The organism is Luteolibacter sp., from assembly GCF_039920825.1.
Taxonomy (GTDB): Bacteria; Verrucomicrobiota; Verrucomicrobiia; order Verrucomicrobiales; family Akkermansiaceae; genus Luteolibacter.
This window is the reverse complement of sequence record NZ_JBDSCX010000074.1, coordinates 1-57671: the sequence shown is the minus strand read 5'-3', so window position 1 is coordinate 57671 and position 57671 is coordinate 1. Positions and strand designations below refer to the sequence as shown.

General features: G+C 60.1%; 29 protein-coding genes (1 of these 29 running past the window's edge). 16 read left to right on the top strand and 13 right to left on the bottom strand.

All coding sequences use genetic code 11. From position 1 onward, the window contains the following. From ABIQ96_RS21310 to ABIQ96_RS21290, 5 genes are all read left to right on the top strand, one after another. Nucleotides 1–1319, top strand: partial view of a choice-of-anchor tandem repeat GloVer-containing protein gene (locus ABIQ96_RS21310; RefSeq protein WP_348216663.1) — the end only. Its footprint begins 5302 nt before the window's first position; only the last 1319 of its 6621 coding nucleotides appear in the window; its start codon lies beyond the left edge, outside the window; it ends in the stop codon at nt 1317–1319. Between the two features lie 76 nt (nt 1320–1395). Beyond that, nucleotides 1396–6318, top strand: coding sequence for an immunoglobulin domain-containing protein (locus tag ABIQ96_RS21305; RefSeq protein ID WP_348216662.1), 4923 nt, complete (start codon nt 1396–1398; stop codon nt 6316–6318). Nucleotides 6319–6376: 58 nt separating this feature from the next. Next, a complete protein-coding gene (locus ABIQ96_RS21300) occupies nt 6377–12244 on the top strand; it encodes a choice-of-anchor D domain-containing protein (protein ID WP_348216661.1) in 5868 nt (1955 codons plus the stop codon). Between the two features lie 116 nt (nt 12245–12360). Beyond that, nucleotides 12361–18264 (top strand): choice-of-anchor D domain-containing protein, encoded by a 5904-nt coding sequence (locus tag ABIQ96_RS21295; protein ID WP_348216660.1) that lies wholly within the window; start codon nt 12361–12363, stop codon nt 18262–18264. A 118-nt stretch (nt 18265–18382) separates the two neighbouring features. Next, a complete protein-coding gene (locus ABIQ96_RS21290; protein WP_348216659.1) occupies nt 18383–24580 on the top strand; it encodes a choice-of-anchor D domain-containing protein in 6198 nt (2065 codons plus the stop codon). Between the two features lie 75 nt (nt 24581–24655). Here the strand turns inward: ABIQ96_RS21290 and ABIQ96_RS21285 are convergent, their stop codons facing one another. From ABIQ96_RS21285 to ABIQ96_RS21275, 3 genes are all read right to left on the bottom strand, one after another. Further along, nucleotides 24656–27214 (bottom strand): histidine kinase, encoded by a 2559-nt coding sequence (locus ABIQ96_RS21285; RefSeq protein WP_348216658.1) that lies wholly within the window; start codon nt 27212–27214, stop codon nt 24656–24658. After that, entirely contained in the window at nt 27214–30504 is a 3291-nt protein-coding gene (locus tag ABIQ96_RS21280) for a family 78 glycoside hydrolase catalytic domain (RefSeq protein WP_348216657.1), read from the bottom strand. Before ABIQ96_RS21280 ends, ABIQ96_RS21285 begins: the two co-directional genes overlap by 1 nt. A gap of 305 nt (nt 30505–30809) precedes the next feature. Continuing rightward, nucleotides 30810–31553: a hypothetical protein gene (locus tag ABIQ96_RS21275; protein ID WP_348216656.1), complete on the bottom strand. Its 744-nt coding sequence runs from the start codon at nt 31551–31553 to the stop codon at nt 30810–30812. Nucleotides 31554–31905: 352 nt separating this feature from the next. On the opposite strand from ABIQ96_RS21275, the gene ABIQ96_RS21270 reads away from it, so the two are divergent. Then, complete coding sequence (locus tag ABIQ96_RS21270) at nt 31906–32088, top strand: hypothetical protein (RefSeq protein WP_348216655.1); 183 nt, start codon at nt 31906–31908, stop codon at nt 32086–32088. Nucleotides 32089–32189: 101 nt separating this feature from the next. Here ABIQ96_RS21270 and ABIQ96_RS21265 read toward each other — a convergent pair whose 3' ends face one another. The 6 genes from ABIQ96_RS21265 to ABIQ96_RS21240 all read right to left on the bottom strand — a co-directional run bounded on the left by ABIQ96_RS21265 (nt 32190) and on the right by ABIQ96_RS21240 (nt 42644). Then, a complete protein-coding gene (locus tag ABIQ96_RS21265) occupies nt 32190–33149 on the bottom strand; it encodes a TIM barrel protein (RefSeq protein WP_348216654.1) in 960 nt (319 codons plus the stop codon). A 136-nt stretch (nt 33150–33285) separates the two neighbouring features. Beyond that, nucleotides 33286–34056, bottom strand: a complete 771-nt coding sequence (gene nagB, locus ABIQ96_RS21260) for a glucosamine-6-phosphate deaminase (RefSeq protein ID WP_348216653.1) — start codon at nt 34054–34056, stop codon at nt 33286–33288. After that, the gene (locus ABIQ96_RS21255; protein ID WP_348216652.1) at nt 34056–34913 is read right to left on the bottom strand and encodes a PIG-L family deacetylase; all 858 of its coding nucleotides are present in this window, start codon (nt 34911–34913) and stop codon (nt 34056–34058) included. Before ABIQ96_RS21255 ends, nagB begins: the two co-directional genes overlap by 1 nt. 4 nt (nt 34914–34917) lie before the next feature. Then, the gene (locus ABIQ96_RS21250; RefSeq protein WP_348216651.1) at nt 34918–36297 is read right to left on the bottom strand and encodes an ROK family protein; all 1380 of its coding nucleotides are present in this window, start codon (nt 36295–36297) and stop codon (nt 34918–34920) included. A gap of 21 nt (nt 36298–36318) precedes the next feature. Then, a complete protein-coding gene (locus ABIQ96_RS21245; protein WP_348216650.1) occupies nt 36319–38016 on the bottom strand; it encodes an MFS transporter in 1698 nt (565 codons plus the stop codon). A gap of 257 nt (nt 38017–38273) precedes the next feature. Then, nucleotides 38274–42644 carry a LamG-like jellyroll fold domain-containing protein gene (locus ABIQ96_RS21240; RefSeq protein ID WP_348216649.1) on the bottom strand — a complete coding sequence of 1457 codons (4371 nt, stop codon included), beginning with the start codon at nt 42642–42644 and terminating at the stop codon, nt 38274–38276. Between the two features lie 671 nt (nt 42645–43315). On the opposite strand from ABIQ96_RS21240, the gene ABIQ96_RS21235 reads away from it, so the two are divergent. Further along, a complete protein-coding gene (locus ABIQ96_RS21235; RefSeq protein ID WP_348216648.1) occupies nt 43316–44737 on the top strand; it encodes a M60 family metallopeptidase in 1422 nt (473 codons plus the stop codon). After that, complete coding sequence (locus tag ABIQ96_RS21230) at nt 44734–45906, top strand: sulfatase-like hydrolase/transferase (RefSeq protein WP_348216647.1); 1173 nt, start codon at nt 44734–44736, stop codon at nt 45904–45906. Before ABIQ96_RS21235 ends, ABIQ96_RS21230 begins: the two co-directional genes overlap by 4 nt. Here the strand turns inward: ABIQ96_RS21230 and ABIQ96_RS21225 are convergent. Beyond that, nucleotides 45792–46769 carry a hypothetical protein gene (locus ABIQ96_RS21225; protein ID WP_348216646.1) on the bottom strand — a complete coding sequence of 326 codons (978 nt, stop codon included), beginning with the start codon at nt 46767–46769 and terminating at the stop codon, nt 45792–45794. The two genes, ABIQ96_RS21230 and ABIQ96_RS21225, sit on opposite strands and share 115 nt — an antisense overlap. A 103-nt stretch (nt 46770–46872) precedes the next feature. Here ABIQ96_RS21225 and ABIQ96_RS21220 point away from each other — a divergent pair, with 103 nt between their 5' ends. Continuing rightward, complete coding sequence (locus ABIQ96_RS21220) at nt 46873–47247, top strand: BlaI/MecI/CopY family transcriptional regulator (protein WP_348216645.1); 375 nt, start codon at nt 46873–46875, stop codon at nt 47245–47247. Nucleotides 47248–47288: 41 nt separating this feature from the next. After that, complete coding sequence (locus ABIQ96_RS21215) at nt 47289–48182, top strand: M56 family metallopeptidase (RefSeq protein WP_348216644.1); 894 nt, start codon at nt 47289–47291, stop codon at nt 48180–48182. 6 nt (nt 48183–48188) lie between these two features. Here ABIQ96_RS21215 and ABIQ96_RS21210 read toward each other — a convergent pair whose 3' ends face one another. Beyond that, nucleotides 48189–48614: a DUF5069 domain-containing protein gene (locus tag ABIQ96_RS21210; RefSeq protein ID WP_348216643.1), complete on the bottom strand. Its 426-nt coding sequence runs from the start codon at nt 48612–48614 to the stop codon at nt 48189–48191. 167 nt (nt 48615–48781) lie between these two features. On the opposite strand from ABIQ96_RS21210, the gene ABIQ96_RS21205 reads away from it, so the two are divergent. The 5 genes from ABIQ96_RS21205 (at nt 48782) to ABIQ96_RS21185 (ending at nt 53779) form a co-directional block, all read left to right on the top strand. After that, on the top strand, nt 48782–49477 hold the full coding sequence (locus ABIQ96_RS21205; RefSeq protein WP_348216642.1) for a TetR family transcriptional regulator: 696 nt from the start codon (nt 48782–48784) through the stop codon (nt 49475–49477). 70 nt (nt 49478–49547) lie between these two features. Beyond that, nucleotides 49548–50627, top strand: a complete 1080-nt coding sequence (locus ABIQ96_RS21200) for a nucleoid-associated protein (RefSeq protein WP_348216641.1) — start codon at nt 49548–49550, stop codon at nt 50625–50627. A gap of 323 nt (nt 50628–50950) precedes the next feature. After that, on the top strand, nt 50951–52537 hold the full coding sequence (locus ABIQ96_RS21195) for an MFS transporter (protein WP_348216640.1): 1587 nt from the start codon (nt 50951–50953) through the stop codon (nt 52535–52537). A gap of 55 nt (nt 52538–52592) precedes the next feature. Then, the gene (locus ABIQ96_RS21190) at nt 52593–53231 is read left to right on the top strand and encodes an RDD family protein (RefSeq protein WP_348216639.1); all 639 of its coding nucleotides are present in this window, start codon (nt 52593–52595) and stop codon (nt 53229–53231) included. Nucleotides 53232–53302: 71 nt separating this feature from the next. Next, complete coding sequence (locus tag ABIQ96_RS21185; protein WP_348216638.1) at nt 53303–53779, top strand: phage regulatory CII family protein; 477 nt, start codon at nt 53303–53305, stop codon at nt 53777–53779. A gap of 230 nt (nt 53780–54009) precedes the next feature. Here ABIQ96_RS21185 and ABIQ96_RS21180 read toward each other — a convergent pair whose 3' ends face one another. Next, nucleotides 54010–55035: a beta-ketoacyl synthase N-terminal-like domain-containing protein gene (locus ABIQ96_RS21180; RefSeq protein ID WP_348216637.1), complete on the bottom strand. Its 1026-nt coding sequence runs from the start codon at nt 55033–55035 to the stop codon at nt 54010–54012. Beyond that, a complete protein-coding gene (locus ABIQ96_RS21175) occupies nt 55032–56282 on the bottom strand; it encodes a beta-ketoacyl-[acyl-carrier-protein] synthase family protein (protein WP_348216636.1) in 1251 nt (416 codons plus the stop codon). The genes ABIQ96_RS21180 and ABIQ96_RS21175 overlap by 4 nt, the downstream gene beginning before the upstream one ends. Nucleotides 56283–56354: 72 nt before the next feature. On the opposite strand from ABIQ96_RS21175, the gene ABIQ96_RS21170 reads away from it, so the two are divergent. Further along, nucleotides 56355–57548, top strand: a complete 1194-nt coding sequence (locus ABIQ96_RS21170) for an AMP-binding protein (protein ID WP_348216635.1) — start codon at nt 56355–56357, stop codon at nt 57546–57548. Nucleotides 57549–57671 lie beyond the last annotated feature (123 nt).

The following is a 57671-nucleotide window of genomic DNA, read 5'->3' as shown; positions in this document are numbered from 1 at the left end:
TCGACGTCATCACCCGCGCGGAAGCCGCCGCCGCCGCCGGTGACAATCAAACCGGCGGCGGCTACACTCTATCCAGTTTCTCCACCATCTCCGGAGGCAGCTCTCTGAGCGGTCAGGTGAAGGTCGTCATCAAGCCGGATGCCGCCCGCGACGCAGGTGCCTTCTGGCGTGTCAATACAAGGGACTACCACGGCTCCGGCGATATCGACACGCTTCCCTCCGCGGGCTCTCCCTACACCCTCTACCTCACCCCCGTGGCCGGCTTCGACACCCCTGATCCGGCTGGACAGTCACTGGATTTCAAGGGTGGAAAAATCCAAACCGTCACCTACACCTACATCGACGAAAACGACCCGCCGACCATCTCCAACATCGGCAACAAGACCATCGACGAAGACACCTCCACTGCCGCCATCCCCATCACCCTCGGCGATCCCGACGACCCAGCAAACTCACTGGAACTCACCGGCTCCTCCTCGGATACCACCCTCGTTCCGGACGCCAAAATCGTCTTTTCGGGCAGCGGTGCCAACCGCACCGTCACCGTCACCCCCGCCGCCAACCGCAACGGCAGCGCCATCATCACAATCACTGTTAGCGATGGCAAACTCAGTACCACCGAGACCTTCCAACTCACCGTGGATCCGGTTAACGATCCTCCGACCATCTCCTCCATCCCTGACCAGACCATCCCGGTGAACACCGCCACCGCAGCGATTCCATTGACCCTTGGCGATGTCGATAACCCCACCACATTCGAACTCCAAAGGGCCAGCTCAAATACCACACTCGTTCCCAACGCCAAAATCGTCTTTGGCGGCAGCGGCACCGCCCGCACCGTCACCATCACCCCCGCCTCAGGCCAACTCGGCACCGCCACCATCACCATCACCGTCAAAGATGGCAGCCTCCCCGCCAGCCGCACCTTCCTGCTAACCGTCACCGGCACCCCCCTTGAAAACTGGCGCTTCATCGCCTTCGGCACCGCATCCGGCACCGGCAGCGCCGCCGATAACGCCGACCCGGATGGCGATGGCAACACCAACATCGACGAATACGCCGCAGGCACCGATCCCGACAACCCTGCGGATGTGTTCAAAGTCCTCACCGTAGGCAAGACCGCCGGAACCTGCACGCTAGCAGCTTCCGGCAAGGCCGCCCGCACCTACATTCTCGAGCGCCGCGCGAACCTACTGTCCGGCACCTGGACCACCGTCACTTCCGCCGGTCCGTTCCCCATCGACACCACCATCACCCTCACCGACCCATCCCCTTTCGCCAACTCCGGATTCTATCGGATCCGGGTGTTCCTCCCGTGACAGCGTGAGTCCCGCGCTGCCCCATTCACCAAAATGATTCGATTGCTTCCCCTAACCATAAAATCCGATCGCCACCGTGAACTCACAACCCCGCGCCATCCCCCTCGGCCGGCTGCTCATCGCAACCGGTACGATCATCGCACTAGTTCTAACAATCACCCCCTCCCGGCCGCTTTCTGTCAAAGATCGTGCGGCCTGTAGAAGCGCCCCTCGCTCCGCTTCCACGATTCAGGCCACCGGCACCCGCTCCCCGGATATCCGCATTCCACAAGATCCGATTCCTTTGTCTGGCGACGCCAGCACGGACGCCGCATCACCCGGGCCCGGCCAATACAAATCCCTCGAGGCCGCTATTGCCGCAGCCAGATACGCCGTTGAAAAAATCGATCCCGCCGTCCCGCACTCGCGCGGCGCAGACTATTTCGCCGCCAATCCCGCCCAGCAGATGCGGGCCTGGTTTTCCCATGACGGAGTCGAGCTCGCGAGTGGCATGCAGCCCACGGCAGGCGCGGAGCCATGGAGTGTCTCCATCCGTTTGCGCGGCATCACCCGCGATGCGGCGGAGGCTCCCGTTTCCTTAGGCACCTCCTCAGCTCAGGGCGGCCGCGTGGAAATGCATTACCCGGATCTCGCCGCCTCCCAGTGGTTTGAAAATCGCAAGGACGGCATCGAGCAGGGCTTCACCCTCCAGCAGAGACCGGCCGGCGATGCCGCGGAAGTGAAACTCATGTTAGGCGTAGAGGGCAGCCTCCGTGCGGAAGCCATGGGCGCGCGGGAAGGTGCCCGCTTCATTGATGCCACAGGCGGAGAAATCGTCCACTACACCCGCCTGAAGGCATGGGATGCGGATGGAAAAACGCTCGCCGCCCGCATGGAAGTCCGGGGTGGGGACTCCATCTCCCTCGTCGTCAATGATCACGGTGCGAACTATCCAGTCACGGTGGATCCCTTGTTCGTGAATGCGGAGTCCAGGCTCATTCTCACTCAGCAGGGGGTGAATGGGGAGGCGTTCGGCAAGTGCGTCTCCATCTCCGGTGACCGGGTCCTGGTCGGCGAGCCGATGGGCGATACGTCCAGCGGCTACAATGCCGGCACCGCGTTCATATTCGTCCGGAATGGTGATAACTGGACTCAGGAAGCCCTGCTCAATGGAGGTAATTTCGGCTATGCATTTCAAGCCTTCGGGACTTCCGTATCCATATCAGGAGACACCGCACTGGTAGGCACTCCCTATGACGATGGAAATGGATCACAATCAGGTGCTGCCTATGTCTTTTTCCGCGATAACACCGGATGGCACTATCAGAACAGGCTCCTCGCGGGGGATCGCTCTACCAAAAACTATTTCGGGGCCGCGGTCGCCATCTCCGGCGACTACGCCGTCGTCGGGTCGCCTGCGGATAAATATGTCAGCGGCCCGGAATATTATATCGGTGCCGCCTATTTTTTCTCGAGGAATGGCACCACATGGACCCAACAGGGCGGGAAGAAAACCCCTCTGAACGGAATCAAGGGGGATTGCTTCGGCTGGTCCGTCGCCCTCTCGGGAGACACCGCGCTGATTGGTTCGCCCGGCGGGTATGACGGACGGGCGCTGGGTAGCGCACACGTCTATACCCGCAGCGGGAATGACTGGAGCCTGCAGAAAAAGATCGTCCAGCCGAACGGCGAGATCGGAGACTGCTTCGGTTGGTCGGTCGCCCTCTCCGGCGATACGGCGCTCGTTGGCGCGCCCTCCATTGACTTCAATATCGTGCCGCCACGCACCATCCCGAGCTTTGCTCCCGGCAGCGCCTATGCGTTCTTCCGGACCGGAACCGAATGGAATTCCCAAGGCCGCTTGAACGCTTCGGACGGAGTCACAGGTGATGTTTTCGGCTGTTCGGTGGCGGTTTCGGACACCCTCGCGGTCGTCGGTTCGCCCTATTCCACGAGTCAATCCAGCCGGGGCGGGGGACTGGCCTACATCTTTGAGAAAAACGGCAACGTATGGAACGAACAGAAAGCCGTTAGCGCGGGCATTGATGCGTCGGACCAGGACCAGTTCGGCGAGGCCGTGGCTCTCTCGGGAAACTATTTGGTCGTCGGTGCCTCGCGGGACCAGACGGTGGGAACGAACGTCGGCAGCGCCTACACATTTTTGTTAGGTCGGGTGCCCGAGATCACCCAGCAGCCGCAATCCCGCACCGTCGTTCCCGGAGTTCCCGTTATCTTCAGCGTCGTTGCCACAGGTCACGGGCCCCTGTCCTACCGCTGGCGGAAAAATGGCTCCCAGATCGCCGGAGCGAATCAGCCGAGCTATACCATCCCTTCGGCGCAGGTGGCGGATCAAGGCAGCTATGATGTCGTCGTGTCGAACACCGGCGGCATCACCACCAGCGCGGCCGCGGTGCTCTCGGTCAATGCCCTCTCGGAGTTCGCGCGGAGTTCTCCCGTTGCTCCGCTCGACGCGCAGGGCGTGGTCGTCGTCACACTTTCCCCGCCCGGTATCGCCGGCGGCTGGCGCTTCACAGGCGAGCTCGGCTGGCGGCCCTCCGGCGTCCCCGTCACCGGCCTCGTCACCAGCGACCGCATCGTGGAATTCATGCCCGTGAATGGCTACATCCACCCCTCGCCGGAGCCGGTCGGCATCACCAGCGGCGCTGCGGAACTCGTCACCGGCAGTTATCTTTCTACCGGTAATACAGGCAGCGGCGGCATCACCGTTACCCTCAAGCCCGACTCGCTCGCCAGTCAGGCGGACGAATCCCAGCGCGGCCAGTGGCGGCTCTACAAGCTCGGAGCCAATACCAGTCCGTGGCTCAATTCCGGTGCCGGGATCGTAGGACTCCTCCCCGCCAGCTACCTGATAGAATGCAAGTTCGTCCCCGGTCGCGCCACACCGCCGCTGGCAAACGTGACCGTCGAGGATGGCGATCCATCGCTTGCCACCGTCACTTATTTCCTGGCGGACTCCCAGACCGGCGTCGCTCCCGTGGTGCTGCCATTCGAAACCGTATCCGCCAACAGCAATCTGCCCTACGCCTATGTCGGCCAGATCCGCAGCGACGTGGGCTCCGGCTCCGGCTTCGTCGTGAAACCCCGCGTAGTTCTAACGGCAGGTCATGTCATCTTCGACGATGGCACCCTCTCCGTCGTCACCGGCCTGCAATGGCTCTTCCAGCGCGATACCATTTCACACGAACCCGTTCCCCTCGTTCCTCGTGGCATCCACCTCGTGGATGACTACGCCGCCGCCCGCTCCGCACCCGGTGTTGTGCCGGGCGTAGGCACCACCGAGTCCCAGAACCGCGATGCCGCCGCCCTTCATTTCGCCGCGGATGCGGGCCGCGGCGGCTACGGCGGCTTCCTCGCCAGCGATGCGACGGACAACGAATTCCTCCTTTCGTCAGCACAAAAAACTCTCGTCGGCTATCCCGTCGATGACATCAGCGCCGCCAACCGCGGCCGCATGCATGCCACGCCCGCCATGAACGTCCACTTCACCCGCGTGCCCACCCTCGATGAATTCGGCACTCCCTTCCGCACCTACACCACCTCCGACGTCCGCGGCAGCCGCGGCATGTCCGGCGGGCCGTTGTGTGTCCAGTTCGAGGGCGGCAACTACTACCCCGCCGCCATCCATCTGGGAGGATCTAACCAGACCGTCGTCCGTGCCATCGACAGCAAGGTCATCGACGTCATCACCCGTGCCCAAGCCGCCTCCGCCGCCGGAGACAATCAAACGGGTGGCGGTTACACTCTCTCCAGTTTTTCCACCATCTCCGGTGGCAGCTCTCTAAGTGGCCAGGTGAAGGTTATCATCAAGCCGGATGCCGCCCGCGACGCCGGGGCCCTCTGGCGTGTCAATGAGCGGGACTATCATAGCTCCGGCGTCACCGACACGCTTCCCGCCCCGGGCCCAACGGAATCCTACAAGCTCTACCTCACCCCCGTGACCGGTTTCCAAACTCCGGATTCCGCCGGCCAGACGCTGGTTTTCAAAGGCGGGAAAATCCAAACCGTTACCTACACCTACATCGACGAAAACGACCCGCCGACCATCTCCAACATCGGAAATAGAACCATCGATGAAGACACCGCCGCCGTCGCCATTCCCATCACCCTCGCCGATCCCGACGACCCAGAAAATGCACTAGATCTCACCGGCTCCTCCTCAGATGCCACCCTCGTTCCGGACGCCAACATCGTCTTCGGCGGCAGCGGTTCCGCTCGCACCGTTACGGTCACCCCCTCCGCCAACCGCAGCGGCAGCACCACCATCACGCTCACTGTTAGCGACGGTAAACTGACCGCCATCGAGACCTTCCTGCTCACCGTGAATCCCGTCAACGACCCTCCGACCCTTTCCGCCATCCCGGACCAAACCATCCCCGCAAACAACGCTACCGCAGCACTCAACTTCACCCTCGGAGATGTCGATATAGCCACCGTGTTCACCCTCCAGAAGACCAGTTCGAATACTACGCTCGTCCCTCATGCGAATATCGTCTTCGGCGGCAGCGGCACCGCCCGCACCGTCACCATCACCCCCGCCGCCGGCCAGCTTGGCACCGCCGCCATCATCCTCACTGTCAGCGATGGCACCCTCAACGCCAGCCGCACCTTCTTCCTAACAGTCACCGGCACCCCACGCGAAAACTGGCGCTTCGCCGCCTTCGGCACCGCATCCGCCACCGGCAGCGCCGCCGACACCGCGGACCCGGATGGCGATGGCTGCACCAACGGTGACGAATACGCCGCAGGCACCGATCCCAACAACCCCACCGATGTCTTCAAGGTCCTCTCCGTGACCAAATCCGCCGGAGCCTGCACGCTAACAGTCCCCGGCAAGGTCGCCCGCACCTACATTCTCGAGCGCCGCGCTACCCTTGCCTCCGGCCCCTGGACCACCGTCACCTCCGCCGGTCCGCTTGCCATCGACACCACCGTCACCCTCACCGATTCATCTCCTCTCGGCAACTCCGGGTTCTACCGGATCAGGGTTTCAGTGCCCTGATAGCTCCTAGAATTCTCTATCAACCAACTCTCCCTTCAGTGTCAGCCCACCTCCCGCCATGAACTGGAAATCGATTCCTTCCTCAATCCGCCGGGCTGTGCATTTGACCGGCATCGTCATCATCGTGATTCTGATCTGGAACCATTTTCGCGAGGAACCCACCAGGAGTTTCTCGAAACAGCAAGTCGATCACCGGCACATAGCTCAGCTTACCGCCACAACATGCCCCTCCGCCAATCCTTCCCTCCCAAGTAATCCGGATTCCATTCCGCCAACCAATCTAACTGGCGAGGCGGCAAATGAGGCACTCGGCAAGAATGGTCAGTATGAATCGCTCGGAGCGGCCTTCTCCGCTGCCCGCCACGCGGTCGATAAAATTGATCCCGCAGGGCCAAATTCGCGAGGAGCAGAGTATTTCGCTATCAATCCAGAACAACAATTGCGCACATGGTTTGGCAAGGGCGGCATCGAATTCGCCAGCGGTGTTGCCCCAGCCTGCGGATCCAAGAAAGTGATCTCGCCCGCCACTTTCAGAAATAAGATCCTCACCGCAGATATGCATGAGCAAAGCCTTGCCACTGAAGCTTCCGAGCGGGCTCCGTGGAACCTCGCGCTGCGTTTGCATAGCGCAGGTCGTTCGAACGGGTTGAAGGAGGTGAGGTTGGAAAAATCGTATGCGGCGGGAAACCGCGTTGAAATGACCGACTCAGTGTCCGGATTGATCCAGTGGTTTGAAAATCGTCGTGAAGGCGTGGAACAAGGCTTCACAATAATCAAAACTCCCGTCGGCAGCGGGTTTCTGGAAATGGTGATGGCGATTGAAGGCAATTTGAAACCCGAGCGACTGACTGCCGATGCCGTGTCATCGCAAGGTGTGCGCTTTGTCGATGCCGAAGGAAACGAAGTCATCCAATATAAAGACATCAAGGCTTGCGATGCCGACGGACAATCGCTGGTCGCAAAGATGGAGATCCGCGGCGCGGACCTCGCATTGGTGGTTGATGATGCCGGAGCTCGCTATCCGCTAACAATTGATCCGCTTTTTGTCAATGTGGAGAAGCGGTTGACTGACGATCCGGTGGCATTCGACAAGTTGGGATTCTCGGTCGCGCTCAGCGGCGATACCGCCTTGCTGGGCGCGCCCGAGGACGAAACGGGGGCCGGGCTTTTCGCGGGCAGCGCCTATGTTTTCGTAAGGAATGGAACGACATGGCTCCAACAGGCAAAACTGACGGCAAGCAATGCGGCCGCTTTCGACAACTTCGGCCACGCCGTCGCGATAAGTGGCAACACCGCGCTGGTCGGCGCCTATTTTCGGGACACCCCGGCGGGCGCGAATGCAGGAAACGCCTACGTGTTCGTTCGCAATGGAACCACCTGGAGCCAACAGGCTGAACTCAAGGCGGATGATGGAGCCGCTGGCGATGTGTTCGGCTTGTCCGTGGCGCTGAGCGACAACACCGCGGTGATCGGAGCGCCCGGTGCGGATACCGTGGCCGGGGTGCGGGCGGGCAGCGCGTATGTATTCTCAAGGACGGGGAACACGTGGACTCAACTTCCGAGGTTGACGGCGACCGACGGGGCGGCGGGCGACTCGTTCGGCCTCTCTGTTTCGGTGGACCTCGATACCGCGGTGGTGGGGGCACCCTTTGACGATCTGATTTCCGGTTCGGGGGCGGGAAGCGCTCACGTTTTCGTGAGAAACGGATCGGTCTGGAATGCCCAGGGACCGGAACTAACAGCAAGCGACGGTGCCGGCGATGACTTCTTCGGCTATGCGGTGGCAGTCCATGGCAATACGGCGCTGGTGGCAGCGCCTTTGGACGATACGGACAGCGGTTCGGATGCGGGTAGCGTGCATGTATTTTTCCGCAGCGGGACCAACTGGGCACCCCAAGGAACCACGCTTGTCGCCAGTGACGGGGCAGCGGGCGACAATTTCGGGTTTTGTGTTTCGCTCGATGGGGATACCGCGGTCATCGGTTCTCCCAATGACGATACAAGCGCGGGCGTCGATGCGGGCAGCGCCTATTTTTTCTTCCGCAGTTCCGGCAGTTGGAGCCAGCAGGGAGCGAGCGTCACTCCGAGCGTTTTCGCGCAGGAAGCGAGTTTTGGAGCGTCCGTTTCGATAAGTGGCGACACGGTGTTAGTGGGTGTGCCATCCGACGATACCTCCGCCGGCACCGATGCCGGAAGCGCTTCGGTCTTTCTGCGGACAAACACCTCCTGGAACCGCCAGGCGCAACTCACCGCAGGGGATAGCCCCGCTTACGACTACTTCGGACTGTCGGTATCTCTGAAGGGCGATACCGCGCTCGTGGGGGCTCCTTGGGACGACACCATGGCTGGTGCGGATGTCGGCAGCGCATACGTCTTCGTGCGCAGCGGCTCGTTGTGGAATCAGCAAGCGAGGCTGAGTGCCAGCGACGGAGCGTCCTCCGATCACTTCGGGATATCCCTCGCCCTTAGCGGCGGGACCGCGCTCATTGGCTCGCTAAACCACAGTATCTCCGGGGGCTTCGCCGCAGGGGCCGCTTACGTGTTTGTCAGGAGCGGCACCAATTGGGCACAACAAGGACCTCCCCTAACGGCAATTGATGGTGCGGCAAACGATGGGTTCGGAAGCTCGGTCGCGCTCGATGGAGACGATGCACTGGTCGGCGCGCCATACAACAACACTCCTGCGGGAGCGGACGCAGGCAGCGCATATGTCTTTACTCGTGTCGGTGCAACATGGACCCAACAGCCAAAGCTGTTGGCCAATGATGGTGCGGCGAACGATTCTTTCGGCTACGCGGTGGCTCTGAGCCAGGGAACGGCATTGGTGAGCGCTGTTTCCGCTGATACCGCGGCAGGAATCAATGCGGGAAGTGGCTATATCTTCGTGCGGACGAACTCTGCTTGGGGGCCTCCGGTAAAATTGACGGGATACCCAAGCCATGCCGGCGCGGACTTCGGGTATTCGGTGGCCTTGAGCGGCGATACGGCACTGGTGGGGGCGCGACTCGATGCATCGATCAACGGGATAGTCGGGGGGGCTGCCTACGTGTTCGTTAGAAGTGCAACGGCTTGGGAACTGCAGGCAAAGCTGATAGGCAGCAATGCGAGTGAATCCGATGAATTTGGATACAGCGTTGCCCTCGAGGGAGACTCGGCGCTGGTGGGGGCACCGGGCAACCAAACCGATTCGTTGGATGCGGGAAGCGTGTATTTGTTTGAACGTCGTGGGGCGATCTGGAGCGAGCAAAGCCGGCTCGCCGGAGGGGTGGACAGCTCTTCGGTCGACCGATTCGGATCTTCCATTTCATTGAGCGGGAATACGGCGCTGGCTGGAGCTTATCTGGAGGATACCGCGGCGACCGACGCGGGAAGTGTCTATGTGTTCCTCGTCGGGGAATTGCCTGAGATTACCCGACAGCCTGAGTCGCGGGCGGTCATTCCCAACGTTGCCGGTGGCGTGACCTTCAGTATCGAGGCCGCCGGCTACGGACCGTTGCGTTACCAATGGCGCAAGGACGGGTTCGCAATTTCCGGAGCAACAGGAAGCAACTTGCTCGTCAACCCGGCTACGCTGGCGGACGCGGGAAACTACGACTGCGTGGTTTCCAATATCGGAGGGATCGTGACAAGTGCGCCCGCCACCCTCAAGGTCAACAACCTGTCCCAATTCGCACCCAGTTTTCCAACCCGGGCTCCCACAGGCTCCGTGATTGTGAACCTGACGCCTGCCGGGGTCGGTGGCTGGCGTTTCGAAGGCGAACATGCCTGGCGGGCGGCGGGAGCCGTGGGAGGGCTGCCCGCGGGCATCCGCACCATCGAGTTCATGTCCGTCGGTGGCTACAATTCGCCAGCGACTGTGAGCAAGTCCATCACCGACGGAGGAGCCGCCACCTTTGTCAATGGGAGCTACAAAATCGGGCCAGGCGGAAGCGGCGGTCTCAAGGTGATCCTCGATGCCGACGGTCTCAATGCCAAATGGCGCATTTTCAAGCCCGGCACCAAAGGCGATCCGTGGCGGAACTCCAACGTCACTTTGACAGGTCTGCGACCCGGAATTTACCATGTCGAATGCAAGCCGGTGAATGACCACATCACGCCTCCTCCGCGGGCAATTTCCGTGGACAGTGGCGAAACCTCGTTCCTTTCCATCACCTACCCTGCCAGGGAATCGCCACCCGGCGAGGCACCCAAGGTGTTGCCATTTGAGACAGTGTCCTCAAGCACGGATCTGCCCTACGCCTTCGTCGGACAGATCCGCAGCGACCTCGGCTTCAGTTCGGGCTTCGTCGTGAAATCCCGCAACGACGTGAGCGCCGGTACCACCATCTCCCGCGTCGTCGCCACCGCAGGCCACGTGGTCTTCGATGACCGCACGAAGTCGTTCGTCGGCGGCTTGCAGTGGCTTCTCCAGCGGGATCGAGACGCGCATGAGCCAGAGCCGCTCATCCCGCGTGGTGCCCACATCCTGGACGACTACGCAGCGGCGCGGGTCGGAGCCACACCCGGCATCGGAAATGAAACGAGCCAGAACCGCGATGCCGCCGCCCTGTTTTTCAGCAAGGATGCCGGACGCGGCGGTTACGGGGGATTCCTCGCCAGCAACGAGGCGAACAACGAGTTCCTGCTCACCACCCCTTCGAATGCCACCACCCTTAAAATGTTCGTCGGCTATCCGGTGGACGGGGACGAGTTCATCCAAGGCCGCATGTACGCCAGCCCGCCCACCGCCGCCGCATTTTCCCGGGTCGCGCCAGCCGACGACACTTTCAGAACCTTCCGGACCACCGCCCTGTCCGGTGCCGGCGGCATGTCGGGCGGTCCCTTGTGTGTGCAGTTCGAGGGTGGGAATTACCTTCCGGCGGCGATTTATCTGGGCGGAACCGGCGAGTCCATCGTCCGCGCCATCGATGGGCAGGTCGTCGACCTTATTGAGCGTGCAGAGGCCAGCAGCGCCACCGGCGACAATCAGACCGGCGGCGGCTTCGCCCTCTACAGCTTCTCTAACATTGCTGGAGGCTCTTCTGCCAGCGGTGCCGTTCACGTCGTCATCTTCCCGCCGTCCGCCCGCGGCGGCGCGTACTGGCGGGTCAACGATAGAAATTATCACCAGTCGGACGCCGAGGACACCCTTCCTGCGGTGGGAGCGCCCTACACACTCTACGTCGCCCCGGTGGAGGGATTCGTACCACCCGACCCGGTCGGCCAACCTCTTGCCTTCAAGGGCGGAAAAATCCAGGAAGTCACCTACACCTATATCGAAGCGCCCGAGATCAAGGTCAGCCAGCCCTCCGCAGCGGATCTGCCGGACAGCGGATCCAGGACCTTCGGCTCGGTGGCGGTGGGAGCAGGTTCCCCCCTCATCTTCACGGTTAGGAACTCCGGACATGCCGATCTTACCGGATTGAAAATCACCAAAGACGGAGCCAACGCGGCGGACTTCAGCGTGACGGGGCCCGCGAAATCCGTGCTGCCTCCCGGGGCCAAAACCACCTTCAAGGTCACCTTCAAGCCCTCCGCCACGGGCAATCGCAAGGCCGCCATTCACATCGCCAGCAACGATGCCGACGAAAGCCCCTTCGATATCATCCTGACAGGGAGGGGGACCGCCGCCGTCAAAGCCGGCCTCGCCGGCGCGGTCCTCCCGCTCGTTGATCGGCAGTCATCCGGCGGTCCGGACTCGATCCCTCGCGAAACCATCACCACCATCCAGCTCGCCGACGGCCGGAAATATCTCGCACTCACCGTCACCCGAACCCCCTGCGATTTCTATCAGAAACCACGCGTCGAGGTATCAGGCAATCTTCTCGACTGGTACAGCGGTGCAAAACACACGACCGTGATGGCGGACGACGCCCGGCGCTATCAGGCGCGGGACAACATCCCTTTAGCACCCGGCACCAAGCGCTACATCCGCTTGAAAGAGTAGAAAATTCAAAATGACTCATCTTCCGCTTCAAACTTAAATCACCCCATGCCTTGCCACGGATATTTCCTCATGGCATCGCCATCGTGATTTCCCTCTCGTCCTCACCCCCCCATCCCATGAAATCCCGATTTTATCCCCGCAGGCTTCAGTTCGCGGCCCTCGTGACCGGAATCGTCATCATTGCGATTCTGACTTGGAACCATAATTCCCAAGAACCAACCGGCAGTTCCCCGGACCGTCAGGACTATCGGCCGGATGTCGCTCAGGCCGCCCCCCCCACCGGTTTTTCCCTGCAGGGCGATCCGGATCCCTATCCACAGGCTGATCTAACAGGTGATGCCGCGGACGCGGCGCTTCGCAAAGACGGCAAATACGAATCCCTCGGTGCCGTGCTTGTCGAAGCCCGTCACGCGGTGGAGAAAGTGGATTCGGCGTCTCCATCCTCGCGGGGAGCGGAATATTTCGCCGCTAATCCGGGGCAGAAACTGCGGGCGTGGTTTTCCAACAGCGGACTCGAACTGGCCAGCGGCATCGAAACGCCGGATGGTGAGGAGCCGTGGACATGCAGGATGCATCTGCAGGGAGTAGGTCGCGCGGGTGATGTTCGGCCTTTGCGGGCCGCGGCGTGCGCCGGCCAAGGCCGACGCGTGGATTTGAAATACACGGACTCGTCCGTCAGTGAGTGGTTTGAAAACAAGAACGAAGGTCTGGAACAGGGATTCACCCTGGCGGAACCGCCGCCCGGCAATCCGGGTGAGGTGACATTACTGCTGAACCTTGAAGGCAGCTTGAGCGCGGATAGTGGAGAGGATGGTGGATTTGTTAGATTGGTGGATGCGAATGGTGCCGCTGTGCTTCACTATAGGAATCTGGTGGCGTGGGATGCCGCCGGCCGGCCGCTCGACGCCCGCATGGAGGTGCGCGGCCCTGGAGCGCTTGCCTTGGTGGTGGCGGACGCCGGGGCTCTCTATCCGGTGACAGTGGATCCCATGTTTGCGAATGTGGAGGCGAGGCTGATCCAAACGATAAAGAACAACCGGATGGGAGCCTCACTGGCGCTTTCGGGGGATACGGTCCTGGTCGGTGTGCCTGGCGCGTCTGGTGCCTATGTTTTCGTCCGCAGTGGAACGACATGGACCCAGCAAGTCCGTTTGACGACTGTCGAAAACGACTATCTGGGGGGAAGCGTCGCACTTGCGGGAAACACCGCGCTGGTTGGACCTTATGTATTTACCCGTACCGGGACGGCATGGAGCCAGGCCACCAAACTTGTCGCGGAAAATGGCAGCACACCCAGCGGGCCGGTCGCGCTCGATGGAACGACCGCATTGGTCGGGCCCTCTGTTTTTGTCGGAAGCGGCGCTTCTTGGTCGCCGCAGGGAAAGCTCATCGCGAGCGATGGTGCTGCCCTGACAGGCGGCGTGGCTATCTCGGCCGATACCGCGATCTTGGGAGGTGTTCTACAGGGGGCAACCAGCGCTTACGTTTTCAAGCGGAGTGGAGTGACTTGGTCTCCACAGGCGAAGATTGCTCCGGCAGATCTCATGACTGGCGACTTGTTCGGCGTTTCCGTGGCGATAGCGGGGGACACCGCCGTAATTGGGGCGCCAGCCCAGTCACCCAACAACATCGATTATAAAGGAACAGCCTACATATACACCCGCAGTGGAACCACCTGGAGTCAGCAAAAAAAACTGGATACTTTTTCAAGCTACGGAGATTTGTTCGGCTCCTCCCTGGCCATTGCTGGCAATACTCTGGTAGTTGGAGCACCCCGGGATAGCAGCGGAGGGAGAATATCGGTGTTTACCCGTGTCGGGACAGTGTGGAGTTTGAGCACCTCTCTCAACACTCCAAATTTTTCGGGATCGGATCATTTTGGAAGCTCGGTGGCACTTTCGGGAAATACGATCGTGGTCGGAGCTCCCGATGAAGATACTGAAGCCGGCACGAACGCCGGGACTGTCAGGGCCTACACGCTGTCCGGCGCAACATGGGCCCTGCAGGCTCAACTAAGTGACGAGAACAACAAAGCCGCGGGTGACGAAAGCGGATACTCGGTGGCGATTTCCGGCGACACCGTAATGGTTGGTTCCGTCCACGACATCGGGCCTTCGGGAGGCGGGGTGGTCTACATGTTTGGGCGACGAGGTTCGGGATGGAGCCAGCAAGCCAGACTATTTCCCTCGGCGGCGGACTCCGGCGGGGCTTTCGGGCAGACCCTCGCTCTATCAGGAGATGCCGCGGTTGTCGGATCTCCTAGTGCGAATCTTAACGGGGGAAAACTATTCATATTCTCCAGATCGGGAGCGATCTGGAGCCAGCAGGCCGTGTTCACCCGCTCTGAGGCAGGATTTTCCACCTATGGTGGCTCGGTTGCCATCTCGGGTGACACGGTGATTGTGGGAGATCAATTCGGCGACAGCCAGTTGGTGGCCGATACGGGGCGCGTTTATGTGTACAACCGCAGTGGAACGACGTGGAGTTTGCAGGACCAGTTTTCGCCTGCCACTGCGGCAGACGGGGATTCCTTCGGAGACTCCGTATCCGTTTCCGGAAATACCGCGCTGATAGGAGCCACCGGCACCGGTTCTTCTACCGGCAGGGCTTATGTCTATATCCGCAACGGAACTACCTGGAGCGAACAGAAGCAGTTCTCTCCGGGCGCGGGAGGATATAATTTCGGTATTTCCGTTGTTGTAGAAGGTGACACCGCATTGATTGGATCCGACGTCGTGGGTTCGGCGGGAACAAACAGTGGCAGCGTGTATGTCTTCGCGCGTGACCAGACGACGTGGTCTCTTCAAGCCAAGCTCACGCCGGACGAGGCCACACCGGACGCGAATTTCGGCTGGGCGGTGGCTCTTAAGGGAAATACCGCGTTGATCGGTTCCATTGGGGGGCGTGATGCGGCGGGCAGGAATGTTGGCCTTGCTTATGTCTTCGTCCGCGATGGGCTCGTTTGGAACCAGACTCTCAAGCTTTCCTCCGGTGTGGATGCGTCCTCAGGCGATCAATTTGGAAGATCCGTGGCGATCTCTGACACGACAGCCGTGGTCGGTGCCCGTTACGACGAAACCATGGGAGCAGACGCGGGCAATGCCTATACCTTCCTGATTGGCGAGACTCCATCCGTCGTCCAGCAGCCGCTCGCACAAACGGTGGTGCCAGGGAAGATGGTCACCTTTTCAGTGGTTGCGAAGGGCTTTGGCCCGCTCCGCTATCAGTGGCGCAGGAACGGATTCCTGATAGACGGGGCAACCGGCGCGAGCTACACGATACCGTCCGCGCAACTGCTGGATCAGGGAGACTACGACTGCGTCGTCTCCAATATCGGCGGCGTCGTCACCAGTGCGGCGGCCGCCCTCAAGGTCAACCCCCTTTCGCTGTTTGTTCCGAAGCCCGCGGGCGATCCTCCCGTCTCGCAAGGCTATTTAATCGTTGATCTAACACCATCCGGAGTCGGTGCATGGCGCTTCACGGGAGAATATGCGTGGCGGCCCGCTGGCGTGCCTGTGGGCGGACTGACCGAGAGCGATCGTATCATCGAGTTCATGCCCGTCGGCGGCTACATCGTGCCGGCTCCCGTCACGAAGCACCTCACCGGCAGCGGCCTGCCTGTCACCGTGGACGCGGACTACGGGGCCAAATCGGCGGGCACCGGCACGCTCACGGTGATCCTCGATGCAGGCGGCTCCGCCGCCCGCTGGCGCCTGTTCAAGCCAGGAGCCAGTGGTGAACCATGGCTCTCTTCGGGCACGACGCTGACAGATCTTTCGCCAGGTATCTACTATGTGGAATGCGAGCCAGTGGAGGGGCGTCTCACTCCACCACCCGGCCCCGTTCCTGTGGCGGATGACACCACGCCGCCTCTTACCGTCACCATTCCCTACACCGTCAAGGAGACCGCGTTTGGTGCCGTTCCCGAACTTCTGGCCTACGCCACCATCTCCAGGAATGTGGATCCGCAGCTTCCTTTCGGAAATGTCGGACAGATCCGCAGTGACGATGGATTCAGTTCCGGATTTGTCGTGAAATCGAAAAAGGATGCCGAGGCGGGCGGCACACTCTCACGGGTGGTCGCCACCGCCGCTCATGTCGTTTTCGACGATGAGAAGGAAACTTTTGTCAGTGGTCTGCAATGGCTCCTGCAGAGGGACAGCGGCGAGCATGAGCCGGTGCCGCTCATTCCCCGCGGCGCACACATTATGGACGGCTATGCGGAAGCCAGGTCCGGAGCGGAACCCGGCGTCGGAACCGAGGAATCCCAAAACCGGGATGCCGCCGCCTTGTTCTTCAGCGAGGACGCGGGCCGCGGTGGCTACAGCGGATTTGTCGCCAGCGATGCCACTCCCAACGAATTCCTCATTTCTTCTCCGCCGAATCCCGACACCCAGAAAATGCTCGTCGGCTACCCGGTGGATGGAGACCAGTTCGTCGCCGGGCGCATGTATGCCAGCGCCCGCACCGCAGCCACCTTTTCGCCGGTCAGACCCTTGAACACCTCGTTCAAAACCTATCGGACCACCGGCTTGAGCGGTGCCGGCGGCATGTCCGGCGGCCCTTTGTGCGTGCGCTTCGAGGGGGGGAATTATTTCCCCGCCGCCATCTATCTCGGCGGATCCAACGAATCCATCGTCCGCGCCATCGACAGCGAGGTCATCGAACTCTTCGAACTCGCCGAGTCCAGCAGTGCCACCGGGGGAAATCACACGGGCGGCGGCTTCGCACTCTACAGTTTCTCTCCCATTTCCGGAGGCTCGTCCGCCAGTGGCGCCGTCCATGTCGTCATCGATCCACCCGAGGCCCGCGGCGACGCCTACTGGCGGGTCAACGAAAGGGCGTACCACCAGTCCAATACCGAGGACACCCTCCCGGCCGGGGCAGTGAGCTACACCCTATTCGTCACCCCCGTGGCAGGCTTCGAAACACCCGACCCCGTAGGCCAGCTGCTCGTCTTCAAGGGCGGGAAAAAACAGGAAATCAAATACACCTACGTCAAGGCGCCCGAGATCCAGGTCCGGCAAGCCGCCGCAGTGGAGCTGCCGGACGGAGGCTCCAAAGACTTCGGTACCGTCGCCGTCGGATCCAGCTCCAGCCTGACTTTCACGATCGCGAACGTCGGCTATGCCGATCTCACCGGCTTGAAAATCACCAAGGACGGAGCGCACGCCGCGGACTTCACCGTCATCACGAATCCAGTCGCCCCGGTGTCCGGACCTGTCGGAACCACCACGTTCAAGGTGAAATTCACCCCCGGTGCCACCGGCCCTCGCACCGCCGTCCTCCACATCGCCAGCAATGACGAGGATGAAGCTTCCTACGACATCACGCTAACAGGGAATTACCCGCCACCCGCTCCCGAGATCGGCGTCGAGGAACCCGCCAATACCCCGCTCACCGACGGTTCGTCCTCGACTGCCTTCGGATCCGTCGTTGTGAAAAAAACCTCCGCCAAAAACTTCACCATCCGTAACTCCGGCCCCGCCGATCTCACCGGACTTAAAATCACCAAAAACGGAGTCAACTCCGCGGACTTCACCGTCGCCGCACTGAAGGTAACCTCGCTGGCCAACGGAGCAACCACCAGCTTCAAGGTTACCTTCAAGCCCTCCGCCACGGGCAGCCGCAAGGCCGCCATCCACATCGCCAGCAACGACGCCGACGAAAATCCCTTCGACATCAATCTGACAGGGAAGGGGACCGCCGCCGCGGTCAAAAAAGGAAGCCTGGCTGCCGCCGTCCTTCCGCTCGTAGATCCGCAGTCCTCCGGCAGCCCCCGCGAAACCATCACCACCGTCACCCTTGCCGATGGCCGGAAATATCTTGCGCTCACCGTCATCCGCAGTCCTGGAGATATCTATCAGAAACCTCGCATTGAGGTATCGGGCAATCTGCTCGATTGGTTTAGCGGTGCAAAACACACCACCATCCTCGCGGACGACGCCCGACGCTACCAGGCCCGCGACAATACCCCTCTCGCACCCGGCATCAAGCGCTACATCCGCTTGAAAGAGTAGAAAAGTCAGAATGCCTCATCTCCTGCTTCAAACATAGATCATCACATGCCATGCTGCGGATCTTTCCTTACGGCATCGTCATGATGACTGCTCCCATTGCCCCCAAACATCCCATACCATGAAATCCCGAGTTCGTCCCCGCTGGTTCCTTTTCATGGCCCTCGTGGCCGGAATCGTCCTTTGTGTTTTGCTGGTCCGTCCTGCACCGCGCGGACACCCGGGTGACAGGCGGAATCCTATTGGCCGGAGGGATGCCCTCCCGCCGCCAGCGCCAGATTCCGGCGGAACGCCCTCATTGAAGAGCGTTGTGGAACCGGCTCATTCGGACTCCATATCTCTAACCGGAGAGGCCGCCAACGCCGCCTTGCAGAAAAACGGCCAATACGAATCCCTCGGCGTCGCCTTGTCCGCCGCACGCCATGCGATTGAGAAAATAGATCCCGCAGGTCCTCATTCACGCGGTGCCGGTTATTTTGCCGTCAATCCCAGGCAGCAATTGCGTGCCTGGTTTTCGGGCGATCGGGTCGAACTCGCAAGCGGAAGTCATCAGGTGGCAGATCGGGAGCCTTGGAGTTGTGGGATGCGGTTGTCGGGCGTCGGACGCGGGAAAACCGTGACGGCGGTGTCCCCAGGGCAGTTATCAGGCAGGGACAATCGTGTGGAAATCAATCACGCACCTTCGTCGATCATCCAGTGGTTTGAAAATCGAACGGAAGGATTGGAACACGGATTTACTCTCGGCAGAAGTCCCGCCGGCAAAGGCGGGGAATTCCGTTTGCAACTGGTGGTCGACGGCACTCTCCGGGTCCAAAAAATGACCGGAGAAGATGGGATCCGCCTTGTGGATCACGGTGGGACGGCCATCGTCTGTTACAGTGCCTTGAAGGCGTGGGATGCGTCCGGGAAAAACCTGGCGGCGAGAATGGAAGAGAATGGCGATGGCTCTCTCGCATTGTTCGTCAAGGATGAGGGCGCGATCTATCCGGTTACTGTCGATCCGCTGTTTGTAAGCTTGGAAGATCGCTTTGCGGAAGATGCCACGGCTGACGCCGGTGATCGTTTCGGAGATTCGCTGGCATTGTACGCAAATACCGCAGTGGTGGGCGCCACCCATGATGGCACTCAGGTGGCGGCGGATGCAGGCAGCGCCTACGTGTTCGAGGGCTCTCCCGGCGGCTGGTGGCAGCGGGCGAAGCTGTCGGATTCCAGCGGTTTCAGCGGAGCCCAATTCGGCGCGGCGGTGGCATTGTCGGGAAGAATCCTCAAGTCGAACACCACCTGGCAGAATGCACCCGTAACTGCCACGGGACCTGCATATTACAGAAGCATCCGTTTCAGCATCACCCCTGGTGCGTCCAATATGAACGGTATCGTGGGGGTGGCCGCGGGGGCGGCCAATAGCTACGCGGGCCTCGCATGTGTGATACGAATGAATACGAGCGGCTATTTTGACGCATGGAATGGCATAACCTATCAGTACTATAATCAAGTTCCCTACGTGGCGGGCCGTCATTACGAAGTGATTGTGTATCTTCACCGTGATTCGAGAACCTATACCGTATACATTAACGGCATAGCGATCGCAGATAGCCATGCGTTAGGGGCAGGGGTGGTGGATATTTCGGCGCTGGACACTCTGGTGGTAAAGAACGAATCTGGTTCCCATGTCGTGGCGGATTTCTCATGTGACACGGCAATGGTGGGGGCTCCAGGCGGTTTTTTAGGAACCGCTGGCAAAGCCTTCATTTATGAACGCGAAGAGGGATTTTGGAATGAAAAGGCGAGGCCTGCTCCATCTAACGGAAGCGGTGTCGATCGGTTTGGTGAGGCCGTCGCTCTTTCGGACGGGTTGGCGCTAGTTGGAGCTCCTTCAGTGCGTTCGGCGTATATCTTCGGCAGGAACGGAGATGTATGGAGCCAGAAAGCGATATTGGCGGGGCCGTTGACTTCCAAATACGCTTCCTTCGGTCGTTCGGTGGCTCTCTCCTCGGAAGGCGCGCTCGTCGGCGCTCCCTATGAAGATACCGCTGCGGGAGAGGCGGCGGGTGCCGCCTATCTATTCGCTCCTGACGGAGCTGTCTGGAGCGAGAAAAAGAAGTTCGTGGCCACTGGCGGGCGGGATAACGACTACTTTGGCTTATCTGTGGCTCTATGTGGCAGTTCTGTAGTGATCGGTGCTCCGGGCGGAGACACTTATCGTGTGTGGGACCCATATATCGATCAGGAGACTGGCGATGATACCGGCTTCGCCTACGTCTTCTCGCGGAACGGCGGTGTCTGGAGTCAGCAGGCCGTCTTGGGGGCGGCAGATCCATCATACCGGCGTGGCTTGGGGTACTCGGTGGCCGCTTTCGCGGACATGATTCTTGTGGGTTGCCGGGGATTGCAGGGCCGCGCAATTTCTTACTATAGGGATGGAGCTGCCTGGGCAAAAGTCGGAGAATTTTCCTCCGCTACTGCCGCGCCTTATAGTTTCGATCAGTTCGGAACCACGGTGGCTCTTTCAGGTGACTGCGCCCTCGTCGGTGATCCAGGAGCAAATACGGGGACGGGGGATTCGGCGGGAAGCGTCTATGTTTATGAGCGGAATGGCCCCTCCATGAATTTGTTAGGAAAACTGTTCACGTCGGATGGTCCGATGGACGAACATACGGGTCTGTCGGTCGCTCTTCAGGGAGATACCGCCATCTTCGGAGTGCCGCGCGATTCCACTCCGGCGGGAGCAAATGTGGGGAGCGCGTTTGTCTTCAAACGCGTGGGGGTCAAATGGATACAACAATCCAAGGTGACCGCATCTGACGGTGAGTCTTATGATTACTTCGGTGCGACTCTCGCGTTGAGCCATGACACGGCGGTCATTGGAGCTCCCTATGCCTCCGACGCCGGAGCCGCTTACGTTTTCCTGAGGAACGGCACCGAGTGGCGGGAACAGGCCAAACTTACCGTCCCGGCAACTTCCAGTGACGATGGTTTTGGAGATGCCGTGGCGATCGATGGTAACACGATTGTGGTGGGGGCGTCTCACGCTGATTCAGCGGATCTAACTGATTCGGGGGCGACCTACGTATTCATCAGGACAGGCACGGTCTGGAGCAAGCAGGCGGCCCTGACGGATGTTAATGGCGTGGAATATGCCTATTTTGGCGAATCCGTGGCAATCTCCGGAGACACGGTGGTTGCCGGTTCCCCGCGTGCCGATACTGCTGTCACCTCGCGACCGGGCGCGGCTTACGTATTTGTTCGGAACGGTCTGTCCTGGGGCCCGCAAACGAAAGTGGCCGCACCCGATGGCCAACCATACGACAATTTTGGGAAATCCGTGGCTCTTGATGGAGACACGCTTTTGATTGGCGCTCCGATGGAGGAATTTGTCTCACTGGGACGCACCGGTGCGGTGTATGCGTATGTGCGGAATGCGAGTTTCTGGACCCAACAGGCGAAACTCACTTCTTCGGCCAATACGGTGGATGAATTCTTCGGGGGCGCGCTCGCGCTCTCCGGCAATCTCGCGGTTGTATGCGCCTCGCTTGACAATGGCGGGGGGGGCGCGGCCTCCGGCAGCGCCTTCGTCTATCAGCGTGTTGGCGGTGTTTGGAATGAACAGAACAGGCTCTCCACCGGGCTGGATTCATCCGTCGGAGATAATTTTGGCCGCAGTGTCGCCCTGGACGGCAATCTGGCCCTGGTGACAGCCATTCACGAACAGGTGCTGGGAGCAGGAGTCGGGGCGATCTACTCGTTCTCATTTGGAGAACTGCCGGAGATTGCCCAACAGCCCCTTTCAAAAACCATCAGAAACGGGGTTGCCGTTTCATTCAGCATCTCCGCGACGGGGCAGGGGCCTTTGCGGTATCAATGGCGAAAGGATGGCTTTCAGATCGCAGGGGCTACCGCCACCAGCTACGAAATTCCCTTCGCGCAGATGCCCGATTCGGGAAACTACGATTGCGTGGTTTCCAACATCGGTGGTGTCGTGACAAGCGCTGCTGCCACCCTCAATGTGAACGCCTTCTCTCAATTCACTCCCGTCTTCCCGACATCCCCACCCACAGGATCGCTGTTTGTAAATCTAACGCCTTCGGGCGTCGGCGGCTGGCGTTTCGCCGGAGAGCAGGCCTGGCGCGCGGCGGGGAGCGTGGGTGGCCTGCCTGCGGGGGGCCGCACCATCGAGTTCATGCCGGTCGGCGGCTATCTTCAGCTTGCCACCGCGACGAAAACCATCACCGAGGGCGGCGCCGCCCTCGTCACCGCCGCCTATGCCACCGGCCCAGCCGGCATCGGCAGCCTCAAGGTGGTCCTCGATGCCGGAGGGCTGCCCGCAAAATGGCGCATTTTCAAGCCCGGAACCAACAACGACCCTTGGCGGAACTCCGGCTTCACCCTCACCGGCCTGCCAGTTGGCATCTCATATGTCGAATGCAAGCCCGTGAGCGGCCACATCACCCCGCCGCCCGTGCCGGTCATTGTGGACGATGGCCCGCCCTCGTTCCTTCCCATTACCTACCCTGTTAGGGATGCCCCCGTCGACATCGGACCCAAGGTAGTACCCTTCGAGACCGTCACCTCCAGCACGGACAGGCCCTTCGCCTTCGTCGGCCAGATCCGCAGCGATCTCGGCTTCAGTTCGGGCTTCGTCGTGAAATCCCGAAACAACGTGATGTCTGGCGGAACGGTCTCCCGCGTCGTCGCCACCGCGGGCCACGTCGTATTCGATGACAGCACCAAGTCCTTCGTCGGAGGTCTGCAATGGCTGCTCCAGCGCGACCGCGACGCCCACGAGCCCGAGGCACTCATCCCGAGGGGGGCCCACCTCATGGACGACTACGCCGCGGCGCGGGTCGGAGTCTCACCCGGCATCGGAAATGAAACCAGCCAGAACCGCGATGCCGCCGCCCTCTTCTTCAGCAAGGATGCCGGAGGCGGCGGCTATGGCGGCCTCCTCGCCAGCAACGACCCTAACAACGAATTCCTGCTCACCACTCCGCCGAATGCCACCACTCTCAAGATGCTCGTCGGCTATCCGGTGGAAGGCGATGAGTTCATCCAGGGCCGCATGTACGCCAGCCCGCCCACCGCCGCGTCATTTTCCAGAGTCGCGCCCAACGATGATACCTTCCGGACCTTCCGTACCACCGGTCTATCCGGTGCGGGCGGTATGTCCGGAGGCCCCTTGTGCGTCCAGTTCGAGGGGGGCGTCTATCTCCCCGCCGCCATCTATCTGGGAGGATCTGGTGAATCCATCGTCCGCGCCATTGATGGCCAGGTCGTGGACCTCATCGAGCGTGCCGAGGCCAGCAGCGCCACTGGCGACAATCAGACCGGCGGCGGTTTCACCCTGCTCAGCTTTTCCAACATCGCCGGAGGCTCTTCCGCCAGCGGTGCGGTTCATGTCACCATCTTCCCTGCGTCCGCGCGGAGCGGTGCCTACTGGCGGGTCAACAAAAGGGCGTACCACCAGTCCGACACCGAAGACACCCTCCCGGCCGCAGATGCTCCCTACACCCTCTACGTCGCTCCGTTGGAGGGATTCGTTCCGCCCGACCCCGTCGGCCAGCCGCTTGCCTTCAAGGGCGGGAAAATCCAGGAGGTCACCTACACCTACGTCGGAGCGCCCGAGATCTCCATTGAGCAACCCGCCAATACCCCGCTCGCCGACGGAGCGTCCACCAGCTCGCTCGGATCCGTCGTCGTCAAAAAATCCTCCCCCACAAAAACCTTCACCATTCGGAACTCCGGTCATGCTGATCTAACCGGATTGAAAATCACCAAAAACGGCGCCAACTCCACCGACTTCATCGTCACCCAGCCTCTGAAAACCTCGCTGGCCAACGGAGCTACCACCAGCTTCAAGGTCACCTTCAAGCCCTCCGCCACGGGCAATCGCAAGGCCGCCATTCACATCGCCAGCAACGACGCGGACGAAAGTTCGTTCGATATCACCCTGACTGGCAAGGGAGTCGCCGCCAGCTCTGCAGCAAGCGGATTGGCGGCAACCATTCCACGGCTTCCGCTCGTCTATCCAATCGATTTCAACAAACTTGCGGATGGTGATTCGGCATGGAACCGCCGGGAAACCATCACCACCGTCACCCTTGCCGATGGCCGGAAATACCTCGCGCTCACCGTCATCCGCAGTCCTGGAGTTATCTATCAGAAACGGGACATCGAGGTGTCCCCTAACCTGATCGACTGGTATAGCGGGGTGAAACACACCACAGTGATGACGGACAACGCCAGCTATCTGAAAGTCCGCGACAACACTCCTTTCACCGCGGAGAGGAAACGGTTTATTCGATTGAAAAGAGACGATAATTGAAATTGACCGTCGCCTACTCTGCCGCTGGAACGGACGGACGCTCAAATCGTTCGTGATCTCCTTAAAAAGCTTGTTTCATGAGGACTTGAGGAGGGGACCTTTCGGCAAGGGGCAACGTAACACAATCCGGGTTCCTTTGCCGGGCGCGGACTCAAGGGCACAGGTGCCGGACATTTCGGCGGCGCGCGCGGCGAGATTGCTCAAGCCATTCCCGGCGTCCGGGTTTGCAGGATCGAATCCCTCACCGGTGTCATGGATCACCGCGACCAGCGTCCGATCCTCCATGCTCAGGCTCAGGGAGACTTCGCACGGTCCCGCGTGCTTGAGGATGTTGTGAAGCGCTTCCTTCACCACCAGCGAGAAGTGATGGCGGAAATCCGAACCTAACTGAAGCGGCGGAAAATCCGTGGGAATGGAGATGCGCAGCCTGACCGGGGCATCCCGGAGGATATCCTGGGCAATGCCTGATAGGTGGCCGGCGAGGTGGTCGAGCGTGTCGTTGGCCGGGTTCACGGCCCAGACCAGTCCGTCCATGGCCCACACCAGATCGGAGGCGGCGGACTCCAGGCGCGCGGCCTGGTGACTGGCCCCCCCGGGATCCTTGTCGATGGCACTGCGGACCACGGAAGCCGCGTGTTTGAGCAGCGACACGCGGGTGCCCAGGTCGTCATGCATGTCCCGGGCGATGCGCGCGCGGTCGCGTTCCACCGCGTTTGCCATGCGGATGGCCGCAAAGCGGTTGCGGGCGCGCCGCCGATAGTTGAGAGAAAGCCCCCATCCCACCAGCAACACTCCAGCGACTGCCAGGGAAGGGACAAACCACGCCTGCTTCCAGTAGGGCTCGCGAATGACAACGGGGAACGCAAGTTGGGTGGCTCCCGGTTGCGGGCCTCCCGTCGCGGAGATCGCACGGAAGGTGTAGGTTCCTGACGAAACATTCGTGTAAGTGGCGCGCAGTGAGGAACCCGCGATGACGTTGAATGCCTCCGACCATCCCAAGAGAAATGTCTCCCCTCCCCGGATGGGCCGGACCGACAGATCCTGGGTGCAGGTCCAGTTGGCGGAACTACTTTGTTCGGCATCCAGCAGGCCCAGCGCCGGACTTGAAAGGAGGATGATGCGGGCGATCGCCGGCTCGGTGCCGTGCCGCGCCCAACCCGAAGGAACGCCGCCGATCTGATCGAGACGTTCTCCGTCATCGAAGTGGCCGTTGGCCCATAGGTTCGCTCCGGGCGTGTTCGGCCGGGTTAGAGTGAGATCGTCGATGACCCAGGCCCCGGTCGTGTCCGGGGTGCCCGAAGACATGATCACCCGGATTTTCCGCGTCTTCTCCGGGACAAACAGCGGCTCCTTTCTGGCCAGCAAAGGAGAGTCTAATAAATCGCTTCCCCATTCCGCGCTCGAGCGGGTGGCGGAGAACGCGGAGCGCGCGAGAAGCGCACCGGACTCATCCAACATTTCCCAGGTCAGAGTCATCCCGCGGGCGGTCGGGTGCCAGTCCTCGTCCAGTCCGTCCAACCGGCACTTCACCGCCAGCGGATCGGTCAGGACTCCAGCGGGAAATCCGAAATCGAAATCCAGCAAGTGGTTTCCCGGGGGGAGGGTCAGCGGCGAAGAGCCTTGGAATGCAGGTGCCCGCTCACCATCCACCAGCACCTGTTGAATGGTTAGTTTCGGCTCGGGGGTTACGGGCGGTTGCCGGGACGCCAAATCTTCCGCCCGCTTTTTCACTTCCGGATCCACGAAGAAAAAATCGTAGGGCTGTCGAGCCACGCTGCTGATCCGCACCTCGTCGATGTCGCCCGGGAAAAATTCGAACGGCCCCTTCTGATTGACCTTCCCGGAATTTCCGATCGCAAAATCTCCCATCTCACGGCGCAGGTCCGCCGAGAGAGTGCCCGTGCCAATGGGGTTCGCCACCTCACCGGCCGCGCCGAGCCGGGTCCAATAGAACTTCAGGTTGTTCGCGCTGTTCTCATTTCCATCATAGGTGACGGCCACATGAAACCAGTCCGTGGTATTGATCGCATGGGGACCGGTCTTTGGAATCGAAGCCAACCCTCCACCTCTAACGGCATCGCCGAAGATGGGGACGAACGACAGGAACCCCGGCTTCTCGATCCGGAAGAGGAAAACCCGGTTCTCCTGGGCATCGTCATCCAGGGTGATGATGTCCGCCGCGAGTCCCGGTGAAGCGGATGGCAGCATATCCAGCTTCACGATCGCTTCCATCGTGAACGCCCCGTCCCCACCCATCACTTGAAACGGTGGAGTTACGTTATCCCCTGGTCCGGCGTCCAACTCGGGCTTGGCTAACAGGATTGGCCCGTAGGGAAGAGTCGTTCCGGGCTCGTTGTCCTTGGACCAAGCGAAACCCACCGCCGTGCCGAATCCTTCCAGCGACGGCTTGGATGCGGACGCGCCCAGCAGCAAGCCCCACAACGGCTTGCGGTTGCTTCCCCAGTCCATGAAGGGAACTTCCTTCTCGTCGAAATGCCAGAGATGCAGCGTCGCCCCATCCGGTTGATAGGGACTGAACGGGTGCGGAGCCGCGGCGGCCCGCGTGGCTAACAGTAGTCCCGCGAGGCACAGCGCCGCCATCATCCTCGCGCGCAAGGTGGATCGTATCTCCATCACCGGACCTTGGTTGAATTCGTGTTCCCTGTGCCCGACACTGCGTTGTCATTCGAGGAAAACTGATAGCGTCCGGACTCGACGGCGAAAACAGCGGCTCCGTTTTCCATACGCTGGAATTTCACGCCTTCCGCGTCCTTCACCGGCTTGCCGGATTCCGTGATGAATTCGGCGTCTTTGGCCCGCACGTGAACCTCGGCGGTGGTGTTGGCGGGAATGGTGGTCGTCAGCGTGAAATTGCCGTCGCTGGAACTCCAGGCACTGGTGATAAGGCCGTGGATCGAGCGGAACCGGCCGCTCGCCTCACGGAGATTTCCGCCGGGGATGGGGCGGATGATGATCCGCTTGAAGCCGGGGACCGCGGGGTCCGGTTGGATCCCCGCCACGGTGCTGTAGAGCCACTCGCCGCAGGAGCCGAGCGAGTAATGATTGAAGGAATTCATGCCGGGATCCTGGAAACCCTTATCCGGGGTCCAGCCGTCCCATCGCTCCCAGATGGTGGTGGCTCCCAGTTTCACGGAGAACAACCACGAGGGAAACGTGTCCTGCATGAGCAGCCGATAGGCGGTGTCGATCTTTCCAGCCTTGGTGAGTTCCGGTAACAGATAGCTAACACCGACGAAGCCGGTGGAAAGGTGATTGCCCTTGGCGATGATGTCCTGTTCAAGATAGTTGGCGGCATTTTCCCGCAGCGCGGCCGGCAGCAGATCAAACTTGAGGGCCATCACATAACCGCACTGGGTGTTGCCGGTGACGTGGCCATCCGGCATCACGAATTTTTCAATGAAGGCACGACGGATGGCTTGGAACTGCGATTCGTAAGATTGCGCGTCGGCGGTCTTGCCGAGGACGGCGGCGGCTTGGGCTAACAACTTCGTGGAATACGCGGAATAGGCGGTCCCGATCAATTCCTTGTCGGTGTCCGCGCCGATCGAGAGCCAGTCGCCGTAGTCATTGCCACGCTCCCCACTGCGGATTCCATACGGGCTCTGGCTCTTGCAATAGCCCACCCACGCCACCATCGAAGGGTATTGGCGCTCCAACAGCCGGAGGTCGCCATAGGCCTGATAGATGGTCCACGGGCAAATGACGCCCGCATCCCCCCAACCGGGCGCGCCCCTCGCCGTGGCGGCCAAGGGTGCGACATCGCCGAAGCGCCCCGCGAGATCCTGGCTATCCCTCACGTCCACCAGCCACTTGCTGAAGAACGCGGCGACATCCGAATTATAGGTCGCGGTCCTGACGAAGACCTGCGCGTCGCCCATCCAGCCGAGGCGCTCGTCGCGCTGCGGGCAGTCGGTCGGCACGCTGAGGTAATTTCCGCGTTGTCCCCACTGAATGTTAGACTGAAGTTGGTTGAGCTGGCCCTCCGAGCAAGTGAACTCGCCCGTCTTGGGAGTATCCGAGCCATAGACGATGCCGGTGACCGCGTCCTTGGGTGGTTGGGATGAAACTCCTGTTAGCTCGACGTAACGGAAGCCGTGGAAGGTGAACTTGGGCTGCCAGATTTCCTCGCCGCCGCCCTTGCAGGTGTAGATGTCCACGGAGGGCGCTCCGCGGAGATTGGCGGTGTAAACGGTGCCATCCGGATTGAGCATTTCCGCGTGACGGAGAGTGAGCTTGGTTCCCGCCGCGGCGGAAATTTTAAGGCGGACCACACCGACCATGTTCTGCCCGAGATCATAGGTCCACTTGCCGGGCAGCGGTTCGGTGAGGTTCTTCGCCGGGAGTTCCATCAGTTTCCTGACAGGCTCCATCACCTGGCCGTTCATCAAGCGCTGTGCTTCCTCGCGCTCGACCACCGGCAGCCAGCCGGAGTCATTGAAAACCGGCTTGTCCCAGCCATCGATTTCCTTGCGGGCGTCATACTCCTCCCCCAGCATGAAATCCGTGGCGAGCAGCGGTCCCTCACAGGATTTCCAAGAGCCGTCGGTGACGATCCGCTCGCTGGTGCCGTCCTTGCAGGTGACCTCCAACTGCGCGAGCAGCGCGGGACTCCGGCCCCAATACTGATAGCCGCCGTTGCCGATGTGGCCGGAGTACCAGCCGTTGGCCACCTGTGCGCCGAGGACATTGCTGCCAACCGCTAACAGCGATGTGACATCGTATTCCTGATAGCGGAGACGCTTGGAATAGTCCGTCCACTCGGGAGCGAGGAAATGATCGCCGACGCGCCGGCCATTCATCCGCAGTTCATAAATCCCCAGCGCGGTGGCGTAAATCGTGGCCTTGGCAACTGGCTTCGTTAGAGTGAACGCACGCCGCAGATGGGGAACCGCGGTGGTCTGGAGCAGGTCCGGGGGAAAATGGAAGATCTGGCCTTCGCGGAGGATTCTCGTCCCGCTTTCACCGTTGGCGGTGAATTCCACGCGGAGGATTTTTGTCACTTGAGGCGCGGGGTCGCCTCCCAAGATTTTGTTAGTCACGACCATCTCAAAATAGCCGCCCTCCGCGTTTTTCCTGAGGAGTTGGGTGACGTCCAGGGAACCCCCGCCTTTCTCCGCCTCATAATAGGCGCGGCCGATCGAGGGTGGTTCGGGCAAATCCTCCGGGAAGTGCAAGGTGGTCCTTTCCGCGAAATAACGCACCGTCTTGATCCCGCCAATTTCGTATTCCACGCGCAGCCGCTTGGCGTGGCCATAAGCCGGGTCATCGCCCAAAGTCTCGTTCTTCGCATCCAGCGTAAATCGGGTGGCAGCCGCCGCCATGTGTTTCAGTTTGGCAGTTAGATCCAGCGAGCCCGCTCCGTCGATGGCTTCATAGGCGGCCGCGGTGACAACGGGCAGCGACCGGCCGTTCAGCTTCTGAACGGGACTGGCATCGATCCATCTCGCGGACCAGTCCCCTTCGTCCAGCAAGCCCACGGTCCACGAGGCGGGCTTGCTCCATGGGGACGGATCGCCGGACTTGTCCCACGACCGGACTTTCCAAAAACATTCCGAGCGCGAAGCAAGCTTGGAGCCACTGTAAACGATTTGGTTCGTCTGGTCGTTCCGGACCCGGCCGCTGTCCCACAGGTCGCCCTTGTCCTGAGCCAACAGCGTCGGCGAGGATGCCACCAGAACCTCCCACGCCGTCTGCTTCTCCCCACGCTCCAACGACTCGATGACCCACGACAGCCGCGGCAGCACGGTATCCACGCCGCGCGGGTCCGTTAGATACTCGCAGCGGAGGTAATCCGGCGTCACCGCCGCGTGACACAATCCACCAAAAAGCAACAGGGCTCCGATCCGGGGGAAGTTAGCGAGGATGGAAAGAAAGGCGTTTGGCCCTTGGCGTTGCAATTTCATGGTTGGGTCCGGCGTGAGACTACCGGCGATGCCCCGGGGAGTGCGAGGCGATTTTCAGGGGCAGGTGACCGGTTCGCTTTGGTGGAGGTTGGAATCCGGCTTTCTCTGTATTTCCCGGAAGCGGCGATTCGGCGGGCCGGTTACGGGGCAATCCGGCTCGCTGAAAAAAAGTTGGAACGGGGTGGTGATCCTGGCCAAGGGAATGGATCCCGTTGAAATCCTCCGCCGGCTCCTCTCCTATCTTGATCTCCGCATTGAACCCAGACAGCGACGCCTACTTTTGGTGAGGAATCCCATTTGGGAAATCACTTGGAGATTCCGACGATTTCCGCGTTCTTCTGGGTGAATCGAACCACGACCTGATAGTTCTGACCATCGCGTGCGGTCCCCAACAGTGCGGAGCCACCAGTCGGAAGTTTCCAGAAATGCGACGGCACGAATGAACCGTCGGCTTCAGATGCCATGCTCGGCAGCGGCCCTTTGATTTCCGGCTTTCCGTATAGCGCACCCAAAAGATCAATGAGTCGCTCCCAACACGGCTCCACTTCGGTTTTGTAAGAGGTCGCCGGTCTGGGCTCGGTTTGGAGGCTCAGTTCCTTGAGGTTCCCGGATTCCGTCCAATCGAAATAGAGAGACCCGGTGAGAGTTCCGATCTTCTGACGGGTGCGGAAAACTCCGTTCAAGCCAGAGCGACCAATGAACGTTTCGTCGCTAGTCATTTCCACGGTCTTGCTTGCCTTGAGTTTCGCCAGCGCGGTCTGCCGCGTGTCGCGGAAAGTCAGGTTCTCAAAGAAGGAGGCGGGATCCGCCGCGGGTGCTGCTAGGGAATGATAGGTTTCGAGCCACTTCCGTTCGTCCGGATGGAGTTTTGAAAGGTCGATGGTGAACTCTTTCTCACCATCTGTGCGGATGGTGACTGTTGTTGCGTCCCACTTGATGAATTCACCTTGGACGGTTCGGTTTCCGTCGGCACTTTTCCAAGGTCGGGTGTCGCAGAACGCCGGAAGGGTCAACGCGAGGAGTAAAATGGGAATCAGGGGAGGTCGCATGTCAATGATGGTTTGGAGAAGACTTTGCGTTTGCCTGTCGCAAAGGTTGTGTGCGGTTTGCACCAAGCAGTTGCATGACGGGAAGGGGAGTGGGAACTTCATATGGCTGCGTGTTGGAGAATGGAGTTAGATCGAAAGCAGTTTTTAGGTTAGAATAATTGGTTTTGTCTTTTATAATTTTTGAGGGAGATTCTACGGTGAAGTGAGCGATGGTGGAGGAGATGCGGCAGGTTGTAGTGGTGCGGGCAGGCGTTTAGAAACACCACCGAACATTCCAACTGACTACAACCTTTCGACTCGATATTTATTGCGAATGAATTCACCCGTCTCCTGTCCGAAGTGTGGCGTAACCATGGCTGAAGGGTTCATCCTCGACGTGACTCACGGCTCCCAACTTGTTTCACGATGGGTAGCTGGAAAACCGGAGCCGTCCTTCTGGGTCGGCACAAAGATCAGCGGCAGGGAGCAGTACAAGATCCAGACGTTTCGCTGCGGCGGTTGCGGTTTTCTGGAATCTTATGCCATGGCGGACTGACTCGCCCCCCAATAACATCATCATCGATGCCTACGAGACGGGTGGGCCCGAGGTAAATCCAATTGACGTCCCCTCCAGCCTTCGATGGCGGCGGATCGAAGTCAGGCGAGCGCGTCACGGCAAAACTTAACGGAGCGGGCGAGTTCGGTCATGAGATCCGAGCCGGCGGGGATCTTGTATTCAAACTCGATTGTCGCCTGGATGTTCCACTTGTTATCGCGGATCAGGCGCAGCACTTCCGCGATCGGCGTGTCACCTTCGCCAAAGGGCGTGTTAGGTCCGTTATTCAATTTGCGATCCTTCAAATGCACATGAGTGATGCGCTCGTGATACTGCTTGATGAAGGGGATTGGGGAGGTGTTGTTGCCGGCGACGAAATGCCCGAGATCCACATTCGCACCGTTGTATTTCGAGAGGGCAAAGGCGGCCTCCCAATCTTCCGGTTTCGTCGTGGCGTGGCCGTGATAGCCGACCATGAGCTGGTGTTTGTCGGCGAACTGCCCGACGCGTTTGAGTTCTGTCTCGGCGTGGGAGATTTCCGAGGAAATGGCCCGGCCGCCGAGCGCCTTTGCAAGGGCAAACGAGTAGTCCAACTCGTCGTCGGTCATTTTGAAAAGACCGTCGACCTTGACGATCTCGATCAACACGCCCGCGCTTTCAAACTTGCTGCGGAATTCCTTCACACGATCCATGGAAACGCCCTTGCGCCACTCGCTGAGTTTCCCGGCCCTCGCCGTCGCGGCACTCTTGTCTTCGCCTTTTTTGGATTTTGTTAGATCCGCCGGCAGGCCGAGAAATGCTTCCACGGGCTGGGTGCGTAATTCCACGGCGCTCATGCCAAGCTGAACGCAGTTCTTGAGGATGTCATCGCCACTCATGGTCGCGTTGGCAAAGCTGTAGGGCACATTGATTCCGAGCTGCACGCCGGCGACCTTTGAGTTGGGCCTGGCCGGAGCTTCCGCGGCGCTGAGCCGGCTGATAGAGGATAACAAGCCCGCGCCGGGCAGAGCGGTCAAAGCAAGTTTTGTGAATTCACGACGGGTGTGGGAAGGCATGATCATGGCTAGGTTATGGAGTGGCGGAGCGGAAGCAGATAGCTACTTCCGGGGAGGGTCAGATCTTGCACTCTCACTCCAGTCGCACGCGCGGAGGGTTTGTCCGGAGCGAAGGTTGAGAGGACGACCGATTCAATGTGCCTCAGAAAGTTTGCCAGCCGGGCTTGCTCTCATAGACCCAGCGGTAGTAGTCCGCGCGGCTCAATTGACTGGCTGCCGGTTCATCAAGGCACACTTTCACCGTGGGATGCATTTGCAGCACCGATGCCGGATTAAGCGAGGTGACAGGGCCCTCGACGGCTTCCGCAATGGCGCGTGCTTTTCCCGGGCCGAAGGCAAGGAGGAGATTCTGGCGGGCTTCCATGATGGTGCCGATCCCCATGGTTACCACGTGATGGGGCACGTCCTCCTCGCTGCCGAAAAAGCGGGCGTTGTCGATCCGCGTCTGGCGGGTCAGCGTCTTGATGCGGGTGCGGGACGCGAGCGAGGAAGTGGGTTCGTTGAAACCGATATGGCCATCGGTGCCGATACCGAGGATCTGGAGGTCAATGCCGCCGGCCGCGGCGATGCGTTTTTCATAATCCGCGCAGGATGCGGGGATATCCGTGGCATTGCCGTCCGGGATATGAATGTGGGACGGAGATATGTTGATGTGACGGAAGAGATTGTCCGTCATGAAGCTGTGATAGGACTGGGGATGTTCCCGCGGGATGCCGATGTATTCGTCCAGGTTGAACGTGGTGACGTGGCTCCAGTCGAGGTCCATGGCGATGAGCTCGCGGTATAACAGGACGGGTGTGCTGCCGGTGGCCAGGCCCAGCACGGCGTCCGGCTTTTCCGCAAGCAGCCTGGCAATGATCCGCGCCGCGACACCGGTCGCTTCCTCGGGAGTGGGCTGGATGATAATCTCCATCAGGAATCGCCCAGGCGGGTAGTTAGTTTTTGAAGCACATCCGTCTGGAAGGCGGCAATGAGGCCGCCGACGTAGCCAGCGATGTCCAGCGAGTCGTCGGTGACGATCGGTGTTAGGTCCATGCCGAAGACAAGCTGGGTGGCGGCGTCGGTGGAATGGGAGTCAAAGAAGGTGGCATTGGCGGCGCGGCGTCCGAGCGTGGCGAGATCGTAGCGTTTGCCGCCGGCGATCTGTGAATCGAAGATGCCGTTGAGGGCGGCAGCGAGATTGTCACGACCGCTGACGTCCATCAGCACCTTATCGGCATCCGGCAGCCAATCGAGATTGCGCCAGACCTCGCAGCCGATCACTCGGGTGGGGCGGTCCGCCAGGGGCATCAAGCGCATGGCCTGCAAGGCGGCGATGGTGACGCCGATGTGGGTGTCGTGCTTGTCCGCGGGATTGTGCGTGTAAACGACCTGCGGACGGGTGGCTGATAGAATTTGCAGCAGGTCGAGCTTGAGGCTGTCGTCCGTCGCGCTTTTCACGGCGCTGCTGGGATAGTCGAGCTGGATCATCGCGCCGAAGTCGCCCACGGTTGCCGCCTTGTCCTGTTCCTGGCGGCGGATTTCCATCATGCGTTCGTCGGTGAACGATGCATAGGGGCCGGTGCGGGAGCTGCCCGCGCCATTCGTGCAGGTGACGCCGCCGAACCATGCGTCCGATTTCTGATAGCATTCGAGGATGCCGTGGAAAGCCATGAACTCGAGATCGTCCTGATGGGCGCCGATGCCGAGGTGGGTGACGCGAGCCAAGGCGTCTGGCAGCGGAGTGCCGTCCGGAACAAAGATGCCTGCGCGGGGCTGGTGGAATTTCATAGCGTCACTTGCGGGTGCGGGTGGATGGAAGGCTGGCGGCGGCGACGGCCTGTCCGACGCGGCGGCTTTTCTCGTCCGGCACGTGGATGTTGATCTTGCCCGCGAGTTCCGGGAATTCCGTTTTGAGGACATCCAATGCCTTGGAAATTACGATGTCGCCGCCCGCTCCGGTTGTCACGCGACCGAGCACGAGCACGCTGGAGTAATCATAGAAATCCAAATAGTGCGGCAAGGTGTAGCCGAGGTAAACACCGATGGTTTGATAGATTTTCGCGGCGCGTTCATCGCCTGCTGCCATCAGTTTCTGCACCTCGACAAGGCGCTCCGGCAGATCCATTTTCGCGGGTAGCTTGATTTTCGCGGCGGGCAGCAGCTTGTTGACGGCTTGCTGGGAGAAATAAAGGGCACCGACCCCGGAGTCGCCCGACCATTCGCAGGACGCGGCTTTCGGGTTGTAATCCACGGGTGCGAAGGCGAGTTCATTGAGCCAGCCGAGGATGCGGCCTTTTTGATCCATAAAGCCCGCCGCCTCGCTGGAGCCCATCGCCAACCCGAGCATGCCGGTCTTGCCGAGGGACAGCGCGCCTGCTAGAGCGGTGACATCGCCATCGTTCATCGCGACGAGCGGCACGTTCCATTCTTTTTGCACGCGCTTGAAGACACCGGCCGCGGTGGCGAAGCTCTTCGCTGGAATGGCGCGCAGCAAGGAAGCCACGCGGATCTCATTGTCCACAATGATGCCGGCGGAGCTGCCGCCGATGGCATCGACACGCGGCATGTGGGCTGCGGCCCGGTGGAGCGCGGCGGAAATGTGGTGATAGTGGTATTGCGGATCGGCCTGGATCTTCGGATTCCACGGAGTTTCCTCGGTGAAAATGGCTTCACCATCGACGACGGCGGAAACCTTGTAGTCGCTGGCACCGAGGTCGAAGCCGATGCGGCAGCCCTTCATGTGACCACCCGCCGGAACCTCCATGTCGCGGGCGCGAGGGATTTTGTTAGTGAGCACCACTTCGAATTTCCGGCCATAGGCCAGTTCCATCATCTTGCAGTCGAACTTGCGGGCACCACGCGTGGAATAGGTCTTGCGGACATACTCGCCGATGGCGGGCGGTCCGCTGAGATGAAGCTTCCAGCCGCCACGTGCCCACAGCAGGAATTTCACGAGGCGGTCAACATAAAGCACGGTTTCGTCATCGGCCTGTGGCATGACGACGGTCTCAAAACGGGAAAGCAATCCGCCCTCGCGCTCAAGGCCGAGAATGAGTGGCACGGCGCTGCCGGAGGCGGTGGCGCGGGCGACGTAGGCACGGTTGAAAACGACGGCCGGGAGAAATCCCGGATCCAGCGGGGCGGGGATGGCGAGTGAGGATTTTCGTGACATCGATGGACGGGAGGGCTGAAGTTAGATGGATTTCTTGCCTTCGAAGTACTCCTCGATTTCCTCAAGGGTCTTGCCTTTCGTTTCCGGTAGGAAGAAAGCGGCGGTGATGAAATAGACGACCGTGCAGCCCGCCCAGAAGGCGAACATGGCGAAGTAACCATGGTTGCCGACGATCGGCAGGAAAAAGGCGGCGATCGAGGTCGAGACGCCTTGGTTCACCAAAAGGGCGAAACCCATGCCGACGGAGCGGATCCGCGTCGGCATCAATTCCGATAGAGCTAGCCACACGCAGACGCCGGGCCCGATCGAGAAGAAGGTGATGAAAAACGCGAGGCAGATGGCGATGATGATGCCGGTGGTTTGCGTCGGCACCGGGCCGCGGCTGGCACGGATGATCCGCAGCGATTCCGTGGAACCATCTGCCGGGGCGATGGAGATTTCCCGTGTCTTGGGATCGTTACTGAGGCCGACGGCGATGCCCTGTTTTTCGCCATAGGCGTAAAGGATGGAGATTTGCACCGCTTGATCCGCAGTGACCTGGCTGCCGAGGCTGGCGGTTGCCACATCGAGCTTCAGCGTGTTTTCGCTGACGAGTGCAGTGACTTGCGGTGCCACGTCCACCCGCTTCGACTCGAAGGAGTAGAATGCGGCGGAGCCGGCGAGGAGCGAGACGATGATGCCGCCGGTGCCGAGCTTCAGCAGGAATTTCCGGCCCTTGCGGTCCACCAGCATAACGGCGACGACGGTCATCACGCAGTTGAGGATCTTGATCCAGAGGCCGCTCTGTGAGGCGGCCTCCGCGCTGAGACCGGCTTGCTGGAGAATCGTCGTCATGAAGCCGAGCACCGAGTTGATGCCGGTGGCCTGGTTGCAACCGAGAATCACGCAGGCGAGGATGAAGGGGATGATGTATTTCCTGCGGGTGAAAATTTCCACGAAGGATTCGATCAGGGTGACCTTTGGCTTGGCATGTTCGTGGATGAGGGCGGTTTCCATTTCCGCGATCTCCGTGGCGACTTCTGTTCCCGTGCGCGAGCGGGCAAGGGCGGTTCGGGCCTGGTCCTTCCTGCCCTTTCGGTAGAGCCAGCGGGGTGATTCCGAGATGAAGAAACTTCCTAACAGGAATAGCAGGCCTGGGTAGATCACCGATAGGAACATGCCGCGCCAGGCATGGTTTGCGGCGGCCACGATGGCGGTCTCATTCCCTGCGGCGGCTTGGATGGCTGCCTCGGCGTTCTTCGTGTAATGGTCGCCCACAAACGCCGCCACCACGATGCCGAAGGTGAGCATGAACTGGAAAATGGAAGTACCCTTGCCACGGCTTTCGGCCGTTAGGCATTCCGCGAGGTAGAGAGGAACCACCACGGCGATGACACCGCCGCTCATGCCTTGGAGAATGCGGCCGAGCAGCAGCGGCACGTAGGTCTGGGAAGTGAAGATGATCGCCACGCTGGCCACGAACATCACCGCGCTGATGATCATCATCAGCTTTCGACCTAACAGATCCGCGAAGAATCCGGCGATCACCGAGGCGAACATCGAGCCGCCGAGAACCGCGGCGACGATGACCGACTTGTTTTCCTCCGTCATCGAGATGGTCTTGCCGAGGTAGCCCAGGGCGGGATCGATGATGCCGATGTCGATGCCGTAGAGCAGTCCGCCGAGACCGGCGACGAGCAAGAGCAAGCGGTTGTATCCGGATTGTGTCTTTTGATTCATGCGGAGATTTGTTAGCTGAGTCTGTGGTTCGCGCAAGCCCCTTCCGACGGGCGGGATCGGAGCAGTCGTTCCATCCGCATCCGCGCCGCGAATTTGACTCCTTGCAGATAAGGCGTCAATGAAAATTATCTCGTGCTAATTGGGAAATTCTGGCGTTCCGGGAGACGGATTCCGACTAACGGGCGGAGAGCGAGGAAAGGGGAGAGGCTGTGTCCCGTGGCCCAGCCCGAATACCACGGATGCTCCGCAGGTGGCTCTCATGGAGCGGGAGCAACGTAGCGGAGGCGGTAAAAGCACTTTCCGGCTTGCACCGGCGGAGTCACCGGGAAATTCGTGGCGGTGGCTGACACTGGAATCGGCATCGAGTTGGGCCACGGGCTTTGCAAATCCGTTGACCATTCGAGGTGGAAACTGCCCTCCGGGATCACCTTGTTGATCAGGAGCGACGGCGTGCCGGCGGTATTCACCGAGATGGACATCCTCAGTCCGGAGTTGGCGTCGTCCGGTTGGAAATCGAAAAGATACTCGATGTAATTGGTGAATCCGTCGCCATCAGGGTCCGAGCCGGGCAGGGCATCGTTTCCGGTGAGGTCCGTGAGATCGATCCATTCCTGATAGAGATCAATTTCCTCGAAAACCGCGACCACGGTTTTCGCCGTGTCCGCCAGCACGGTGGTGTTGGCCTGGGCGGTGGCCGTGATGCCGGTGCCGGTCCAGTTCAAGAATCTCCAGCCGTCCGCCGGTGTCGCAGTGATGGAGGCCAATGATCCTACCGGGATCATCCCTCCTCCGGTGACGGTTCCTCCATTGACGGGAGATGCGGTCACGACCAGTTGCACCGTGTTTTGCAGCGTGACGGTGATCCGAGAGTTGCTGCCGGTGCCGTAGTCGATGACCGCGTTCAGTCCCGCTGGAACAACGATCTGGGGAGCACCCGACAAGCTGCCATACTCTAGCAGCGTGTAGGGAGAACCGATCACCGGACTGCCACTGGAAAGGTCCAGCGTGATGGTCCCGCCGGAATATTGATAGGCGCCGGCAAGAGTGAGGGGCTTTACCGCTTGGGAATACAAGGGCAGCACCAGATTCCCGCCGGTCTGCACCAGGCTCGTGATGCTGGAGGAGTAAAGCCCGCTGATCAGACTGCCTGCTTCCAGGCGGAGCGCGAGTGAGGGATCCAGATTGCCGGCCAAGGTCAATGGAGCGCTGCCGGCTTTCGCGAAAGTTAGATTCGTGCCGAGGCGGCCTGAGTAAAATCCTTCGGTTGTCTGGTTGACCCGCAGGATGGATGAGGAGCCAGTCCCCTGGATCACACCGGATGAGCCGGATAGGGATCCAATCTGGGTCGTTGCATTACCTAACTGAACGAGCGGACTGATCCCGGAGAGCGACAGCGTCGCCGCGGAATTGGTCCACGGTTGGTTCAGCGTGAGCGTGGCGTCCGTTCCGTCCAGAACCACCCCACTCAAGGAATTGAGGCCCGTGGCGTGGTCATTGATCAGGCTGGCCGCGTCCTGCACGGTGACCGTGCCGGTTCCGAGCGCCTTGGTGGCGGCGGCGCGGAGGGCCGCGATCTCGTCTCCGCCGTTCGTGTGCTTGATGGTCCAATTTCCGCTGAAGGGATTGTTGCCGCTCGTGATGGAAATCTGATGGAAGTTCAACCCGGAGCCCGCATTGGTGTCCGAGAAGACATTGATGTTGCCACTGCCGGAAATGGCTCCGCTGAGGGTGGCACTGTTGCCATAACTGCCGCCATTGATAAGCAGCGTGGTATTCCCGGAGAAATTCAAGGCCGCGGCGGCGGTGTGGGCGGAGGTGCCGACAGAGGCCCGGAAACGGATGGTGCCACCATCCTCCACCACGGTCGCGGGGAGATTGTAGGAGACGTTCTGGGTCGTGGCGGCGTGAAGGCGGGCGAGGTCGAGAATGCCCCCGCTTTTGATGCGGATGCCACCCGCGACCAGGGCCTGGCTGTTGGAGTCGGTGTTGTTGGAGGTGACGATATGGGCGACCGCGTAGGTTTCGCCGGTGTTCTGGGTTCCGCTAACAGGAGCTGCGGCCGCGCTGTTCCAGGTTGCGGCCACATCCCATTCTCCGTCCGCGATCGAGGTGATGTGATCGTTGATGGTCAGCGTGGCGCTGCCGGGGCTGCCGGTTGTGAATCCGCTGCCGGATGAAACTCCCAAGATCACCGTTTCCGCCAGTCCATCGGGCGCGGCTGCGATCGGGGAGACCGTCACCGTCTGGGAAAGGCTGCCGTCCGGAAACGTCACGCTGGTGGTGGAGAGCGCCTGATAGTCCGTGCCGGCAACGCCGGTTCCGCCGATCGAAAACGGTACCGTGATGGAACCGATGGGATGACTGCGGCTGATGGTGAAGCTGCCCGGCACCGGACCGCGTTTCGAAGCGGGGAGAGATGCGGTCACGGTGACGGTGGGGAGCGGGGGAGGTGCCGCGGTGAATGTCACCGGCGGTGAACTCACCTGATAGCCCCAATCTCCGAATGACGCGCGTGCGGCCAAGGTATGGCCTCCCGAGCTGATAGAAAACAGTGTGACCTGATAGGGACGATCTTCGTCGGTTGCCAGGACCGTGGAATTTTCCACGAACTCGATCTGATCAACGAGTCCGGCGAAGGTGGTGACGGAAGCGGCAAGCGGGACGGCGAGCGGGGAGATCGTCGCGCCCTGCAGGGGACTTGTCAGGCTAACCGATGGTGGATTGGCGGCTTGCTGGTAAAGGGATTCGATTTCCGCCGCCGTCAGGGTCGCGTTGTAAACGCGGACGTCATCCATCCATCCCTTGTAGTGGCGTGTGGAAGTGGAAGAATCATATCCCAGATACATGACCCCATTGAAGGCCTCGGCGGCCAGGGTCGCGGAATTCGTGGCGGATTGCAGCCCGGACGGGGTGCGGAGAAGCAGGGTGGTTCCCGTGGGGGAAACAGCCATTGCGGCGAGACACCAGGTGTTGTCGGGAGGCACGAGTCCGGAGTTCCATGTATAGCCGCCGTCATCCCAAGTATAGCGGAGCTCGTTGGAGGTGCCGAAGTGAAGTCCTGCTATCGTGGATCCCGCCCGGCTGAAAACGAGCGGCGCGTAAGCGATCTGGTTGCCATTCCTTTTCAGCCACACCGTGAAGGTGAGTGTGTTAGTCGCGTATCCCGGTGCGGTGATGGAAGTCTGGTCATTCGTGCCGTCATAGTAAGCACCCTTTGCCGTCACGGAATTGGCGCCGGCCTCGTTGACCAGCGTGCCGTTCTGATGGACGCCGTTCTGGGTCGTGCGGATGGAGTTCAGGGCGGTGGTGCCGGAAGCATCGTCGAGCGTCCATCGATCCGTGGGGAGCAATACCTCGGAGCGCGGCCGCAACATCGCGTAGCCGACGGCCTGCATCCCGGCCGAATCCTGCACCCGGTATTTGAACCAATCCGTCCCCGATGCCAGCGTCGGCGGGGGAGTGTATGTGATCTGATCGCGCCCGCCCGGGCCGGTGCCGACGGAGCGGGTGAGGCTGCCGCCGAGGCTGGCCGTGCTGTCGAAGGATTGCAACGCGAGCGCCTGTCCATTTGAGTCGGAGTCATTGGCGAGCACGTCAAGGGTGGTGGAGGAATTCCGGAGGAAAGAGCCCGTGTCCTGGTTGGCGCGTGGGGGTAGTGGGAAGGAATAGCTGCCTAAATTGTCGAGGACGGTTCGCGTCGCCCGGTGGGTGATGATCTTCAGCAACTCGGAGCTGGAAAAACGCGAGAGCGAGTTGTTCGACATGATCGTCGAGCCTTCCGGATTTCCACCGCCTTCATAGTGATTGGAACTCCAGTTGTGACCCGCCTCGTGCCGCCAGACCACCGAGAAATCCCCATCCAGATCGGAGTCGTTTGCTGAATACTTGCTCGATGTCCCGACTGTGCCCACGTAGGCGAGGCCCCCGTTCGCGCCGGAATGGACGACCAGTCCCAAGTCATGGGTGCTGCCCATCGGGGTGCCGGTGTTCCATACGGTCCTGACACGTGGCAGCAGGAGGTTGGTGTCCGCGCCGTCGGTCGCGTATGGATCCTGCGCGGCATCCGCCCGGACGATGATCTTGCCGATGCGGTGGAGAATCGCCGCATCACGGAGATACACCATGTCCGCGGACATCACCGAGAATTCGCATTTCTCGACCATGGCATCCACGGTGCCGCCGCAGTTGACATAGTAGTCATTTGTTAGGTCGATCCCGACTTCCGCCGCGAACACGGTTGAGCCCGCGCCGCCGTTGCCAACCACCGAGGTGGGCCACACCGGTGTGAACGAGGAGCCGCCGGCCGTTGCGTTTCCGCCGGTGGTGTACCAGGTCTTGCCATCTTCGAAGGCGACCTTGGCCAGCAAGGTTCCGTTCGCCCGCAGCAATCCCATGGCGATGGCACCGGGGTAGCCCGTGACGGTCCCCAGATACGTGCGGGCCACACCGGCGGTGTAAGTGGTGTAGCTGCCGTCAGCCTGTTGGACGAGAACTCCGAAATTCGAACTGCGGATGGGATGATATGCGAAATCGACGGACACCGATTGCGTCCCGGTCGTGATCGCGCGGGTGAAGGTTGCAGGCGGTTCCTGAGCTGAAACCGTTAATTGGCTCGTGATAATAGCCATAAAAATAAAAAAAGCGAAAGTTGCTAAAGAGGCGGGCGACAAGGTGGGTTTCATGGAAATAAGGGAATGGCTCCAAGCGTGTTGCAAAGGGGTTTGGTGCTGTTCAGAAAGGGAAACGGGAAACCGCCGGATGCAGATACCAAACCATTTTTTCAAAAAAGCGCGTCCTTTGGAAGTTGCCGGAATTGCCACCGGGAACGCGCGCTCACCTGAAGCTCTTCACATGGACTTCATTTGAGATCAAGAGAGAAAACCGTGGCGATGTCATCCGAGGTTGCTTATGACAACACTGAGAGGGTGTTTTCGTTTTCCACGGTGATCGGTTTCACCCCTTCGGCGGTAAGCATTCATGGCCATTCAGCGGCCAATCCGTTCAAGCCGTCCGCTTTCACCCGGGCGGATGGTTCCTTTGCCGGTTTTCCGGGCCGTCGACCGCCCATCGCCCATCGCCCATCGCCCATCGCCCATCGCCCATCGCCCATCGCCCTCTATCAGCTCGCGCAAAATGCTTGTGTTCGCCTTTCCTAGGTTAAAATCTCCGGCTGGTCCTAAATTAGCACGAGATATTTAGTTTCTAACAATGAAAAAATGAAAGACGGGTGTTCCGTAATGACGACACTTGCCGCTGTGCATGTCACCAATCCCCATCAATTCAAAAGGCGAACTGATTTATGAGTCCAATATCCACATCCCTAGCAGCCGCACTGCTGGCGACCACTCTTTTTGCCACCGCCACCGCAGAACCCTTGCCGGGAGAATACCCGTTGAAGAAGCCCGCTTGGAAGCGGGAGGGGAACGAGCAGGCATTCACGGACTACAAGAAGACCATCCTCGATCTCATGGCGCTCCCTCCGGAGAAAGTCACCGCGCATCCTGCTGCGACGGACTTTCCCGGCGTGCCGGCTGCGGACTCCAAAAAGATCACCCGGGAAGTTCCTATGGATACGAAGATTCCGCGCTGGCACAGCACCGGTCTCTATGCCGCTCCCGGCACCATCGTCACGGTGGAAGTTCCGCCGGACGCCGCGAACGCGAAATTGGGTGTTAGGATCGGCTGCCATCAGGACAAGCTGTGGTCGGAGAAAATCAAATCCTGGACCCGCGTGCCGGAAATCAGCCGCCTCTTCCCGGTGACGGAAAAAAGCACCCCGGTGGCAAACGCATTCGGAGGTTTGATCTACATCGTCGTGCCGCCCGATTGCAAACTCGGTGAAATCAAGGTGACCGTTCGCGACGCGATACCCGCTCCCTTGTTCGTGGCGGGAAAGACCGACCCGGTGGCGTGGAAAAAAGAGATCCGTGATTTTCCGGGACCTTGGGCGGAACTGGCGGGCAAGAACCTCGTGATTTCCCTGCCATCGGAAAACATCCGCAAGCTGGATGATCCTGCGGCGGTGATCGCTTTCTGGGACAAGGTGGTCGCGGCGGAAGATGATCTGGCGGGCACCACGGCCAACCGGACCAGTCCCGAGCGCTTCGTCCTGGATCGCCAGATTTCGGCGGGCTACATGCATTCCGGCTATCCGATCATGGCGTGGCTGGATCAAGCGCCCAAGGTGGCGAACATGGATGAGTTGAAAAAAGGGAGCTGGGGATTTTTCCATGAACTCGGCCACAACCATCAGAACAAGATGTGGACTCCGGAAGGCACCGGGGAAGTGACCTGCAACATCTTCTCGATGTATTGCTTCGAAAAAGTCTGCGGCCTGCCACGCCGGGGACACGGTGCGATGAACGATGCGAGCCGGGAAAAGCAACTGCGGGAATTCTACTCAAACCCGGAACTCGCGTGGACCAGCAACCCGTTCCTCGCGCTTAATTTCTATGATCAGTTAGTCGAGGGATTCGGGTGGGACACGTTCAAGAAGGTTTTTCTAGTGTATAGGGACATGCCGGAGAAAGACCGCCCGAAGACCAATCCCGAAAGGCTTGATGAATGGTTGATCCATTTCTCGAAGGCCACCGGTAAAGATCTGGGACCGTTTTTCGTGAGCTGGCGCATCCCGGTTTCAGAGGCCGCCCTGAAGAAGGCGCAAGGACCGCCCGTTTGGATGCCGGAAACCGATTATCCCAAGCGCTATCAAACCCCTTGAATCGCTTCACCACGAACATGCATCTCAAACACCGGATTGTTTTTGCCCTCGCCTGCGCTACCTCTATCTCCGGTCTGGCGGCACAGGAACCTCCGCAACGGAAACCTAACATAATTGTCATCTATGCCGATGATCTCGGTTTTGGCGATGTAAGCTGCTACGGAGCCATCGCGCTCAAAACTCCCCACGTGGACGGCCTGGCAGCATCCGGCATTCGTTTCACGGATGCCTATGCCACTTCGGCGACCTGCACTCCATCGCGCTACTCGCTGATGACGGGGGAATATGCCTTCCGCAAAAAAGGCACGGGCGTCCTTCCGGGTGAAGCGGATCTCATCATCGCTCCCGGGCGGGCAACGCTGCCTTCGATGCTCAGGGATGCCGGCTACCAGACGGGAATCGTCGGCAAATGGCATCTCGGCTTGGGAGCAGGTGGCAAGATCGACTGGAATGGAGAGATCAAGCCCGGGCCGCTGGAAGTCGGGTTTGACCGGTCTTTCATCATGGCCGCCACCGGCGACCGGGTGCCGTGCGTTTATATCGATGATCACCGGATCGCCGGACTGGTTGCGGACGACCCGATTGCCGTTAGCTACCAGCAGCCATTCCCTAACGAAGCGACGGGTATCAAGGACCGGGCGACATTGAAAATGGATTGGAGCGCGGGCCATAACAACGCGGTCCATGATGGGATCGGTCGCGTCGGTTTCATGCGGGGTGGGAAGGCCGCCTTGTGGAAGGACGAGGACATGGCGGATGAATTTACCAGGCATGCACTGGAGTTCATCGAGGGTGCCGGGAAGAAGCCTTTCTTTCTTTATTTCGCGACGCACGGCATTCACGTGCCCCATGTTCCTAACCAACGGTTCGTCGGCAAGTCGGGGCTGGGTCCTCGCGGAGACGCGATCCTGGAGTTCGACGACTGTGTCGGAAAAATCATGGCGAAGCTCGGCGAACTGGATCTAACCAAGGATACGCTGGTGATCCTCACCAGCGACAACGGACCGGTCCTCGACGATGGCTACAAGGATGACTCGAACGAGAAACTCAGCGATCACAAACCGGCGGGTCCATTGCGCGGCGGCAAATATTCCCTGTTTGAAGGAGGCACGCGGGTGCCGTTCATCGTCAATTGGCCGGGGCGCGTGCGTCCTGGAACGAGCGCTTGATCGCGCTGGCGGACTTCCTCCGGCATCCAAGTCCATGGATTTACGCCCTTTTGGGTAAACACGGCGATCCCGATCACGCCGACGTTGCGGGTGTCGCCATGGCGGAGATTGGCGTAGGAATTCGCCACGCTAGAAAATTTGAAAGCCGCGACGCTGTCATTGCTGGTGCGGAAACCGTCGATTTCCAAGGTGGTGCCGGGGTTTACGAGGTAGCCGCGTTTGGAAAATGAGGCGGTCTTGCCGTCGAAGACGTCGAGTCCATCGACGCTGGCGACGATCTCCAGCGTGTTTTTCGAACGGTTGTGAATGGCGATGGTGTAGGTGCCGTTCGATTCTCCCGCGACGAGACGGCGTCCGTAGGATGTCCCCTTCAGAAATTGGTTGTAGCCTTCTGGGTAGCCGTTTTTGTGGGTTTCCTTGTAGGTTTCAAAGAATCCGAGTTGTCCCTTGACTCCCCACTCCACCAGCCCACCGGCGGCGGTTTGCATGCCTTCCACACGCCTCACGCTGGCGGCCATGGCCTTGATGCCCTTGCTGTCGTTGTAATAGATTACGTCGGTTCCGGCAGGTTTCGATGAAGCGCGGACAAAGGATTGGCCGGAGATGGGAGAGGCTTTTTCATGGCCCCAACCGGTGGCGAGTCCGGGGCGACTCTCCTCGGCATGGGGTGCCGCCCGCTCTGGGTTGTTCAGGATGGCGTCGATGCTGTTGCGATCGATGGCTTGATCGCCCGAACGGAGTCCGTTGTCAGCGCCTTTGGTGAATTGACTGGCTGCGGGAGGGACGTTGTTCTGGGTAGCGCAGGAAAAAAGTCCCGTGGCGGCAAGGATGCCTGCGAGCAGGCGGAGGAGATCGCGTTTCATAGTGCTGGAAAAACAGCATTTACCGGAGCGGGTGTCAATGGATTAAATGCATGAAAAACAGCATTTGTGTTGCAGTTTTTCCAGCATCCTGGAAACTGCGTCCATGAAGCGATTGGAAGACGGCCAGATTTCGCGGCGCGAGCGGCAGGTGATGGATATCCTGTTCCGCCTGGGCAAGGCGACGGCCGAGGAGGTGATGAACGAACTTCCCGATCCCCCCGGCTATTCCGCGGTGCGTGCCTTGTTGGTGACCTTGGAAGGGAAGGGGCTGGTCAAGCACGGGAAGGACTCGAGGCGCTACGTCTATCAGCCGACCGTGCCGGAGAAAAAGGCCAAGCGCTCCGCATTGAAGCAGCTCATCGCGACGTTTTTCGATGGCAGTCCTGAGAAGCTCGTGGCTTCCTTGTTGGATCCTCAGGATCAGAAACTGACCAGCGAGGAGATCGACCGCATCCGCAAGCTGATCGATGAAAAATGAGCGGCTGAACTCCCGGTATTCCAACCTTTGAAAAACTTCCGATGATCGCCATCCTCCTGTTTTCCGCAATCGCCGCGCTGCTGGTGTTTCTAGCAGGTCGTGGCGATCATGCCCGTGATCCCCGGCTTACGGTGCTGGCCTTGATCTTGCTGGTGGTTTTTCCCTTCTCGGTTTTTCTTCCCAAGGCGGCGGTCCTGCCTGTTCCTGCGATGGAGCAGGCGAGTTCGGCGTTTCCTTGGCTGAATGTGATTCTAGGGTTTTGGATGATGGGATTTGTTGTGGCGACCATCCGTCTCGGGCTCGCCGCGAGGGGGATTTCTATCTGGCGGAAACAATCTACAAAGGTCGCGGAAATTGGTGGAGTGGAAATCCGGCAGTTGGACGGATTGAAAAGCCCGGTCGCTGCCGGAGTGATCCGGCCGGGAATCTTCGTGCCTGTGGATTGGGAAAATTGGTCGGATGAGGCGCGGCAAATGGTGCTCGAGCATGAGCTGGCCCATCATCGCAGGCGGGATCCGTTATGGCGCTGGATTGCTGAAATCGCCTGCGCGGTTCATGCTTACAACCCGCTGGTACTTTGGATTTCCCGCCGGCTGACGATGCAGTGCGAGTATGCGTGCGATGCGATGGTGCTCAAAAACGGAGCCTTGCCCGCCGACTACGCCCGCTTGCTGTGCGAGTTTGCCGAAGAAAGTGCTCCGGTGGGTCCGGCGTTGGCCATGGCGGTGGCCTCGTCGTTGGAATCCCGCGTGCGGCGGCTGATGAAGCCACGGGAAAAGGCTGGAAATGCGGCGCTCGTCGTTCTCATCGCCCTGACTCTGGCATTCGCGGGAACGCTGGCCACGTTTGGTCCGGCGTTGGGCGGAGATGAACCGGTATCCGCCGCCGAAGTGGAACAGCGATGGTCGGCCGACCCGTTTCCCGGTGAGAGATAGCCCGCCTCAGGCGTGACCTTCCTCAGCGTCCATTACGTCGAAAAACGTCTGAATGTCATCGCGGCCGCTCAAGCCGGCTTCGGCTTTCGCTTTTTCAAATCCCGTGGTCGCCGGATCGCGCCAACCGCGCTTCGTTAGGAATGCGTTCCAGACTTCGATCTGTTCCGCAGTGGGCTTGCTGCCGAGCGCGAAGCACCATTCGAGGATTTCCTCGTCGCTGCCACCTTCCAGTGTTCGGGTGCTGAACGCATCGAAATCCACACTGAGAAATTTGCACAACCGGTCGTCGAAAGTCCGGTTGCCGGGAACAATTCCGACGTGATAGCCCTCCGGAAGTTTTCCCTCCGCGTTCAATCGGATTTTATCCAGGACGCGGGCGAAGACGACGATGCCGCCGGTAAGCTGGCGCGGGCTGCGGATGGGAAAGCTCATGGTGAAAAATGGTGGAATGGTTAAGTTCGCTGAAGGTCGGCGGCCAAGCTAACAATCGATCAGTCGGGCTGGCAACCTCGATTCTTCGTGGGGATTTTCAAAAAGCTTGAAATGATTGAATCGTTCGTTTGACATTATTGTTTCGTCCGCTTGATTCGCTTCCACCTATGCGCGAAATGACCATTCCCGAGTCCGGATCGAAGCGGAAATTGCTGGATGCCGCCGAACAGTTGTTTGCCGAAAAAGGCTTCGAAGCTGTTTCCGTTCGGGACGTCACCCAACTCGCAAAAACCAACGTGGCGGCAGTCAATTACCACTTCGGCAGCCGCGATGGATTACTGGCTCTTGTGATGATGCGCTACATGATTCCTGTCACCGAAGAGCGCATCGCCCGGTTGGATTCGGCCGAGCGGAAATGGTCCGGAAAGCCAGTGCCTCTGGAGGAAATCATTGACGCGCTGGTGCGTCCGTTAGTGGGCCAGGTGAGAAAATCCGAGTTATCCGAACGATTGTTTTACAAGCTGACAGGCCGCATTTTCGCCGAGCAGGGAAATGGTCTTCCGCCGCAGATCGAAGACCAGTTACGGCAGATATCCGATCGTTTCACACGAGCGTTTGCAAAGGCGCTCCCTACCGTGCCACCCGAAGATTTGGCCTGGCGAATCCATTTCGTCATCGGCGGGATGATTCACATGCTGACCCATCAGGACATTCTTCAGCGACTCAGCGCTGGTGTTTCCGGAGCGCCCACGATGGAGGCCACTTTGGGCCGCTTCATTCGCTTCGCCGCTGTCGGTCTGCGCGAGGGCACGATGACCGAAGAACCCGTGAAAAAAGGCCCGCAGGCGACGTTTGATTTCTGAGGATCGGGATTTGGAGTTTTTCCGATTTCGGAGTGTTCAAACCGCGCGGCCCGCCTAGGTTCCTGGCCCCATGTCCGCCAAGATTCGTTTCACCTCCGCCACCGCCACCGGGCTTGTTCTTGCCAAAGTCGGCCACCCGCAACGCGACGAGCCGCTGCAGACGTCGAAGGAAGTTTTCAAAGTCGGTGATGATGACCAGGAAACCCTCGCCGCCATTTTCCTCAAGCCGTTCAAAAATCTAACCGCCCACCGCTTCAGCCATCACGCGTCGCTCGACCAGCACGAGATGAACGCCTACGCCGCTGCGATCTTCGCGGCCGATGACGGGCTGTTGGAAAAAGGCTGCGAAATCGCCAAGCGCCTTTACGCCAAGTCGAACCATCCCAACATCAAGTCCGGCGATCTCTGCATCTCGCTCATCAAGGACATCGACATCGACGGCCAGCTCACCCAAGGCCTCTGCATCCTCAAGTCCGAGAGCGTCGTCCCGTTCCTCAGTATTTCCACCCGCGATGGTGACCTCGAACTCCACACCGAGCAGGGGATCAATCCGGAGAAGATCGACAAAGGCTGCCTCATCCTCAACCACCTTTCCACCAAGGGTTACTACGTCCTGACCTTTGACCGCACCGGCTCCGATTCGCGTTTCTGGGTCCGCGATTTCCTCGGAGTCGTCCCCATCACCGACAGCCCGTTTCTGACGAACAAATACGCGAGCATGGCCGTGGCGTTCATGGAAAAGGAGAAGAAGGACAAGCCCGCTGCCGATGACGACACCCCACCGTGGGACACGTCCAATGCAGCACGCGATGCGATCACCTACTTCGAGGAGAAGGAGAGTTTCAGTCTTCAGGAATTCGAGGAGGAAGTCCTCAAAACCCCGGAAGCCAAGGCAAAATTTGCCGAGCACCGCAGCATGATCGAGCAGGAGCAGGGTCACAAACTCGAAGACTCCTTCGAAATTTCCAAGAAGGACGTCTCCAAGGCGAAAAAGAAAATCCGCACCTCGATGAAACTCGATACCGGCGTGGAAATCCGCCTCAAGCCCGCACTCGCCGCCAAGCCCGAACAGATTCTCGAACACGGCTTCGACGAATCCCGCAAGATGAAGTTCATCAAGATCTTCTTCAACGAGGATCTTGCGGATTGATCTCCGGTTCTCGCTAACGGTAAGCGGTTTCTGGCAGATTATTCACGCTATCAGATTTATTCGCAGGTTATTCACAAAAAATAAGGTGCTTCCCACCCGGGAAGCACCTCTGTTTTTGCACCTGCAATCTGTTAAAGTGCGATGGCAATCATGACGAGGTGAACCGTCCTGTCAATGGATAGACTAACGAATTTTATCCCCAATTCGGGGGGATGGCGCGGAGATCGCGAAATTTTTGCAGGGGACGTGGTGGAAACCATTACAAGGATTCCCAAATCGTGCCGTGCTGGACAGGAGCGCGGTCAGCTTCCAAAGTCTTCGTGATGTCCGACGGTCCGTCACCGCTTCGAAACCCGTTGTTCCGGGCCTTATGGCTTGGCAGCATCGTTTCAAACATCGGGACGACCATGAACGACACGGCGGCGGTGTGGACGATGACCACGCTAACCGGCTCGGCGACGATGGTTTCACTGATGCAGGCGATGTCGAGCCTGCCGCTGTTTCTCTTCGCCCTGCCTGCCGGCGCCATGGCGGATCTGGTCAACCGGCGCAGACTGATCCTGTTCGCGCAGACCGGAGCACTGCTGACGGCGCTCGGCATGGCGGTGCTGGTGTGGCTCGGAATGTTGAACCAGTCATTGCTTTTGCTCGCGACCTTTCAACTTGGCGTGGCTGCGGCATTCACCACTCCGGCGTGGCAGGCATTGATCCCGGAAGTCGTTGGCAGACAACAACTCGGCCCCGCCATCGCCCTGAGCGGTGTCGGCTATAACATTGCCCGCTCGCTGGGACCGATCGCCGGCGGCTTGTTGTTAGCCTCGCTGGGACCCGCCCCGGTTTTCGCAATCAACGCCCTGTCGTTCGTCGCCGTCATCATCGTGATGAGCACCGGGACTTATGTTGCCACGCCGCGCAGCGCGCAACGGGAGCAAATGCTCGGCGCGATGGCTGCGGCAATCCGTTATGTCCGGCATGCCTCGGCGATGCGATCGGTGTTGGCGCGTGGCGGAGTGCATATTTTCGCGGCGGTGGCTCCGGTGGTGTTGCTACCAATCATCGTGCATTCGCGAAATTGGAACGCATCGGATTTCGGAATTATGATGGGCTGTTATGGAGTGGGTGCGATTTGCACGGCTCTGTTGGTTTTGCCCAAGCTGAGAGCGCGGTTCTCATTCGATCAAGTGCTTTTGGGCGCAAGCCTTGTGTCCGCGGCGGCGACGGCGCTGGTGGCCATTGTGCCGGGACGGATTCCATTGGGAATGGTTCTCCTCGTCGCAGGTGGAGCTTGGTTGGCAGGTCTCAACACCTTCAGCGTCGCTTCGCAAAGTGTATTTCCTAACTGGGTCCGCGCCCGCAGCTCTGCGATCTATCTGGTGGTGATGCAGGGTTCCTCGGCGCTGGGGGCCATCGTATGGGGGCAGGTCACCAGTCATTTCAACGCACCCGTCGCACTGACCGTGGCCGCAGTTGGATTGGTTTTCAGCGCGATCCTGAGCCGCTTGCTGCCGATCAGCCACGTGGAAAACCTTGACCTCAGCCCGTCGAACCACTGGCACGGCCACGCGCTCGCCAACGAGCCGGCGCCGGACGACGGACCGATCCTGATCACCATCGAGTATCACATCGATCCCGCCGAAGCGGTCGCGTTTCGAGCGGCCATGTTTCACCTCCGTGAAACCCGGTTGCGCGACGGAGCCTTCCGCTGTTCGGTCTTTGTTGATCTCAATGATGCGACGCTCTATCGAGAAACGTTTCTAGTCGGTTCCTGGGCCGAGCATTTGCGGCAACACGACCGCGCGACCGTGGAAGATCAGCGGGTGGAACTGGCGGTGCAGGCGTTTCACCGGTTGCCTGAGCCGCCGGTCGTGCGTCATCTGCTGATGACGAACTTGCGGGAAAAGCGGGTCTGAGCGGACGATCCGCCTCGACCTTTGGCGGAAGCGTGGTATCGAAGAGTTACCCATCATGGATCAAAAACCGGAAGAAATCCTCGACGCGAAAGCCGCAAGGCTCGCCATGCAAAACGTCCCGCCGCCGGACATGCCGAAAGCCAAAGCGGTTCCGGAATCTCCATTGGACCGCATTCCCAAAACGAGTCCGCCGCCACCTCCCGTCAGGGACATCGGGGTCAAGGTGAAGATCCGGACTGGTGACGAGCCGGACGAGGAGGAAATTCAGGCGGGTGGATTGGCACCGTTCAACACCCGCGTCACCGCGATGGCCATTGATGCAGTGGTTGGTATTGGCGTGATCATCGGGCTGAATTCCATACTGCCTGATTTCGCCCACAAACTCTCCTGGTTGGTGGCCTTGGCCTATATCGTCACCCGCGATTCGTTGCCATTCCTCGGCGGACAAAGCGTCGGGAAAAAGGCGATGAACCTCCGGGCCGTGACATTGGATGGCAAGCCTCTGACCGGAAATTGGGAGGTGTCGCTGATCCGCAACGGTATTTTGCTCATCCCGCCCTTACAGCTGCTTGAGCTGTGGATTCTGCTGACCCGCGAGGAAAAACCCGAACGCGGCCTGCGTCTGGGGGACGAATGGGCGAAGACCAAGGTGATCGTCGAGGAGAAGCCGGCGGTCTCGGAGTCCGATGAGTAGCGACTCCGAGGTTAGCGCATCGGGCGATTTGCAGGCTTTCCAACCGCTCCGGATCTTGTCAGCTTCCCGCCATGGAGAGTCACGAAGTATTGAAACGAGCATTGCGCAAGACCACCCCGAAGGCCGTGGCCTCCGAACTCGGTGTTTCGCTTTCCCTCGTTTACAAGTGGGCCGAGAAGCCAAGCGACTTCGGTTCCGGGAGTAAAAATCCCTTGGACCGCCTGCTTCAGATCATCGAGCTGAGTGGCGACAATGGCATCGTCGATTGGCTTTGCCGCCAGCAAGGCGGGCACTTCGTCAAGGACCCCGACGTCTCCGGCCACCAGACGGAACACATCCTGCCTGCGACTCAGGAAATCATCGGTCAGTTCTCGGATCTCCTCAACGAAATCTCCGATGCCGCCGACGACCACTCCGTTTGCGAACAGGAAGCAGTGAAAATCCGCCAGGTCTGGGACAAGTTGAAAAGTTATGCGGAAGGCTTCGTCCGCGCCTGTGAAAAAGGAGATTACAAGAACATGCCGAAGCTCCCGCCGAACGTTCGTTAGATTTTACTTTCCGAAGGAGTTCAAGCTTCAGAGGCTGTCGGGAAACTGAATTTCGGAAATACTTTTGAGAATTACGAACCCTCACTCACAAAAAATAGTGGGTGCAGGTTCTTCAATTATTGATTCCTCCTTCAAAAGTAGCTGCCAGACACTAATCCGGACGCCGCTAACTGTTATTTAAAGCCGGTCACAAATTGTTTTTAAAACGCATTTTAGTTTCCCGACAGCCTCTAAAGTTTGGACTCCTTGCCGAGAACCAGACCCGCAGCCTGTTGGTTCGCGCCAACCGCGCTGACGACAGCCATCTGGCATAGTCCGGCTTTCAACGCCTCGACCGCAGCAACGACCTGAAGCGCGGAGGAAACTCCCATCCCTTCGCCTAACACCGCGCGGGGCGACCAGCGCGGGCCGCTCCAGTCCGCCCATGCGATGCTTTCCGGCAGATCATGGCGTTTCACCCCGGTGCGGCCGTCGATCAGCAGCATATTTCCGTCATCACTGGCAGCGAGCTGCGAGCGGATTTTTTGCGCGGCTTGCAAGCGGCTGTTAGCACTGAGGGAAACAGGATCGGGAAGCCGCAACAATTTCACCGGAGCTTCCGCCGATTCCAGATAGATCGCGGCGGCTCCTTCCGACGGCATGTAACCGCGCGAATAAAGACACAGACCTTCCGCGCTCAACCAGTCGATCTCTTCCGCGGATATCACCACGCAGCCGTCCACGTCTCCACGCTCGATCCACTCGACTGCCAGATCGATTCCGCTGAAAAATCCCGTGCTGTCGCCGATCAGCGTGTCGTTGGGTGATTCGCTCCCGATCATCGCGGAAAGATGGCTCGAAGGCGCGTTGAAGACGGTTTCCGGAAACAGGATCGGACTCGCCATCGCCGGATCCGCCAGCGCTTCGCCGAAGAAGCGGTTCGAGTAATTCACGCAGCCGTTGGTGACGGTGAAAATCACGCCTACGCGCAGTGTCCCAGCCGCGATTTCCGCAAGCCGCACCTCTCCCAGCGCCTCGGCCATGGCGGCGGCGGCGAATTTCGAAATCGGACTGGTCCGCCGCAGCCGGGCAAACTTCGGTGTAGTTGCTCCCGCTTCCGGAACTCGCAGGACTGGTGTCCGGACCGTCGTTTCACCGGACTGGCGTTCCAACACGGAAGGGGAAATCGGTTTGCTGGAACTCACTGCGTCCAGCAACGCGGCAACTCCCCAGCCGGCGGGCGACACGGCACCAGTCCCGGTGATCGCAATACTCACGAGATCCCCTCCTTGCCGAAAATCAAACTCGCGTTCGCTCCGCCGAATCCAAACGAGTTCGTCAAAACCCGCCGCACCACCGCCTCGCGGTGGGCTCTAACGAGATCGAACGTGCAAACAGCATCGGCCTCTCGGACGCCCAGACTGGCGGGCAGGAATTGTGCCTCCAGCGTCATCAGGCTGATCACCGATTCCACCGCGCCCGCGCCGCCTAACAAATGACCGATCGCGGATTTGGTCGAACTCACCTTGATTTTTCCGACAGCATCGCCCGACCAGCGCTGGATCGCGTTTCCCTCCGCGATGTCGTTGAGCGGAGTGCCGGTGCCGTGGGAATTGAGATAGTCGATTTGTTCCGGAGAAATGCCGGCCATGGCGCACGCGGCTTGCATCGTCGCCAGCGCGGTATCGCCTAACGGATTTGGCTGGGTCAGGTGGTGGATGTCCGTCGCCGCGCCGTAACCGAGGATTTCCGCGATCACCCGAGCACCACGAGCTTTGGCCGAGGCAGCGGATTCCACGACGACGAATCCCGCGCCCTCGCCCAAGGCCAGCCCGTCCCGCGCCGCATCGAAAGGGCGGGGAATGCCGGAGGGGCTGAGCGCTTGCAGCGCATCGAATCCACAAAAAACCAATTGGCACAGCGCATCGTAGCCACCCGCCAGCACCCGCTCCGCCCGGCCCGAGCGGACGAGGTGGAACGCATGGCCGATGGCGTTGGCTCCCGAGGCGCAGGCGTTCGAAATAATCCGCATCGGCCCTGTGACTCCGAGTTCGCGGGCCATGTCGGTCATTTGCCGCTGCGCCTGATACATTTCCACCCGCCGGAGTTGGAGCGAGCGGCCGCAGGTCGTGGAAACGGCCTGTTTGTAGTAATCCTCGCCGATCGGCATGGCGGCCGCGGAGGTGCCGATCATCATTGGCATTTCACCACCTGATAGTCCTGCTTCGGCCATCGCCTCACGCGCCGCCCACCAGGCGAGGCGTGATCCACGGTCCATCCGCGACCAGGTCTTGCGGGAAATCCCAAGATCCGGTGCGTCAGCCGGCAAATCCACCTGTCCCGCCGTGCCGACCCGTTGGCGCGAAACATCGAACAGCGTCACCGGCGAGAAAGCCGTCCGCCCCGCGCGGAAGCCCGCCAGATTTTCCGTCCAACCGAGGCCCATCGGCGAGATGATGCCCGTTCCCGTCACCACCACCGGGCGTGGACGTGAGGGCGGGGGAGCATCGGAAAAATAAGCCACGAGAAATCGGGAGCAGTTAAGGCTCGTCAGACAGGGTCGGAGGTAGCTAGGCACGCACACGCACCTTGTCAAATGCCGTATCTCCGCTGGTTAGAAACCTCCCGCCGCTTTTCCGACCGTCCCGCGATCTTCGACGGGGACGAGATCGTGACGTTTGCGGACCTTGCGGCTGCCGTGAAGCGGACTCCGCTGGCTACATCACCGGTCATCGCCCGCACGGGAGGCATCGGATTTTTCGTGGAAATCCTACGGGCTTGGCGGGACGGGCAAGCGGTCATTCCGGTTGAGCGCGATGCCGCGGAGCCCGCTCTCCATGGCTCTCCGCCGCCGGGGACATGCTTGGTGAAATACACACCCGGTGCCAGCGGCATCCCGCGCGGGATTTTTCTCAACGCCATCCAAGTCACCGCCGATGGCGACCGCATTGTCTCCGCAATGGGACTCAGCGTCGGCACACCGAATCTCGCCGTCATCTCGCTGGCGCATTCCTATGGATTTTCCAATGTCGTCCTGCCGTTGATTTTGCATGGCGTGCCGGTTCATCTGGCAGCCGTTCCGTTTCCGCGGGCCATCGAAGAGATTTTCAAATGCCATCCATCGCTCGTCGTCCCCGCCGTGCCCTCGATGTGGCGGGCGTGGCATCGCTCGGGAATTCTCAAGGACGCGCCCATCGCTCTCGCCATTTCCGCGGGAGCTCCGCTGGCCCTCGCGCTTGAGGCCGATGTGCTCGCGGCATCGGGCCTGAAAATCCGCAACTTCTACGGAGCGAGCGAATGCGGCGGCATCTCCTTCGATACCTCGGATCGCCTCCGCGAAACCGCCGATGACGTGGGCACATCGTTGCCCGGTGTCGATGTCAGCCTCACTGCGGAAGGCCGGATCATGGTTCGCAGTGACAGTGTCGCCATGGGTTATGATGCGCCGCGTCCGGAGGATATGTTAGGAAATGGCGGCTATCTCACGCGCGATCTTGGTTTCATCAATGGAGGAGGGAAAATCCATCTCACCGGCACGCTCGGCGGAGCAATCAATGTCGCCGGCCGCAAGGTCAGTCCGGCGAAGGTCGAAGCGGCCATCACCGCCACCGGTCTTGTTAGGTCGATCCATGTCCACGGCATTTCCAGCAACGACCCCGAGCGCTTCGAGGAAATCGCCGCTGAGGTTGAGCTGCTGGATGGTGTCACGCTCGACGCGCTGAAATCCGCAGCTTCGACCAATCTCCAGTCCTGGGAACTCCCGCGGCATTGGAAGGTCTTCCGCACGTAGTTTAACCCTTTAGTGCAATGCCTTTAAGGATTCAACCAGCTGTCTAACAGAGCGTTTTGCACTGGTACTTTTAAAACAGATGTTTTGATTGGGTGGGTGTCTGACCCATCCATCTCCCACCTG

Bases quoted from the DNA above. Each gene is read 5' to 3' on its own strand.
- ABIQ96_RS21210 (WP_348216643.1), bottom strand. From the start codon at position 48,614: ATGAGCTTTCCCATCCGCAGCCCGCGCCAGCTTACCGGCGGCATCGTC.
- ABIQ96_RS21255 (WP_348216652.1), bottom strand. From the start codon at position 34,913: ATGAAATTCCACCAGCCCCGCGCAGGCATCTTTGTTCCGGACGGCACT.
- ABIQ96_RS21240 (WP_348216649.1), bottom strand. From the start codon at position 42,644: ATGGCTATTATCACGAGCCAATTAACGGTTTCAGCTCAGGAACCGCCT.
- ABIQ96_RS21185 (WP_348216638.1), top strand. From the start codon at position 53,303: ATGGAGAGTCACGAAGTATTGAAACGAGCATTGCGCAAGACCACCCCG.
- ABIQ96_RS21205 (WP_348216642.1), top strand. From the start codon at position 48,782: ATGCGCGAAATGACCATTCCCGAGTCCGGATCGAAGCGGAAATTGCTG.
- ABIQ96_RS21250 (WP_348216651.1), bottom strand. From the start codon at position 36,297: ATGTCACGAAAATCCTCACTCGCCATCCCCGCCCCGCTGGATCCGGGA.
- ABIQ96_RS21295 (WP_348216660.1), top strand. From the start codon at position 12,361: ATGAAATCCCGATTTTATCCCCGCAGGCTTCAGTTCGCGGCCCTCGTG.
- ABIQ96_RS21275 (WP_348216656.1), bottom strand. From the start codon at position 31,553: ATGCGACCTCCCCTGATTCCCATTTTACTCCTCGCGTTGACCCTTCCG.
- ABIQ96_RS21235 (WP_348216648.1), top strand. From the start codon at position 43,316: ATGAGTCCAATATCCACATCCCTAGCAGCCGCACTGCTGGCGACCACT.
- ABIQ96_RS21270 (WP_348216655.1), top strand. From the start codon at position 31,906: ATGGCTGAAGGGTTCATCCTCGACGTGACTCACGGCTCCCAACTTGTT.
- ABIQ96_RS21280 (WP_348216657.1), bottom strand. From the start codon at position 30,504: ATGAAATTGCAACGCCAAGGGCCAAACGCCTTTCTTTCCATCCTCGCT.
- ABIQ96_RS21300 (WP_348216661.1), top strand. From the start codon at position 6,377: ATGAACTGGAAATCGATTCCTTCCTCAATCCGCCGGGCTGTGCATTTG.
- ABIQ96_RS21245 (WP_348216650.1), bottom strand. From the start codon at position 38,016: ATGAATCAAAAGACACAATCCGGATACAACCGCTTGCTCTTGCTCGTC.
- ABIQ96_RS21195 (WP_348216640.1), top strand. From the start codon at position 50,951: ATGTCCGACGGTCCGTCACCGCTTCGAAACCCGTTGTTCCGGGCCTTA.
- ABIQ96_RS21290 (WP_348216659.1), top strand. From the start codon at position 18,383: ATGAAATCCCGAGTTCGTCCCCGCTGGTTCCTTTTCATGGCCCTCGTG.
- ABIQ96_RS21170 (WP_348216635.1), top strand. From the start codon at position 56,355: ATGCCGTATCTCCGCTGGTTAGAAACCTCCCGCCGCTTTTCCGACCGT.
- ABIQ96_RS21200 (WP_348216641.1), top strand. From the start codon at position 49,548: ATGTCCGCCAAGATTCGTTTCACCTCCGCCACCGCCACCGGGCTTGTT.
- nagB (WP_348216653.1), bottom strand. From the start codon at position 34,056: ATGGAGATTATCATCCAGCCCACTCCCGAGGAAGCGACCGGTGTCGCG.
- ABIQ96_RS21220 (WP_348216645.1), top strand. From the start codon at position 46,873: ATGAAGCGATTGGAAGACGGCCAGATTTCGCGGCGCGAGCGGCAGGTG.
- ABIQ96_RS21225 (WP_348216646.1), bottom strand. From the start codon at position 46,769: ATGAAACGCGATCTCCTCCGCCTGCTCGCAGGCATCCTTGCCGCCACG.
- ABIQ96_RS21285 (WP_348216658.1), bottom strand. From the start codon at position 27,214: ATGGAGATACGATCCACCTTGCGCGCGAGGATGATGGCGGCGCTGTGC.
- ABIQ96_RS21265 (WP_348216654.1), bottom strand. From the start codon at position 33,149: ATGATCATGCCTTCCCACACCCGTCGTGAATTCACAAAACTTGCTTTG.
- ABIQ96_RS21190 (WP_348216639.1), top strand. From the start codon at position 52,593: ATGGATCAAAAACCGGAAGAAATCCTCGACGCGAAAGCCGCAAGGCTC.
- ABIQ96_RS21215 (WP_348216644.1), top strand. From the start codon at position 47,289: ATGATCGCCATCCTCCTGTTTTCCGCAATCGCCGCGCTGCTGGTGTTT.